The organism is Methylobacterium sp. Leaf106 (assembly GCF_001422895.1).
Lineage (GTDB): Bacteria > Pseudomonadota > Alphaproteobacteria > Rhizobiales > Beijerinckiaceae > Methylobacterium > Methylobacterium bullatum.
Map to the genome: position 1 here is coordinate 1 of NZ_LMNB01000036.1, position 56,608 is coordinate 56,608.

Here is a 56,608-nt window from a genome sequence, read left to right on the forward strand (position 1 = left end):
CGTACGTCTGCCCAAGCTTCTGGCCCAGTCGGCGGGATGAGGGGTAGGCCCAGGGCCGGGACCCACTTCCGGAAACGGAGGTGCCGCCGAAGGTGACCAACCGAACCGCCTCGAAAGCGCCGGTCCCCGCCACAACAGCCAACATCATCCATTCAGAGAGCCAGACCAGACTTCTTCAGCGGCCTGTTAGATTGAGAAAGATGTAGGGGTAGGCGTCGAAGCCGCCGCCGAGCCGGGACAGGATCACGGTGTTGACCACGACCCAGGCCACGAGCATCCCGCTGAAGACGATGATGAATGTCCATGAGCCGCCGAACTGCGCGACGCGGTCGGCGATCCGTTCACCGAAGGTCTCCTTCGCGGCGAATGCGCTGTTCACGTCCACGGTCGCATGCCGGCGTCTGGCGATGAGGCGGATCACGCGGCGCTCGCGGTCGGACAGGCATTCTAGACCCTCATCGAGCAGGTGACGCGCGAGATCGGTGACTGCCTCGTCCATGAGGGTATCCAGTCTGGAACGGCGGACACGCGCGCAACCAGACGGACGACCCCGGCCGGATAGTCCGCCAGCCCCGCACAGGGTATCTGGCCAAGCGCACTCTATCGCCTGTCCGACGGGAACGCGAGCAATCGGGTGTCACGCCGCATGTGCGCCGTGACACCCCTGTCCGCCCTTGCTATGCCCGCCCGGTCAGGACGAGAGCGGCCCAGCCCTGGGCGCGGCCGCGCAACCGGAACGTTTCGGCTTACCCATGAACATCTTCGCCACCTTCGAGACGCGCGTGCGCGAGGCGCTCGAGCGCTTGATCCGGTCCGGGACGCTGCCCGAGGGGCTCGATCTCTCCCGCGTGGTGGTCGAGCCGCCGCGCGATGCCACTCATGGCGACCTCGCCACCAATGCCGCCCTGGTCCTCGCCAAGGAGGCCCGGACCAATCCGAAGGCGCTGGGCGAAGCGCTTGCGGCGGAGCTCCGGCAAGATCCCCGCGTGATCGAGGCGAGCGTGGCCGGACCGGGCTTCATCAACCTGCGCCTGACGCCCCAGACCTATCACGAGGTCGTGCGTGCCGCGCTCGGCGAGGGCACCGAGTACGGCCGAGCCCACCTGCCCGGCGGCAAGGTCAACATCGAATACGTTTCGGCCAACCCCACCGGGCCGATGCATGTGGGCCATGGCCGCGGGGCGATGTTCGGCGATGCGCTGGCCAACCTGCTCGTGGCGGCCGGCCGCGACGTGACGCGCGAGTACTACATCAACGATGCCGGTGCGCAGGTGGACGTGCTCGCCCGCTCCGCGTTCCTGCGTTACCGCGAGGCGCTGGGCGAAGAGGTCGGCCCCGTGCCCGAAGGCCTCTATCCCGGTGACTACCTCGTGCCGGTGGGCAAGGCGCTCGCCGAGACGCACGGACGCGCGCTCCTCGACACGCCGGAATCCGACTGGCTGCCGCAGGTGCGGGCGGATGCCATCGCCGCGATGATGGACCTGATCCGGGGCGATCTCGCTAGGCTCGGCATCCATCACGATGTGTTCTTCTCGGAAGCCACCCTTAAGGAGGCAGTGCCCGCTCTTCTGGCGGAGCTTCGCGAAAAGGGCCTCGTCTACGAAGGCCAGCTGCCGCCGCCGAAGGGCCAGCTGCCCGAGGATTGGGAGGACCGCGAGCAGACCCTGTTCCGCACCGTGGAGTTCGGCGACGACGTCGACCGGCCGCTGCTGAAGTCGGACGGCTCGTTCACCTACTTCGCCTCCGACATCGCCTATCATCGCGACAAGATCAGGCGCGGCGCCACAGACCTGATCGACGTCCTCGGCGCGGATCACGGCGGCTACGTCAAGCGCATGCAGGCGGCGGTTAAGGCGGTAAGCGACGGGAACGCCACTCTCGACGTGAAGCTGTGCCAGTTGGTGCGCCTCCTGCGGGCCGGCGAGCCGGTGAAGATGTCCAAGCGCGCGGGCGAGTTCATCACCCTCGCCGAGGTGGTCGACGAAGTCGGCCGCGACGCGATCCGCTTCATGATGCTCTACCGCAAGAACGACGCGACCCTGGACTTCGACCTCGCCAAGGTGGTGGAGCAATCCAAGGACAACCCGGTCTTCTACGTCCAGTACGCCCATGCCCGCTGCGCCTCGGTGTTCCGGCAGGCGCGCGAAGCGATGCCCGGCGAGGACTTTTCCGTCGCCGGCCTCGCGGATGCGGATCTAACGCTGCTGGCCGATTCCGCGGAAATCGAGATCATGCGGCTCATCGCCCAGTACCCGCGGGTGATCGAAGCGGCGGCGGCGGCACACGAGCCACACCGTGTGGCATTCTACCTCTACGAGCTGGCAAGTTCCCTGCATGGTTTCTGGAACAAAGGCAAAGACCTGCCGCAATTACGGTTTATTAATCCAAACGACCGAAACTCGACACGGGCAAGACTGGCCCTCGTGGAGGCTTTGAGGGGCGTCGTCGCCTCCGGCCTCGCGGTCTTGGGTGTCACCGCGCCGGATGAAATGCGGTGAGGTGATCTCGGCGTGAAGAGGAATGCTGCCATGACGACGAACGCTTCGCGAGCGCCTGTCGATTTCGACGCCTTCGCGCGTGACTTGCAGCCCACGACGCCGACCCAGCCACAGGCCCAGCCTGCGGCCAAGCCCGATCCGCTGGCGGAACTCGCCCGCATCGTCGGCCAGGACGACCCCTTCCGCGCCCTGCTCGAGGCCCGCGATTCCCGTACCGCTCCTCAGCCGCAGGGCCAGGGCGGGCGGAGGGAGCCGAGCTTCCACGACGAGGCGCCGGCAGCCGCCCCGTCGGCCCATGCCGGGGCGCCTGCGGCCTATGCACCTGCGCCCGCGGCCTACGCCCAGCATCCCCAGTACCAGCCCGAATCGGAGCCCTCGCTCTCGGCTCATCCGGCCGATGCCTTCGACCAGTATCTCGCCTCCGTCGATCACGGCGCCTATGCCGACGGTGTCCACGATCCCCGCGGATCGGAGGCCTATGCGCCGGAGCAGGACGACCGCCTCAACCGCGCGGCCGAACGGCCCCGCCAGCGCAGCCGCCTCGTCTCCGTGGGTGCCGGCCTCGGCGTGCTGGTGGTCTGCGTCACCGGCGCGCTCACCTGGCGCGGCCTGCATTCGAGCCAGGGCGACGGCACCGTGCCGACGATCCTGGCCGACAAGGCTCCGCTGAAGATCGCCCCGCAGAAGGCGGACGGCGTCGAGATTCCCGACCAGAACAAGCAGATCTACGATCGCAACGCCAAAGACGGCCAGATCCGCATCGTCAACCGCGAAGAGCAGCCGGTCGACGTCGCGCAGGCCGCCCGTTCCGCCCAGCGCGCCGGGGAGGGCGGAGCCACGCCCTCGACCGGGCAGGGCGGCAATACGGCCCCCCTCACCGAAACCCTCGGCGAGCCACGCCGGGTGCGGACCGTCTCCGTCAAGCCGGATACGCCTCCGCCGCCGCCCCAGCGCGAGGCTTCCGCCGCCCAATCCGTGATCCCCACGATGACGCTTCCGGGCGATAACGGCGGCTCCACCAGCGGGTCGATGCATCCGCGTGTCGGAAAGCTGCCGACGGCGACGCCCGGAGCAACCGACGAAGCTGCGGTACCCGAGCAGGCCGCCCCCGCTCCCCGCGTGAAGGCCCCGCAGCGCGTTAGCGCCGTCGCTCCCGATGCGACGTCCGCCCTGCCGACGCCCGCCCCCGTTCCGGCGGCTTCGACCGCGCCGGTCAGCGGGTATTCGGTCCAGCTCGGGGTGCGCACCAGCGAGGCCGAGGCTCAGGCCGCCTTCAAGCAGATGCAGGGCAAGTTCAGCCAGCTCTCCGGCAAGCCCGCCCTGATCCGTCAGGCCGAGGTCAGCGGCAAGACGATCTACCGCGTCCGCGTCGGACCCCTGGCCAAGGCCGAAGCCACCACCCTCTGCACCGAACTGCAGGGTGCAGGCGGCCAGTGCTTCGTGGCCAAGAACTGAGTCAAGGGAATTGAGTTTCGGGATCCGGGCCTGAGGATTCCAGGCCGAGGGAGCCGAAGCGAAGACCTCGAAGGCGATCGTCGACGCCTCGCATCCCGGTGGCGCTTCGTGCGAGCCCCGCCCGGGCGAGGACCGCCGCGACCGGAAAGAGAGCAGGGGCGGACGTCCCTCGGATCGTCTGTCCATTCAAGCCGAGCAGCATCCCCCATGACCACTCGCGCCCTGATCCTCGGCTGTGCCGGCCGGACCCTCTCGGACGAGGAGGCCGCGTTCTTCCGCGATGCGCAGCCCTGGGGCTTCATCCTGTTCAAGCGCAACATCGGCTCGCCGGACGAGGTGAGGGCGCTGACCGATGCCCTGCGGGCCACGACGGGCCGGGCCGACACGCCGATCCTGATCGACCAGGAGGGCGGACGGGTGCAGCGGATGGGGCCGCCGCACTGGCCGTCCTACCCGGCGGGCGCCCGTTTCGGCCGGCTGGACGGGTCGGGCATCGCCATGGCGCGCCTCGGCGCGCGGCTGATGGCACACGATCTCGCCTCGGTGGGGATCAACGTTGATTGCGCGCCCGTTCTCGACGTGCCCGTGGCCGGCGCCCACGACATCATCGGCGACCGCGCCTACGGCACCGATCCGCACGCCGTCATCGCCCTTGGGCGTGCGGTGGCCGAGGGGCTGATGGAGGGGGGCGTCCTCCCCGTCATCAAGCACATCCCCGGTCACGGCCGCGCCGCCTGCGACAGCCACATGGACCTGCCCGTGGTGGAGGCTGAGGGCGTGAGCCTGGCCGCGCACGATTTCGTTCCCTTCCGCGCCCTGGCGGACCTGCCAATGGCGATGAGCGCCCACGTGGTCTACGCCGCCCTCGACCCGCACCATCCCGCCACGCAGTCAAGCGTGGTGATCGAACAGGTGATCCGCGGCCTGATCGGTTTCGACGGCCTGCTCATGACCGACGACCTCTCGATGAAGGCACTGGACGGCACCTTTCGCCAGAAGGCCGAAAAGGCCTTCGCCGCCGGAATCGACGTCGCTCTCCATTGCAACGGCGATCGGCAAGAGATGCAGGCCGTTCTCGAAGGCACGCCGATCCTGTCCGGCGAAGCCCTGCGCCGCGCCGAGGCCGCCCTGGCCCGGCTCGCACCGCAGGAGAAGTTCGACGTGGCCGAGGCGCGCTCGCGCTTCGAGGCGGGCCTTTCCGCCCAGGCATGAGCGCAATGCTCCCGGCGCGTTTATGACGCGCCGCACAATTGCCTCAGATACCGCGAATGCCGTGGCCAGAGACCCCGTGGTTCTTGTGTTCGCTTCCTCCCATCCCTAGGTTCCCGACAATCCGTCGTGAGAGGGCGTCGCTGGGCAGGCGACCGCATGGGCGCAGGAGTTTGCCATGGGCAGCATGAGTATCTGGCACTGGATCATCGTCGCGGGCATCGTGATGCTGCTGTTCGGGCGCGGCAAGATCTCCGACCTGATGGGCGACGTCGCCAAGGGCATCAAGGCCTTCAAGAAGGGCATGGCCGAGGATGAGACGCCTGCCGGGCAGGCGCCGGCCGTGCCGCCGCCGAGCAACGGCGAGCCCGTTCGCACCCTGCCTCACCAGGGCGAGCCGGCCACCGCCAGCCACGTTTCGGCCGACCGCAAGGTCGTCTGAGACCGTCAAGGCGACATCGGCGGTCCTGGACGGGATCGCCCGAAGTTCGTGTGAGCGAAATCGCCCGACGGAGATCGGTCTTGCGTGAACCATGCTAGGCCGTCGGTCGTGACGAGGCATAGGCCATCGGCCGCGGGACGAGCGACACCATGTTCGACATGAGTTGGGGCGAGGTGATGCTGATCGGCGGCGTCGCCCTCATTGTCATCGGGCCCAAGGATCTTCCCAAAGCCCTGCGCACCGTGGGCCAGGTGACGGGCAAGATGCGTCGCATGGCCGGCGAGTTCCACGCCCAGTTCAACGAGGCCATCCGCGAGGCCGAGTTCGACGAGGTCCGCCGCGAGGTCGACGGCATCAAGCGTTCCGCGAGCACGATGGGGCCGACTTTCAATCCGGTCCAGACCATCCGCGACGAGATCCGCGGCGCCGTGGACGGACGCTCGCAATCGAGCACGCAGCCCCTGGCCAACGTGGCCGCCAAGCTCGCCGAGAACGACCCGCCCGCGCCCTCCGAGCCGTCGATCCAGGCTCCCGCATCGGCTGAGCCGGCGCACGTCGAGCCACCGCCCCCGCCGGACTACGCGCTGCCCGATCTCCCGCCCCGGACTGCCGTGGCCCCGACCGACCCCTCCACCAAGCCTACCGAGCCCGGCGCTGCCTCATGATCGATCCGGTCGACGAATCCGAGGTCGAAGCGTCGCGCGCGCCGCTCCTCGACCACCTGATCGAATTGCGCTCGCGGCTGATCAAGTCCCTGGCGGCCTTCGTCGTGATGTTCTTCGCGTGCTTCTTCGTCTCGCGGCACATCTACAACATCCTGCTCCACCCCTACGTCTCCATCGTCGGCCCGGAGAAGGCGCAGCTCATCGCGACGCATTTCCTCGAACAGGTGTTCACCAACATCAAGCTCAGCGTGTTCGGCGCGGGTTTCCTCGCCTTCCCGGTCATCGCGACGCAGATCTACGCCTTCGTCGCGCCCGGCCTCTACCGCAACGAGCGTCAGGCCTTCCTGCCCTATCTCGTGGCGACGCCGATCTTCTTCGTTCTCGGCGCACTGGTGGTGTTCTTCCTGGCGATGCCGCTGCTCATCCAGTTCTCGGTGAGCCTGCAGCAAGTCGGCCAGCCGGGCGAAGCGACGATCTCGCTTCTGCCGAAGGTGGACGAGTATCTCTCGCTCATCATGACCCTGATCTTCGCCTTCGGGCTGGCGTTCCAGCTGCCGGTGATCCTCACCCTGCTCGGCCAGATCGGCGTGATCGACACCGTCTTCCTGCGCGAGAAGCGCCGCTACGCCATCGTCCTCGTCTTCGTGGCGGCCGCGATCCTGACGCCGCCCGACGTGATCTCGCAGTTGTCGCTGGCCCTGCCGATGCTCCTCCTCTACGAAGCCTCGATCTTTTCGGTGGCCCGCGTGGAGCGCCGCCGCAAAGCCAAGCGGGTCGCGGAAGGGCTGGAGCCGTAGGCGCCACATAAACGCCATCCACCCCCTCATCCTGAGGTGCCGCGTAAGCGGCCTCGAAGGAGGCCTCCAGTCCGCAACTTGGTGTCTGGAGGCCTCCTTCGAGGGTTGCGCTGCGCTGTGCCGCCTCAGGATGAGGGGGTATCGGGGATGCTCCGTCGACTCATGCCCGGCCTTGTCGGGGTCGCCCCGATGCTGCAAAGCGTCGGCGACTCACAGCGAACCGAGCCGCCCATGCACGACATCCGCGCCATCCGCGAGAATCCGCAAGCGTTCGACGAAGCCCTGCGCCGTCGCGGCCTCGACGCGCTCTCGGCCGAGCTGATCGCCCTCGACGACGCGCGCAAAACCGCCACTTCGGCGGCGCAGGCCAACCAGGAGCGGCGCAACGCGCTGGCCAAGGAGATCGGCGGCGCGAAGAAGGCGAAGGACGAGGCGCGTGCCGCCGAGTTGATGGAAGAGGTGGCGCGGCTGAAGGAGGAGGGGCCCGCCCTGGAGGCGGCCCAGACGGAGGCCGGCAAAGTCCTGGACGACCGCCTCGCGGCGATCCCCAACCGCCCGAACCCGGAGGTGCCGGAAGGCGCCGACGAGCACGGCAATGTCGAGCACCGCGCCTTTTCCGGCAGCCGCACCAAGCTCGCCACCGGCCGCCAGCATTTCGAGCTCGGCGAGGCCTTCGGCCTGATGGATTTCGAGGCGGCCTCGCGCATGTCCGGCGCACGGTTCGTGGTGCTCAAGGGCCAGCTCGCGCGGCTGGAGCGGGCGCTGGGCCAGTTCATGCTCGATCTTCACACCGGCGAGCACGGCTACACCGAAGTGGCGCCGCCGATCCTGGTGCGCGACGAGGCGATGTTCGGCACCGCGCAGCTGCCGAAGTTCCGGGACGACCAGTTCCGGGCCGGAGAGGAGCACTGGCTCATCCCCACGGCCGAAGTCCCCCTCACTAACCTCGTGCGTGAGTCGATCCTCTCCGAGGACGAGCTACCCTTACGCTTCACCGCGCTGACCCCGTGCTTCCGCGCCGAGGCCGGGTCGGCCGGGCGCGACACGCGCGGCATGCTGCGCCAGCACCAGTTCAACAAGGTCGAGCTCGTCTCGATCACCACGCCCGATCAATCGGCCAACGAGCACGAGCGGATGCTCGGCTCGGCCGAGGCGATCCTGAAGAAGCTCGACCTGACCTACCGGGTGATGGCGCTCTGCACCGGCGACATGGGCTTTGCCAGCCAGAAGACCTACGACATCGAGGTCTGGATGCCGGGGCAGGAGACGTTTCGCGAGATCTCGTCCTGCTCGGTCTGTGGCGACTTCCAGGCGCGGCGGATGAATACGCGCTACCGCCCGAAGGAGGGCAAGGGCGCACAATTCGTGCATACCCTCAACGGATCGGGCGTCGCGGTCGGCCGCGCCCTCATCGCCGTGATGGAAAATTACCAGAACCCGGACGGCAGCGTCACCATCCCGTCGGTTCTCAAGCCCTACATGGGCGGAATCGAGAAGATCGAAGGGCTCAAGAGCTGATGCGCATCCTGGTCACCAACGACGACGGCATCCACGCGCCGGGCCTCGAAACCCTGGAGGGCATCGCCCGGACCCTGTCCGACGACGTCTGGGTCGTGGCGCCCGAGAGCGATCAGTCCGGCGTCTCGCACTCCCTGTCGCTCAACGATCCCCTGCGCCTGCGCCAGGTCTCCGAGAAGCGCTTCGCCGTGAAGGGCACGCCCTCCGATTGCGTGATCATGGGCGTCCGCCACATCCTCAAGGACCACGGGCCGGACCTGGTCCTGTCCGGGGTCAATCGCGGCCAGAACGTCGCCGAGGACGTGACCTATTCCGGCACCATCGCGGCGGCCATGGAGGGCACCATCCTCAACGTGCGCTCCATCGCCCTGAGCCAGGCCTACGGCGCCGGCGGGCGCGGGGCGATCAAATGGGCCTGCGCCGCCCATCACGGGCCGGGCGTGGTCAAGAAGATCCTGGAGATCGGGATCGAGCCCGGCATCGTCGTCAACGTCAACTTCCCCGATTGCGAGCCCGAGGAAGTCGCGGGCACCTCCGTGGCCGCGCAGGGGATGCGCAATCAGGCGCTGCTCGCCATCGATGCGCGCCATGACGGACGCGGCAACCCGTATTTCTGGCTCGCCTTCGCCAAGGCGCGGTTCGAGCCCGGCCACGGCACCGACCTGAAGGCCATCGCCGAGAATCGCATCTCGGTGACGCCTCTGCGCCTCGATCTCACCGACGAGCCGACGCTGACGCGCTTCGCGCAAGCCTTCGCCGAGTGAGCCTTCGCCGAGTGAGACGCTCCGGGAATCGGAACGTCCGCGCACAGCCGTGAGACGACGTCCATGACGATGGAAGGCTCGGTCGAGGATGCCGCCTTCGTCATGGCCCTGCGCGGCCTCGGCGTGCGCGACACCGATACCCTGCGGGCGATGGAGCGGGTGCCCCGCGCTCGTTTCGCACCCCGCGAGCACCGCGATCTCGCCCGGCGGGACGTGGCCCTGCCGCTCGCCTGCGGACAGACCATGTCGGCCCCCACCGTGGTCGCCGCGATGCTCACCGCCCTGAAGGTGAAGCCCGGCGCCCGCATCCTCGAGATCGGCACCGGCTCGGGCTATGTCACCGCCCTGCTCATCCGCCTCGGCGCCGCCTCCATCCTGAGCGTCGAGCGCTACGCAACCCTGGCGGAGGATGCCGTCTCGGCCCTCGACCCGGAGGACCGGGTGATCGCCCACGTGGAGGTCGGCGACGGCCTCGATCCCGACGTCGCAGGGGAGGGGGCGTTCGACCGCATCCTGGTCAACGGCACCCTGCCGGCCATGCCCGCCCATCTCGACTCCCTCCTGGCGCCCGGCGGCAGGCTGGTGGGCGCTCTCGCGCAGTCGGGCGGGGCGCGCCTCGTCCTCGCCGATCGGGGCGGGGAGGGCGCCGTCGTTAAAAATCTCGGCGTCCAATTAAGGCTGGCGCCCCTCACACCCGGCAGAGCCTTCGTTCTCTAGGTAACAGGAGAAGGCCCGGATCCAGGGACCCAAACCCTTGATCCATCACGATCTTATCGCCGGGCACAGCCGCGGTCGATTTGGATCGAGCCGGGACGTGCCTGCCAGGAAAGTTCCTTGCGCGCCGAAAACGTGGTGAACGGGAACGGTTGTTTAACCTGAATCCCGTTTGAATGACGTCATCAAGTTGCGTCAGGCAAACAGGTGCGTCGATGCGGGTTCGCGGGACTGGTCTAGGGTTGAGGACGCTGTCGCGTTTCGCGCTCATCGGTGTGATCGGCGGCAGTGCCGCCGGATGCTCAACCGATGCGTCGCGGTTGGGCGACCCCTTCGGGAACCCCTTCGCCTCGAATGTTTCGAGTGAGCCGAGCGCCACGGGCAGCCTGCCCGATGACGGCGAGATGGCTCCGGCTCCGGCGGTACGGACCCCCAGGATCCAGTCGCAGGCCCTCGGTGCGCCGATGTCGCCGCGTCCGCTGGCCGCGACGCCTCCCATGGCCACGGGCCGCGTCGCCTCCACCGCGCCGTCCTCCGGGATGGTCTCCGGCATGAACCCTTCGGGAATGAATCCGGCGGGCATGAATCCGGCGGGCATGAATCCGGATGCCGGCCGCGGCATGGTCGCGACCCCGCGCACCGTTCCTGCGGCGCCCCCGCCGCGCATCCCGTTCAATGCCGGGGCCAAGGCCGCGGAGGCCCGGGCCGCCGAGGCGAAGGCTCGAGCCGAAGCTGCCCGCGCCGAGGCCGCGCGCCAGGACAGCGTCCGCCAGGAAGCAGCCCGCAAGGAATCCGAAGCCCGGACGCTGGCTGCGGCCAAGACTGCCGCCGAGGCCAAAAAGATCGCCGAGGCGAACAAGGCGTCGGAGTCCAAGCGCGCCGTGGAAACCAAGAAGCTGGCGGAGGCCAAGCTCGCGGCCGATGCCAAGCATGCGGCCGAAGCCAGGAAACTCGCGGAGGCCAAGAAGGTCGCTGAGGTGAAGAAGGCCGCCGAGGCGAAGAAGCCCGTCGAGGTCGCCAAGGCTGAGGCTCCGAAGGTCGATCCCGCCAAGGCGAAGGCCGAGGCCGCCCGCAAGGCCGCGGACGCCGAGGCCAAGCTCGCCAAGGCCGAAGCCGCCAAGGATGCGGCCAAGAAGGTCGCCGAGGCCAAGGCCGCCGACTTGGCAGCCGCCAAGGCCAAGACCGCGCCGGTCAAGGTCGCCTCACTGACGCCCGTGCCCGAGAAGGCCGAGCCCGCCAGCACCGGCTCCGTCGCGGCTCCCGCCGCCGAGCCCGACCAGTCGTTCCGTTGGCCCGCCAAGGGCCGGGTGATCTCCGGCTACGGCACCAGCGGCAACGAGGGCATCAACATCTCGGTGCCCGAGGGTACGGCGGTGAAGGCCGCCGAGGACGGCACGGTCGCCTATGCCGGCTCGGACGTGAAGGGCTACGGCAAGCTGGTGCTGGTTCGCCACACCAACGGCTACGTCTCGGCCTACGCCCATAACGGCGAACTCGACGTCCGCCCCGGCGAGAAGGTCAAGCGCGGCCAGACCATCGCCAAGTCCGGCGCCTCGGGTAACGTGACTTCGCCCCAGCTGCACTTCGAGATCCGCAAGGGTGCGACCCCGGTCGATCCGATGCCGCACCTCGCCAGCAACTGAGCGCATTCAAGACCCAACGAAAACGGCGGCTCGCAGGAGCCGCCGTTTTCGTTTGTAGATCCGCCTGATCCCTACCCATCCACCTCAGGACGAGGTCGTGAATGGGAAGAAGGGGCGATCCGCCGTTTCGGCCGGGAGCGCGCGAGGCCTCAATCGAGCCGCTGTCCCAGCCGCCCCGCGAGGTCCTGGATGAACTGAAAGGCGGTGCGGCCGGAGCGCGAACCGCGGGTGGTGGCCCATTCCAGGGCCTCGGCCCGTACCGTATCCGGGTCGGCCTTCAGCCCGTGGCGCTCCACATAGGCGCGGATCATGGCGAGGTACTCGTCCTGGCTGCATTTGTGGAAGCCGAGCCAGAGGCCGAAGCGGTCGGAGAGCGAAACTTTCTCCTCCACAGCCTCGCCGGGATTGATCGCGGTGGAGCGCTCGTTCTCCACCATGTCGCGGGCGAGGAGATGCCGCCGGTTGGAGGTGGCGTAGAACAGCACGTTGTCGGGTCGGCCCTCGATGCCGCCGTCGAGAGCCGTCTTGAGCGACTTGTACGATGTGTCGTCGCCGTCGAAGGACAGGTCGTCGCAGAACACGATCCAGCGGTGCGCATCGCCGCGCAGGGTCGCCATGAGGTCGGGCAGGGCCTCGATGTCCTCGCGGTGGATCTCCACCAGCTTCATCGGCCGCTCGCCCTCCGCCCGCTCCGCGTTGATCCGGGCATGGGCCGCCTTCACCAGGGATGACTTGCCCATGCCGCGCGCGCCCCAGAGCAGGGCGTTGTTGGCGGGCAGGCCTTTGGCGAAGCGCGTGGTGTTGTCCACGAGGATGTCGCGGGCCCGGTCGATGCCGGTCAGCAGATCGATCTCCACCCGGTTGACCTTCGGCACCGGGATCAGACGACGGTCCGATCCCCAGAGGAAGGCATCCGCCGCATTCAGGTCCAGGGCCGGCTTCGCGGCCGGGGCGGAACGCTCCAGGGCGGCGGCGATCCGCTCGAGGACGGGCAGGATCGCGTCGAGCATCGCCCGGTCGGCAGGTGGGGTCGAGGTCATGGCGTCTCGAAACTCCTTGGATGTGCTGTCGAGCGCGTCCATACGGACAATGCGGCGGAAAATCACGGGTGCGGCATCGGGGGCGGGCCATCCGATCCGCGCATCCTGCGGACGCGCCGTTGCTTTCACCAAGTGCATGGCTATAGTCCGCGCGCTTTTCGACCTGTCCTGACGCGCCCATACCCGCCTGCGCGCAGCTCCCCAGGACCGGCTCAGCCCAAGGAGTCACCCGCTTGATTACCCCCGCCTTCGCGCAAGGGGCCACCGCGGCCGCTGGCGGAGCGGACATCGCCTTGCAGGTGGTGCCGTTCGTCCTCATCTTCGTCATCATGTACTTCCTGATCCTCCGCCCGCAGCAGCGCCGCGTGAAGGAGCATCAGGCCCTCGTGAAGAACGTGCGCCGGGACGACACCATCGTCACCACCGGCGGGCTGGTCGGCCGCGTCACCAAGGTTGCCGACGAGGCCTCCGAGATCGAGGTCGAGATCGCCCCGAACGTGCGGGTGAAGATCGTCCGCACCATGATTTCGGAAGTCCGCGTCAAGGGCGGTCCGGTCAAGGCGGCCTGAGATCCCGGGGCCGTCACGCACGACGGCGGCCTTGTGCACCGCTTGAAGATGCCGGTGCAAACACCGGCATCGTAAGAAGAAACGGAACGGGCGGATGCTGCGCTTTTCGAGAACCAAGATCGTCGCGACGCTGGCCGTCATCCTCATCGGCCTGAGCCTCGCCGTGCCGAGCTTCTTCTCGGCCGAGCAGCGCAAGGGCTTCATGGCCTCCCTGCCGGGCTGGTTCCCGAGCTGGATCGTGCCCCAGCGTGCCATCGTGCTGGGGCTCGATCTCCAGGGCGGCTCGCAGATCCTCCTCGAGATCGACCGGAACGACCTGATCCGCTCGCAAACCACGGGTCTGCGCGACGATGTCCGCCGCACCCTGCGCGAGGCCGGCATCACCCCAGAAGGCGGAATCCAAGTGATCCCGCGTGGCGTCCAGATCCGCATCTCCGATCCGGCCAACCGCGCCAAGGCCCTGCCAAAGCTGCGCGAACTGTCCCAGCCGATCTCCAACGCCATGGTGGCCCAGGCCGGCGGCCAGACCCTCGACGTCACAGACCGGCCCGACGGCACGATCCAGCTCCTGCTCACCGATGCCGGCCTCACCGACCGCACCCGCCGGGCCGTGACCCAGGCCATCGAAGTCATCCGCCGCCGCATCGATTTCGGCGGCACCAAAGAGCCCTCGATCCAGCAGCAGGGCGCCGACCGCGTCCTCGTCCAGGTCCCGGGCTTGCAGGACCCGCAGCAGCTCGAGGATCAGCTCGGCAAGACCGCCAAGCTCGAATTCCGCATGCTCGCCGATTCGCCCTCCGGCGACGTGGACATGCTCACCAACAAGGACGAGGGCGGCGGCAAGGTACCGGTGGAGCGCCGGGTCATGGCCGATGGCGGCGATCTCACCGACGCGCAGCCGGCCTTCGACCAGCAGAGCCACGAGCCCATGGTGAGCTTCAAGTTCAACCTGAAGGGCGCCCAGCGCTTCGGTCAGGCGACCTCGGAGAATGTCGGCCGCCGCATGGCCATCGTGCTCGACAACGAGGTGGTCTCGGCGCCGCGCATCAACACCCCGATCACCGGCGGTTCGGGCCAGATCACCGGCAACTTCACCGTCAAGCAGGCCAACGACCTCTCGATCCTGCTGCGTGCCGGTGCGCTTCCCGCCAAGCTCACCGTGGTCGAGCGCCGCGTGGTCGGCCCCGGCCTCGGCAACGATTCCATCGAGGCCGGCAAGAAGGCGACCATGGTCGCCGGCGCCCTCGTCATCGTCTTCATGTTCGCCACCTACGGGGTGTTCGGCTTCTTCGCCAACATCGCCCTCCTCGTCCATGTGGGCCTCATCCTCGGCCTGATGTCGGTGCTGGAGGCGACCATGACCCTGCCGGGCATCGCCGGCATCGTGCTCACCATCGGCACGGCGGTGGATTCCAACGTGCTGATCTACGAGCGCGTGCGCGAAGAGGTGCGGGCGGGACGCTCCATCGTCTCGGCGCTGCAGGCCGGCTTCGACAAGGCCTTCGCCACCATCATCGATTCGAACTCGACCATGGCCATCGCCGCCCTGATCCTGTTCTTCCTCGGCTCCGGCCCGGTGAAGGGCTTCGCCGTGGTGTTCATCCTCGGCATCCTCACCACCGTCATCACAGCGGTGACGCTCACCCGCATGATGATCGCCCTGTGGTACAACTACGCCCGACCCAAGGCCTTGCCGTTCTGAAACAAAGCTCTGCCGTTCTGAAATCAGTCCGAGCATTCACAGTTTGCGAGAGGAGCCCGATCCGGTTTTCGAGTGATCCGTCCATCTGCAAAACAATCCCGTCACCCCGGGGCCGCTAAGCGGAGCCCGGGATCCAGACACCCGGGATTGCCAGGAGAACCTCCACCTGAGTGCCTGGATTCCGGGCTCGCCCTGCGGGCGCCCCGGAATGACGGACGTGCGGTGGAACCGGACGCGCTCTTTTCGACGACCCGATCGACCTCATTGCCGAAAGACCGAGACCGAACATGCGTCTGCTCCGCCTCTGGCCCGATGAGTCGCACGTCGACTTCATGCGCTTCCGGCGCTTCACCTTCCCGCTCTCGGCCTTGCTGTCGGTGGGGACGGTGATCCTGTTCCTGACGGTCGGCCTGAATTTCGGCATCGACTTCAAGGGCGGCACCCTCGTGGAGCTGCAGGCGAAATCGAAGACGGCCGACGTGGCCGCCGTGCGCCACACCGCCAACAGCTTCGGCTTCGGCGAGACCGAGGTGCAGGAACTCGGCGGCGACGGGCAGATCCTCGTCCGCTTCCCGCTCCAGCCCGGCGAGCAGGGCCAGACGGCGGTGATGCAGAAGGCGCACGGCGCTTTCGACGCGGAATACGAGTTCCGCCGCACCGAGACGGTGGGACCGCGCGTCTCGGGCGAGCTCGTTCAGTCGGGTACGCTCGGCGTGGTGCTGTCGGTGCTCGCGGTGCTCATCTACCTCTGGTTCCGCTTCGAGCGGGAACTGGCGCTCGGCGCCATCGTCGGGACCCTGCACGACATCGTGCTCACCATCGGCATCTTCGTCATCAGCCGGATCGAGTTCAACATGACCTCGATCGCGGCGATCCTCACCATCGTCGGCTACTCGCTGAACGAGACAGTGGTGGTGTTCGACCGGACCCGCGAGCTGATGCGGCGCTACAAGACCATCCCCACGGTGGAGTTGCTCAACCTGTCGATCAATTCCACCATGTCGCGCACGGTGATGACGGCGACCTCCGCCTTCCTGTCGCTGCTCGCCCTGGTGCTGTTCGGCGGAGAGGCGATCCAGGGCTTCGCCGTGGTGATGCTCGCAGGCGTGGTGATCTGCACCTATTCGGCGATCTTCGTGTCGACCCCGGTCCTGATCTATCTCGGCCTGATGCTGTCGGGCGTGAAGTCGCAGAGCCGTCCCACCGGCGGCCGCGTGCCCCAGGCGGCGGAGTAGAAATGGCGGAGGGCAGCCTGCATGACGGGTTCGTTCCCGGGCGCCACCTCATCGACGCCTATGGCAATGGCGGCTTTCGCTTCGCCGACATGTCGCATCGCGGCTCGATCCTGGTGACGCCGGGGGGCATCAGGGCCTGGGATGTCGTGGAGGCCAAGGCCATCGACCGCAACGCCCTGCGCCCGGTCGTGGCCGAGGCGGGGGCGGTCGAGCTCCTCCTCATCGGCACCGGCCTCGACATCGCGCCGTTTCCGGACAATCTGCGCCGCTGGCTCAAGGACAACGGAATCGGCCTGGATGTGATGCAGACGGGGGCCGCCGCGCGGACCTACAACATCCTGATGGCGGAGAACCGCAAGGTCGCCGCCGCGATGATCGCGGTCGCGTGACGAAGACCGAGACCAGCCCCGGAACGGCCGAACCCCTCGCCTTCGCCTTCTCGCATTGCGAGGCCCTTGTCCGCGAGGGCGACCCGGACCGCTACTTCGCCACCCTCTTCGCGCCGGCAGCCTTCCGGCCGCATCTCTTCGCGCTTGCCGCCTTCAGCCTCACCATCGCCCGCGTGCGCGACGCCGTCACCAACCCGATGGCGGGCGAGATCCGCCTGCAATGGTGGCGCGACGCGCTGCAGGGGGAGGCGAGGGGGGACGTGAAGGCCAACCCGGTGACCGCCGCGCTGGACGACGCCATCGTCAGGCGCAAGCTCGGGCGCCAGTCCTTCGTCGATCTGATCGATGCCCGCGTCTTCGACCTCTACGACGATCCGATGCCGCGGGTGAACGATCTCGAAGGCTATTGCGGGGAGACCGCCTCCTCGCTCATCCGCCTCGGCGGCCTCGTCCTCTGCGACGGCGCGGAGCCGGGGGGCGCCGCAGCCGCTGGCCATGCCGGTGTCGCCTTCGGTGTCGTCGGATTGCTACGGGCGCTGCCGTGGCACGCCCGCAACGGGCAGGTCTACCTGCCGGCCGATATCCTCAAGGATCATGGCGTCACCCGCGAAGACATCGTCACGGGACGCGGCGGCCCCGGTCTCCTCGGGGCCACGGCCGATCTGCGGACCCTGGCCCGGCGCCACCTTAAGGCCTTCGAGGACGCGCGAGCCACTATCGCGCCTGCCGCTCTGCCCGCCTTCCTGCCGACGGCCCTGGTGGAACCGAGCCTCGCGATGATGGAGCGGCCGGGCTACGACCCGCTCAACACGATCATCGCCCTGCCGCGCTGGCGGCGGCTGTGGCGCCTCTGGAGGGGGTCAAGAAGGGGATGAGATTTCCCCCAACCTGCCACTTCATCCTGAGACGCCGCGCAGCGGCCTCGAAGGAAACCTCCAGTACCCGCGGCGCGAACTGGAGGCCTCCTTCGAGGCCTGCGCTTCACTCCGGCGCCTCAGGATGAGGTGGTGGGTGGGAGGGCGTGCACCCCGGACTGCATTCCTGCCCGTCGCACGAAACGAAAGAAAAGCCCCCCGACAGTACTCCGTCGGGAGGCCAAGGCTTCAGCGTGCCTTCTTCGTCAGCTTCTCCGCGATCTCGAACATCTCCTGCGGAGCGTAGTCCGGGGTGAAGGCCGAAGGGACGCCGGTGAGTTGGTGGATCTTGCCGCCGTCGGGCATGCCCTCGACCACCGACAATTCGCCCGGCGGATCACCCGGCAGAGCCATCTCGCCATTGCCCCAGATGCCGGCCATCTCCGTGTAGTCACCGGGGCTGAAGGTGTAGAGCCGGCGGTGCGAGCCCTCCTGCAGGTACTTCTGGCATTCGGGGATCTTGTCGAGGTTGATGTTCGGCGTCGGCAGGAACTTCTCGATCTCGACGCCCGTGATCTTCTTCAATGCCAGGGCGTAGGCATGGGCGTGGACCGAGCCGCGCACGAGAAGGTAGCCGCAGACCTCACGGCCCGTGGGATCTGTCAGGGTCTCGTAGACGCGCAGCTTGTGCAGGCGGGCGCCGCATTCGAGATGGAAATTGTGGAGCAGATCGACGACCACGTTGCCGGTGGTGGTGATGAAATCGTTGTTCCAGGACGCGCCGTTGCTGTTCACCGGGGTGACGCCACCGCCATTCGACAGGAACGCGGCCGCAAGGCGAATGTCCTTCATGTCCTCGAAGGGCGCACCCGAAATGTCGCCGCCATCTTTCTCGTCGCCGTCATTGTCGGGGCCGTTGTTGAGCATGGCGACGCCATTGCTCACCAACTCCACATGGCCCAGCTCCTCGGCGGTGATCGCGGCAACGAGGCTATAGAACGGGCGTAGCTTAGACTTGCTGCGGAAATTGAAGCTCTGGAACATGTAATTCCCAAGAGTCGACATCTCCCCATACTTACCGCCTAGCAATTCCTGCAGGGCCGCAGCGGCGTTCGGATCTTTCCTTTTGGGTGCGGGAAGCTCGGCTTGTAGCTTGTCGACTCGCATAAACATAGGTTTATCTCCGTATCGCCGGTATGCAGGATACCAACGGGAACGGTCTCCCCACTCTCATGTTCCGAGGCTGCGACAGGTCGCACAGCGGCTTCGCTTCCGTTTTGGAACGGCTCCGCTTGCGTTTCGAAGGACATGCCTTGCTGTTTTTGGAGCGTCTCCGGTCTCGGCGGACAGAAAGCGAAGCACGCGCGCAACATGATCTGAATACAAGATTCTTCGCGTTGAGCCTGCTCCACTGCTCTGCTAGCTACGATGTCAAGGGCCCGGCGAGAGATCGGGCTCACCGAGGAGCGCGACGCCCGTGAATACCTGGAATCAAGTCTACGACCCGTTCGGGAGCCCTTGGCTCTCGACACTGGCCGCCTCCCTGCCGGTGATCGCCCTGCTCGGCATGATCGCCAGCGGCAAGGTCAAGGCTCACATCGCCGCTGTCCTCTCCCTTGTCCTGGCGTTCTGCGTTGCCGTCTTCCTGTTCGGCATGCCGGCGGATCTGGCCACCCGCGCCTCCGGCTACGGCATCGCCCTCGGGCTTTTCCCCATCGGCTGGATCATCCTCAACGTCATCTTCCTCTACCGGCTCACGGTGGAGAAGGGTTGGTTCGCCACTCTGCAGCAGTCGGTGGCCGGCATCACCACCGACAGGCGGCTCCAGCTGCTGCTGGTCGCCTTCGCCTTCGGCGCGTTCTTCGAAGGCGCGGGCGGTTTCGGCACCCCCGTGGCGGTCACCGGCGCCATCCTGATCGGCCTCGGCTTCTCGCCGCTGGCCGCCTCGGGCCTGTCGCTCATCGCCAACACCGCCCCGGTGGCCTATGGCGCGCTCGGAGCGCCCATTGCCGGCCTCGCCTCGGTGACCGGCTACGACCCCTACGTTCTCGGCGCCATGATCGGCCGGCAGCTGCCGTTCTTCTCGGTGCTGGTACCGTTCTGGCTGATCTGCGTGTTCGCGGGTTTCCGCGGGATGCTGCAGATCTGGCCCGCCATCCTCGTCTGCGGCGGCTCGTTCGCGCTCGCTCAGTTCGGCATCTCGAACTACGTCAACCCGTGGATCGTCGACATCGGCGCCGCGCTCGTCTCCATGGGCGCCCTGGTGCTGTTCCTGCGCTTCTGGCGCCCGGCCGTGATCTGGACCTCGCCGGCGCTTCGCGGCAACGATCCGTCCATCGGCTACGTCACCACCGTCGACGGCCCCAAGGCCGCCGCCGCCACCCGCACCGCCACCTCTTCCGAGATCCTGCTGGCCTGGGTGCCGTGGATCATCCTTTCGGTGATCGTGGCGATCTGGGGCACCAAGTTCTTCAAGGACATCGTCGACCCGATCTTCATCTGGAACTATCCGGTGCCGGGCCTGCACAACGTCATCATGAAGGTGCCCCCCGTGGTGGCCACCGCCCATCCGGAGCCTGCCGTCTTCAAGTTCGCCTACATGTCCTACACCGGTACCGGCGTGCTGTTCGCGGCCATCCTCTCCGGCCTCCTGATGCGGTTCTCGCCCTGGCGCCTCGTGACCGCCTACATCGAGACCATCTGGGTGCTGCGCTACTCGCTCATCACCATCTCGGCGATGCTGGCGCTCGGCGTGCTCACCCGTTACGCGGGCGTCGATGCCACGTTGGGTCTCGCCTTTGCGGGCACGGGCATCCTCTACCCGTTCTTCGGCACCCTCCTGGGCTGGCTCGGCGTCGCGCTCACGGGCTCCGACACCGCGTCGAACGTCCTGTTCGGCGGGTTGCAGAAAATCACCTCGGAACAGCTCGGCCTGTCGGGCATCCTCATGGCCTCGGCGAACTCGTCGGGCGGCGTCATGGGCAAGATGATCGACGCCCAGTCGATCGTCGTCGCCTCCACCGCCACCGGCTATTTCGGCCAGGAGAGCAAGATCCTGCGCTTCGTGTTCTGGCACTCCATCGTGCTGGCCTGCCTCGTCGGCGTGCTCGTGATGCTGCAGGCCTACGTCTATCCGTTCAACGCGATGGTCATCCATCCGTAAGGGCGAACCGATAGGCCGGATCGATGACCCGTCCCGGCGATGCCGGGGCGGGTTTCATTTTTGTCGCGCCGCGCGAGGAACCAGCCCTTCGGCGAAGAGGGATCTTGCCCTCGTGGTCGCGCGGCTCCACCACGGAAGCCATGTTCTTCCGCACGCTCGCCTCGCGCTACTCCCTGTCGAACCTGCCCGCGCAGGCGACCGCACGCCTGCGTCTCGCGCCGCTGGTCCAGGCGGATGCGGAGGCGGTCCAGGCCCTCACCGACGATCAGGCGATCACGGGAGCGGTGGATTTCCTGCCCAATCCCTTCACCCTCGATCATGCCCGCCGCCTGATCGGCAGGGGGAAGCCGACCAAGGACTGCTTCCTCGGGGCCAAGGCCGACGGCGTTCTCGTGGCGGTGGTCGGTCTCCACCTGCGTGGCGAGCACGCGGTGGAACTCGGCTACTGGGTCGGCGGCGGCGCCCGGGGCCAGGGCTACGGCAGCGAGGCGGTGACGGGGGCCATCGCGATCCTGCGCAAGCGCTTCCCCCACCGCTTCATCGTCGCCGAGTGCCGGCCCGAGAACGAAGCCTCGCGCGGCCTCCTTCTCAAGACCGGGTTTCGCGATACCGGTGACGAGGGCCACCGGCCGGGCCGGCGCATCTTTTCGCTGGATCCGGTGTGATTGGGCGATACCATCCTGCCGGTCACGCTGCTCTTCGATTCATGCGCAGTGAGGATTGAAGCTCGATGACGCTCTCCCTGCAGATCGCTGGCCTCGCCGCCATTCTCATTGTTGGTGGATTGTCCACGCTCAAGCTCGCGGCGATGGATTTCGACCGGCGCCACCCACGCCGCACCGAGCCCGCATCACGCGATTGATCGTGGACGGACCTGAGGTCGGTGGCCGCGTCTGGTGGCACTGCCCCGAAAGCGTTCCGCTGGAAAAACCGAGGTCTTGGTTCGCATTCCCCCCGCGCCCTACGCGGGGAGAGGGCATGCGCACGCGCCGTCTATTCCGCCGCGATCGGTACCGCCTCGCCTCCCATCCACGAAGCCAGATCCGCCCGCGCCCGGTCGGTATAGGCGCGCTTCTTCGCCACCGCCTTTTCCGGCCCCTTCAGGCGCTTGCCGCCTTCGCCCTTCGGGGACTGGGCGAGGGGCGGAAACAGGCCGAAATTCACGTTCATCGGCTGGAACGAGCGGGGGCTCCCGGCCTCCTCGGCCGCGATGTGGCCGCCGGTGATGTGGCCGATGAGGGCGCCGAGCGCCGTGGTGGCGGGGAGCGGCGCCAGGGTCTCACCACGTGCCTCGGCAACGGCGAAGCGACCGGCCATGAGGCCGATGGCGGCGCTCTCGACATAGCCCTCGCAGCCCGTGATCTGTCCGGCGAAGCGCAGGCTCGGCCGGGCCTTGAGGCGCAGGGTCCCGTCGAGGAGACGGGGTGAATCGAGATAGGTGTTGCGGTGGAGGCCGCCGAGACGCGCGAATTCGGCGTTTTCCAGGCCGGGAATCGTGCGGAACACCCGAACCTGTTCGGAATAGGTCAGCTTCGTCTGGAAGCCGACCATGTTGTAGAGGGTGCCCAGCGCATTGTCCTGGCGCAGCTGGACGATGGCGCAAGCCTTCACCGTGGGATCGTGCGGGTTGGTGAGGCCGACGGGCTTCATCGGGCCGTGACGCAGGGTCTCGGGCCCGCGCTCGGCCATGACCTCGATCGGCAGGCAGCCGTCGAAATAGGGGGTGGTCGCCTCCCATTCCTTGAACCCGATCTTGTCGCCCGCGATCAGCGCCTGGATGAAGGCGTCGTACTGTTCGCGGTTCATCGGGCAGTTGATGTAATCGGCCCCCGTCCCGCCCGGCCCGACCTTGTCGTAGCGCGACTGGAACCAGGCCTTGTCCATGTCGATGGAGTCGCGGTGGACGATGGGCGCGATGGCGTCGAAGAAGGCCAGCGCCTCGGCCCCGGTCAGGCCGCGGATCGCTTCCGCCAGGGCGGGCGAAGTGAGGGGGCCGGTGGCGATGATGGTCCTGCCCCATTCCTCCGGCGGCAGCCCCTCGACCTCTTCGCGGGCGATGGTGACGAGGGGATGCGCCTCCAGAGCGGCGGTGACGGCGGCGGCGAACCCGTTCCGGTCCACGGCGAGCGCGCCGCCGGCCGGCACCTGGTTGGCGTCGGCAGCGCGCAGGATCAGCGAACCGAGCGTCCTCATCTCTTGGTGCAGCAGGCCGACGGCGTTGCCGTTGGCATCGTCCGAGCGGAACGAGTTCGAGCAGACGAGCTCGGCCAGGTCCTGACCGTGATGCGCCTCGGTGGCACGCACCGGGCGCATCTCGTGGAGCACCACAGCATGGCCGCTCTCGGCGATCTGCCAGGCGGCCTCGGACCCGGCGAGGCCGCCGCCGACGATGTGGATGGGGGAGGTGTCTGCTCGGTCCGTCATGGGCACGGGATAGACCCGCGTCCCGTCCCGATCAATGCAGCTGCGGCGAGACCAGGAAACGCTCGCGGTCGCTCGACGTCACGACGAGCTTGATCGGACGCCCGTCACGCTCGATCGTGAGCGGCACCCGCACCCCCGCCTCGCCCAGTGCCCAGACCTGACGGAAGAACCCGGCGAGATCCTCCACCGGCTCGCCAGCCACCGCCGCGAGCACGTCGCCCACGCGCAGATCCGCGCTCTCGGCGGGGCCGTCATCGGCGAGCCCCATCACCACCACCGCCCCGTCGCTGTCGCTGGCATAGAGGCCGAGCCAGGGCCGGGTCGGACGATCCGCGCGCCCGCGAGTGGTCAGATCCTCGAGGATCGGCGGCAGGAGGTCGATGGGAACAACCAGATTGATCGCCTTCGGGCCTTCCGCGCCGCCCTGCTGCAGCTGCAGCGAGCCGATGCCGAGGAGGTCGCCGGCCGGACCGATCAGGGCCGTGCCGCCCCAATGCGGGTGCGAGGGCGCGGTGAACAGGGCCTCGTCGAGGACGTATTCCCAATAGCCCGCGAATTCCTGTCGCGCGATCAGCTCGGCGGCGACGCAGCGGGTGCGTCCGCCGGCTCCGGCCACCACCGCCTTGTCGCCGATCTTCAGGCTGGCCGAGCGTCCGATGGGAAGCGGCGGCAGCGCCAGGTCGCCCAGGGCCTGGACGAGGCCGAACCCGGTGACGGCGTCGAAGCCGACCACATGGCCGGGGACCGAGCGTCCGTCATGCGTCGTCATCCAGACGCTGTCCGCCTCGGTGACGAGGTAACCGATGGTGAGGACGAGGCCGTCTTCGCGGATCACCACGCCGTTGCCGGCCCGCTCCGTGCCCAGGGTCTCGGCGGTGAACGCCTCCGGCGGGATGCGTGTCGAGAGCGACACGATCGCCGACAGGGCCCTGTCGAGGTCGTACGCGTAATCGCCCGCCTTGGGCTGCACGGCGGCGGGAATTTTCCAGTCTCCGTGCGACGTCATGAATCTCGTATCCTTGTCCTGCGCCTGGGAGTTCCGCGGCCCCACATCCTCGAAGGATCGGCGGCCGTCTGCGGGAGATAGGTCGCCGGCTCGCCGTCGAACACCCACGCCCAGCCGCACGCAGATCAGCATTGAGAGAAGGGATGCCGATCCCCATCGATCGCGCGCCATGCAGTAGCCGGCGCGCGTCCGCTCCATTAAGACTCGCTTGCAACGTTCCCGCCAGATCGAACGGTCGTATCATGTCGTGCCGAGAGGATGCCCCGACCCTTGCGTGACGACGCGGCACTGGCGCGACTGATCGCGGCCGTGGCATCCGGCAACGAGCAGGCCCTTCGGGCTCTCTACGATCTCACCGCTCCGAAACTTTTCGGCATCGTGCTCCGTATCCAACGGGATCGCGGTATGGCGGAAGACGTGCTCCAGGACGTCTACCTGCGCATCTGGCAGAATGCCGGTTCGTTCTCTCCGGAAGCGGGCCGCCCGTTGCCGTGGCTCTGCACCATCGCCCGCAACCGGGCGATCGACGGGGTTCGGCGCAAGGGCGAGGTGCAGGGGCCGGTGAGCGAGGACGGAGAGGATTGGGTGGAACGGTTGGCCGATCCGCATGACAGCGAAGGTGCGATTCTCGGGCGCGACGCCCTTCGCACCTGCCTGTCCCGCCTGGAGGCGACGCAGCGCGATTGCATCGTGCTCGCCTATTGCGAGGGCCATTCGCGGGAAGAGCTGGCCGAGCGGTTCGCGCGCCCCGTCAACACCATCAAGACCTGGCTGCATCGCGGGCTCGCGGCCCTGCGCGGCTGCCTGGAGGGGCCGGCATGACCGAGGACCCCGCCGAGCGCGACCTGCGCGCCGCCGAATACGTCATCGGCACGCTCGACGCCACCGAGCGCGCCGCCATGGATCTCGAACTCGCGGTCGATCCCGCCGCACGCGCCGCCGTGCGGGAGTGGGAGCGCCGGCTGGCGCCCCTCGCCGCCGCCATCCCGGAGATCGAGCCGGGCGAGGGCGTGTGGCCGGCGATCCTGCGCGCGCTGCCCCACCGCTCCTCCGCGTCTCCGGCGGCGAACGACAACCGCGTGACCGCCCTGTCGCGCAAGCTCGGCCTGTGGCGGGCGGCAGCGGCGGGCGCCGGAGCCCTGGCCGCCGGGCTCGCCCTGTTCATCGCCGTCGGCCCCCGTCCCGGCGTGGAAGGCGAGACACGCTACGTCGCCGTGGTCAGCAGCGGCGGCGAGGCGCCGGCCCTCATCGTCAGCATCGACACGGCGGCGGGAACCGCGCGGGTACGCCCGGTGGGCGCCGAGGCGCCGGCGGGACGCAGCCTCGAATTGTGGTATGTGGGAGCCGACAAGACGCCGAAATCCCTCGGGCTGATCGGCAAGGACGCCGCACGCTTGGCTCTGCCCGCCGGATCCGAGGCCGCGCGGCGCGGCGAGGGCGTCTTCGCCGTCTCGGTGGAGCCGCCGAACGGCTCGGCCACCGGCCTGCCCACCGGCCCCGTCGTCTATACGGGCAAGCTGATCCGCGATTGAGGACGGCCCGGATGGGACCCCGCCACCATGGAGCCCTCCCATGCCGCGCTTTGCTGCCAACCTGACGCTGCTCTTCACGGAGCACGCCTTCCTCGATCGGTTCGAGGCCGCGTCCCGTGCCGGGTTCACGTCGGTGGAGTTCCTGTTCCCCTACGAGCATTCGCCGGAGGCGATCGCCGCGCGCCTCGCCGCGCACGGGCTCGACCTCGTCCTGTTCAACATGCCGCCCGGCGATTGGATGGCCGGTGAGCGCGGTCTCGCCGCTCTGCCAGACCGCTTCGATGAGACCACCGCCGGGGTCGAGACGGCGCTCGCCTATGCGCTGGCGACCGGCTGCCCGCGCCTGCACATGATGGCGGGCCTGGCCGACGGGCGCGACAGCCGAGCCGGGCAAGCTTATCGCCGGTCCCTGCGCCACGCCGCCGGGCGCCTTGCCGAGCATGGCATCGACCTCCTGATCGAGCCCATCAACCGCCGCTCCATGCCGGGCTATTTCCTCGACGATGTCGATGCCGCCGCCGATCTCGTGGCGGAGCTGCGCGCGGAGGGTCTCGCCAACCTCACGCTCCAGTTCGACATCTTCCACTGCCAGATCCTGCACGGAGACGTCACCACGCGGCTGACCCGACTCCTGCCGCTGATCGGCCATGTCCAGGTCGCGAGCGTACCGGCGCGCCACGAGCCCGGCACGGGGGAGGTGAACGACGCCTTCGTCTTCGCCGAACTCGACCGGCTCGGATATTCGGGCTCGGTCGGGTGCGAGTACAATCCGCGTGGCCGAACCGAGGATGGGCTCGGCTGGCTGAGCGCCTGTGCGAGCGGACGAGCACGGATTTAGCGCGGTGGGGCCGCTTCCCTCCCGAACCCGGTGAAGCATACCGCTTTCACCTGGCACGGTTCGCCGCGGAGGTGTGGGACCGTCAATTGTTTATGACGCGGCATCGTGGTTAGGGACTGCCCCGGCCGGCTCGAACGGCCAAGCTTCCAGAAGCTTTTCCCCAAGGGACAGATCAATCGATGGCCGACCTCTTCAAACCCGTCGGCGTGACGGGGAACGCCGTCGTGGACAGCCTCATCCTCGGCGGCGCCTGGAACGCCGCGACCCTGACCTACGGGTTCAAGGCGCAGGACATCGATGCGAACGGGATCGACGATTTCTCCGAGGGCGACTGGAAGGCGTTCTACAGGGAGATCTACGACACCGTCACAAGCGTCGCGAATGTCGATTTCGTCGAAGGCAGCGTGGCTCGGGCCCAGTTGATCCAGCGGCTCGATGTCGGCGGAGGCGGCGAATCCGGCACGCCCGCCCCGGGCACCACCTCGCTGGAAACGGCGGTGGGCATCGACCCGACGAGCGTGAAAGGGGCTGCGGACGTGGTCCGCCTCGGCACCTATTCCGAAACCTGGATCCACGAAATCGGCCACAGCCTGGGGCTCGGCCACCCCCATGACGGGGAGAACGGCAAGCTGCCGGGCGTCGTCGAGCCGGGCGATTTCGGCACCGGCAACCTCAATTCCCAGATCTACACGGTGATGGGATACACCTTCCCGTTCTGGGGCGAGGACAACCCGTTCACACCCGAGCACGACGAGAATACGCCGCTCAACGCCCAGCCGGGCTCCTTCGGTGCCATCGACATCGCGGCCCTGCAGCATCTCTACGGAGCCCGCGCCCACAACACCGGCAACGACGTCTACCGCTTCAGCGACGATGTCGATGCCAACCGCGGCTACACCACGATCTGGGACACGGGCGGCTCCGATACGATCGTCTATGAGGGGTCGAGCGCGGCCAAGATCGACCTGCGCGCCGCGACCCTGAAAGCCGAGATCGGCGGGGGCGGCTGGCTCTCCACGTCGGAAACCCTGACCGGCGGCGTGACCATCGCCAACGGTGTCTCCATCGAGAAGGCGAAGGGCGGGGCGGGCGACGACATCCTCATCGGCAACGACGGCGCCAACCGGCTGGACGGCGGACGGGGGGCCGACCGTATGAGCGGTGGGCTCGGGAACGACACCTATGTCACGGACGGCCGCGACACGATCGAGGAGGCGGCCAGGAGCGGTACGGACCACGTGCTGAGTTCGGCCAGCCACCGCCTCGGCACGAATCTCGAAGCTCTGAGGCTCTTCGGCTCGAACGCAGTCGATGGCATCGGCAACTCCGTCGCCAATACGATCACCGGCAACGGCGCCGCCAACATGCTGACGGGCGGGGCCGGAAACGACGTCCTCACCGGCGGGGAGGGGGCGGATACCTTCCTGTTCCGCACGCGGCCCGGAACCGGCAACACGGATCACATCCGCGACTTCTCCGTCGCCGAGGATGTCGTCGCGCTCTCGAGCAAGGTCTTCACGGCCCTTCGCGCCGGCCCCCTCGCGGAGAACGCGTTCAAGGACCTCTCGTCGGGGCCGACCGATGCGGATGACCGGGTTCTCTACGACGCCACGACCGGCACGCTCTCCTACGATGCCGACGGGAGCGGCGCGGGCACCGCCCGCACCGTCGCCGTCATCGATACGAAAGTGCTCCTGACCTTCGAGGATATCCTCGTCGTCTAGGTTTCCCACCGTCGACGAGGCGACCGGTCCGGCGTTGGGACGACAAGCGGAGGCTCCCCTGAGCGACAGTGTTTAGGAGCGAGCCGGGAGCCTCACTTCTTGGCGGGATCGGTCCGCTTCAGGATCGCCTCCATCTGGGCGATCTCGGCTTCCTGCGCCTTGACGATGGCCTCGGCCAGGGTTCGGACCTCCGGATCCTTCGAATACTGAAGCGCGACCTTGGCCATGGCGAGGGCGCCCTTGTGGTGCGGGATCATGCCGGCGGCGAAGTCGCGGTCGACGTTGCCGGAATAGCGGATCTCCATGTCGCCATGCATGCGCATCGCCGCCTCCTTGAAGGCGCGCGTCGCCGGGGTGTCGGCGGCCTTGCCCTTCGCGGCGGGCTTCGGACCGTGATCATGGCTGTCGGAATGGGTGGTGCCGTCGTCGTGGCGGTGCTCGCCGGCCGCGAGAACCGGGGAGGCGAGGGGCAGAGCCAGGATCGCGGCCAGGATCGCGGGGAGGGCTGTCTTCGTCATGGGAGTTCCCTGTCGTCAGAAGGTTGCGGGCGGGGAGGGCATGGTCCCCGCCACCGGGGAGGGGGCTTCATCGCCGGGCGCTTCGCGCAATCGAGCGAAGGCGGGGCCGCCGAAGCGCAGCATCAGGACGGGCGTCAGAACGGCATCGAGCAGGGTCGCGCTGATGAGCCCCCCGAAGATCGTCACCGCGACCGGGTGCAGGATCTCCTTGCCCGGCGCGGTCCCGTCGAGGAGGAGCGGCACCAGGGCGATGCCGGCGGCGAGCGCCGTCATCAACACCGGCACGAGGCGCTCGTTGCTCGCCCGCAGCACCAGGGCCGGGCCGAAGGGCAGCCCTTCGCTGAGGCCGAGATTCAGCACGTGGCTGATCTTCAGGATGCCGTTGCGGGCGACGATGCCGGTGAGCGTCACGAAGCCGATCATCGAGGCCACGGAGAGGGGCAGCCCGGCAATGGTGAGGGCGACGACGCTGCCGATGAGGGCGAGCGGCACGTTGCCCATGACGATGAGGGCCAGCACGCCGGAGCGGTAGCGGCTCGCCAACAGCGCGAAGACAAGGGCGAAGGAGACGAGTCCGAGGAGGCCGATCCTGCGGGTCGCCTCCCCTTGTGCCTCGAACGCGCCTTCGAGGCGCGCGCTGATCCCCTCCGGCAGCGTCGTCCGGGCCAGCGCCTGCGCGATGTCGGCGGCGACCTTCGAGCCGTCCGAGCCCGGCACGGTGTTGGCCTGGACCACGATGCGGCGGCGGCCGTTCTCGCGCTGGATCTGGTTGGGACCGTCGCGCTCGGCGATATCGGCCAGGGCGTGGGCGGGCACCCAGCCCGAGGGCGTCTCGATGAGGAGTTCGCGCAAGGCCGTCATGGAGCGGCCGCTCTCGGGCAGGCGCAGGATCACGTCGAAGCGGCGAAGGCCGTCCACCAGGGTCGAGACCACGCGGCCGTTGGCGAGGTTCCCCACCGTCTCCACCACCGTCGCGGGGGAGACACCGTAGAGCGCCGCCTTGGCCGGATCGACCCGTATCTCGATCTGGGGAACGCGCACCTGCCGCTCCACCTGGAGGTCGGCGACGCCCGGAATGCCGGACAAGGTCTCGCGCAGGGATTCGGCGGTGCGGCGCAGCGCGTCGAGATCCTCGCCGAACAGCTTCAGGGCGATCTCGGCCCGGACACCGGAGAGCATGTGGTCGAGCCGGTGCGAGATCGGCTGGCCGACATTCACCGTGACCGGAAGGACGGACAGCCGCCCCCTGATGTCGGCGACGATGGCCGGGCGTTCGCGCCCGCCGGGCTTCAGGCGGATCTCCAGATCGGTGGAATGGACGCCCTCGGCATGCTCGTCGAGTTCGGCGCGGCCCGTGCGGCGCCCGACCTTGTCCACCTCGGGGATGTCTAGGAGCAGGCGCTCGGCGATGGCGCCGACGCGGGCGGATTCGGCGAGCGAGATGCCAGGGGTGAAGGTGGTGGTGACCGTGAACGAGCCCTCGTTGAAGGTCGGCAGGAAGGCGCGGGGCAAGCGTCCCGCGCCATAGCCGGCGGCGACCACCGCGGCGATCGCGCAGACGATGGCGAGGCGCTGATGGGCGAAGGCCGTCTCCACGAGGCGCCCGTTGGCGCGCTTGAGGCCGCGGATCAGCCGGCTCTCGGGATGGTCGAGGCTCTTGAGGCCGGGAAGCAGCCAGGAGGAGAGGGCGGGCGTCAGGGTCAGCGAGACCACGAGGCTCGACAGGATGGCGATGATGTAGGCTTGGCCGAGCGGCGCGAAGAGCCGGCCCTCGATGCCCGACAGGGCGAAGAGCGGCACGAAGACGAGGCAGATGATGATCGTGGCATAGACGATGCCGGAGCGCACCTCGTTCGAGGCGTCCACGATCACCGAGAAGGTGCTGCGAGGCGAACCCTCCGCCCGGTTGTCGCGCAGGCGCCGCAGGATGTTCTCCACATCGACGACGGCGTCGTCCACCAGCTCTCCGATGGCGATGGCGAGGCCGCCGAGCGTCATCGTGTTGATGGAGAGTCCGAGCAGCGAAAACACCGTGGCGGTGGCGAGGATCGAGACGGGAATGGCGGCGAGCGAGATCAGCGTGGTCCGTACGTTCATCAGGAAGGCAAACAGCACCACGGCCACCACGGCCACGGCCTCGATCAGCACCGTGATCACGTTGCGAAGCGACGTCTCGATGAAGTCCGCCTGTCGGAACAGGACGTTGCCGGCCTCGATTCCGTGCGGCAGGGAGGGGCCGATCTCCTTGAGCGCCGCCTCGACCTCGCGGGTCAGGCGCACGGTGTCGATGCCGGGCTGCTTCTCGATGGAGACCACCACGGCGGGATTACCCATGAAGCCGCCGTCGCCGCGCTTGGGCCGCGCCCCGAAGGCGATCTCGGCGACCTGCCGCAGGTAGACCGGACCGCCCGGCGTCGTGACGACGAGATTGCGAAGGTCGTCGAGATCGGTGGTGCGGCCGAGCGCGCGGATCAGGACCTCGCGGCCGCCGGCCTCGGAATAGCCGCCGCCGGCATTGCCGCCGTAATTCTGGAGGGCGCGGGCGAGGGCCTCGTCGGTGACGCCGAGCGCCCGCATGGCGGCGGGATTGGGGGCGACCCGGAACTGGCGCACCTCGCCGCCGATGGGGATCACCTGCGCCACGCCCGGGATCGAGAGCAGGCGCGGGCGCAAGGTGAAGTCGGCGGTCTCGCGCACCTGCATCGGGGTCGCGGTCTTCGAGGTGACGGCGACGAGCAGGATGCCGCCCATGATCGAGGAGACCGGCCCCATCTGCGGGACCACGTTGGGCGGCAGTTCCGAGCGCGCGAGCGCCAGCCTCTCGTTGACGAACTGCCGGTCCCGGAACAGGTCGGTGTCCCACTCGAACTCCACCGTGACGATGGACAGGCCGATGCCGGAGACCGAGCGCACCCGGCTGACGCCGGGCAGGCCGTTCATGCGGGTCTCGATCGGGTAGGTCACCCGCTGCTCCACCTCCGTGGGGGCGAAGCCCTCGGCTTCGGTCAGGATCGTGACCGTGGGCCGGTTGAGGTCGGGGAGCACGTCGACGGGCAGGCGCGCGAGGGAGAACGCGCCGGTGAGGACCAGGGCGAAAGCGAGCGCCACGACGAGGAGGCGGTTGCGCAGGGATTGCGCGACGATGAGGCCGAACATCTTCGCGGTTCCTCAGCGGATCTGGTCGAGGAGTTCGGCGCCCTGGACGACGACGCGCCGTCCCGGCTCGAGACCGTCGGCGATGAGCGTGCGGTCGGCATCGAGGGGATCGGTGCGGACGCTGCGCGCCACGAAGCGCTCGGCGCCGACATGCTCGTAGACCACGCTGCCGCCCTCCGCCCGCAGAATGCCGGAGCGCGGCACGGCGAGGCCGCTCCGCTCCCCCGTCAGGGGGGCGTGGACGGTGACGAACTGTCCGAGCCGAAGGCCGGTGGACTCGCCCGCCACCGCGAATTGCACCGGCACCGCCTGGTTGCGGTCGGCGAGGCCGGCCCCGCGATAGGTCAGGGCAAGGCTGCGCCCGTCCCCGAGGCGGGCCGTCGCCGAGCCTTCCGGCGACAGGGCCTCGAAGCTCAGCGCCTCGACCCAGAGTTTGCCCGGATCGACGATGCGGAAGACGACGGTGCCGGGGGCGGCCATGGCGCCCGCCGTGGCGCTCGCCTCGGCGATGACCCCGTCCACCGGTGCGACCAGGGCCTCGGGCGAGCCGCGGACCGTGTCGAGGGCGGCGCGGCGGTCCTTGAGCCCGTCGCGCTCGGAACGGGCATCGTCGAGCTGAGTCTGCGCCACGGCGCCGGTCCCCGCCAGACGCTCGAACCGGACCACGCGCCGGTCGAGGATCGCGATCTGCTGGTCGAGCTCGCCCTGGCGCTGGCGCATGTCGGAGACGTCAACCGCCTGGACCGGCGGGGTGACGGTGGCGAGGACCTCGCCGCGCGTCACGCGGGTTCCGAGGCGCGGGAAGCCGTTCGCCGGAGGGGCCAGGCGGCCGCCCACGGAGGATTGCACCACGCCGCTGGCATTGGGGTCGGCGACGACCCGGCCGGGCAGGGCCACGGTGCGGGCCACGCTCTGGGTCGCCGTCACGGCGGTGCGCAGGACGAGGAGCCGCTGCAGGGATTTGGGCACGAAGATCGATCCGTCGCCCAGGCGTTTGGCCCGGTCGGCGCCGCCGGAGGGCGGGTTCGCCATCATCCCCCCCTCGGCCGGCGCGGCATCGTGGCCTTCATGGGCGAGGGCGGCGCTGCCCAGCACGATCGTCGCCGTGACCGCCAGGACGACGACGATGGGAATCGTGCGCCGACGGCGGATCAGGACGACGGCGCCGAGGCCGAGGAGGAAGCCTCCGGCGGCAGTGACGGAGGGCGGCTGGTGCGTCAGGCGCTCGACCAGGGAAGCGGTGGCCGCCGAATCGGACGTCGGCGCCGCGGCTTTGGCGGCCGGCAGGTCGAGATCGAGGGAAAGGATGTCGGTGCTGCCCTCCGCCGTCACCGCGACGAGGAGGTCGTGGTGCTCGGATTCCTCCAGCCAGGGCGCCGGGAGCCGGTAGGTGCCATCGGTCTGGAGTTCCGCCTTCCTGCGTCCGTCCGGCGTCGAGAGGGCGAGGGTGGCGTCGGTGACCGGCGTGTTGGTCTCGAATGCGTCGAGATAGAAGACAAGATCGTGGCCCTGCACGGTGGCGACGAGTTCGTAGCGCTCCGACTTCGCCTCGGCCCGGGGTGCGGCCGCCGCGACGGGCAGGGCAGGTGCCTCGTCTCCGTGGGAATGGCCCTCATGGGACAGGACCGCGCCGGACAGGGCCGCCCAGGCGATGGCGCACGCCGCGACGAGGCGCAGGGCTGCCGGGAAAACGATGGACATGATGGAAGAACCTCGACGCCGATGAAGCAGGGACGGCTTTCCACGCGGCGCCGTCAGGCAGCCGGGCGCGGAACGCCGTCGTTACGTCAGGCGAAGGGTCTCGGCGGTTCGGACGGAGAATCCGGAGCGACGTCCGTACGGGCGGAGATGGCGCCCACGGGAACGGGACCGGTCAAGCCGGCTGCGGACGTCATATCCCCGTCGGCCGGTGCCAGGCCGATGGCGCAGCAGCAGGCGGCTCCGCAAGGACCGGTGCAGCAGGGTCCGGCACAGCCGAGATGGGGTTCCGCCCGCAGGACAGAGACGATCTCCTGCATGCCGGGGGTGGCGGCATCCGCCCGGACGGCCAGGGAGTCGAAGGAAGCCGGGGCCTGGACCCATGCGACAGGAGCGCCGCCATCGTGCCCATGGCCCGTATGGGCACTCGCGGGCGACGACATGCCGAAGCCGGCGATCGCGAGGATCACCGTCATCAGCCAGAGCGCGAGGCTCCGGTCCAGATTGCGCCGGATGGGTTTCATGTCGGCGAAGAGCGTAGCATAGGGCATGCGCCCGCGACAGGGCCGATCGCAACTCGGAAGGCTAGACGCGTGAGACAGATCCTCGTGATCGGCATCGGCACCGGCAATCCGGAGCACGTCACGATCCAGGCGATCCGGGCCTTGAACACGGTGGACGTGGTCTTCGTCCTCGACAAGGGAGGAGAGAAGGCCGACCTCGTCGCCCTGCGCCGGGAGATCTGCGAGCGCTACATCGAGGACCGCCCCTACCGCATCGTCGAGGCGCAGGACCCGGAGCGGGACCGGAATCCGGCCGATTACGGCGTCGCCGTGGAGGATTGGCACGGCGCCCGCGCGGCTCTCTACGAGGCGATGATCGCGCGCGAGGTTCCCGAGGACGGCACCGGCGCCTTCCTGGTCTGGGGCGATCCCTCGCTCTACGACAGCACCCTGCGGATCATCGACCGGATCGCGGCGCGGGGGCGCCTCGCCTTCGACCATCGGGTGATTCCCGGCATCACCAGCGTTCAGGCCCTGGCGGCGAGCCACCGCATCGCCCTCAACCGCATCGGTGCGCCGGTGCAGATCACAACCGGGCGCCAGATCGCCGGAGGATTGTCCGCCGAGGCCGACACCACCGTGGTGATGCTCGACGGCGACCCGACCTTCGCCCATCTCGACCCGGACCTGACGATCTATTGGGGCGCCTATCTCGGGAGCGACGACGAGATCACCCTGTCGGGCCGCCTCGGCGACGTCGCCGGCGAGATCCGGCGACTCCGGACCGAGGCGAGGGCGCGCCACGGCTGGATCATGGACATCTACCTCCTGCGCAGGCCCGCGGATTGAGCCGGATCCTCGCCCTCAATGTTCGCGCGGACGCCGTGCTCCCCCGAGGTGGCCGGCCAGGGTGAAGGCGATCTCCCGCATCAGGCAGTCGAGAACCGCGGCCAGTCTCGGCTGGTGGAGGTCGGCCGCGAGGTCGTGCAGGGCGATGGCGTGTTCCGCCATGCGGTTGGCCGCAGCCTCTGCGTGCAGGGCGGGTTGGTGAAGACTTGCCCCGTCTTCGCTGCGATCGATGGCGATGCCGAGGCCTCTCGCCCGCCCGGTGGCCTCGCCCCGGTCGATCCGTCCGCGCAAGCCGAGCCGGCGTTCGCCTCGAACCGTCCGGAACGCGATCTCGAACGGGCCGCCCGCCTCGACGGCGGCATGCAGGGCGTTCTCCACGCGAAGCCGGTCCTCGGCGAGAATCGTCGCCAGGAATGCGTCGAGACTCACGCCCGCCGCTTCCCGAACGAGACCGAGTACGTCCGCGAGGGAGTCCGAGACGACGATCCGGCCGGCCCAGACGTCGTGGGACCAGACGCCCACGACGCCCGACGCGTCGAGTGCCGCCAGGATTCCGTCCGTGTCACCGGAGAGAAGGCTCGTGCGCGCAGGCATGGATCTCCTGGGCCGCCGCGGCGGATCGCTGGGGACGAAACGTGTGACCGCGGATCGACACGAGGCAGGGATCGCCCTCGCATCGAATTTACCTGAAGTTGATAATTCCCGTCGACCCGCGATGTCAGCGGCAACCTAAACGTCGAAGCCTCCTATTGGAAGGGCAAGACACGCCCTGCGGGAATTTTTGGCAACCTGAGATTGATCTGAGGCCCTGGGGTCGAACGCAGGCGGCATCGTTCGTCGCGATCTCGATCCCCGGTTCACGGCACGCGCCGATCCCCGGCCCCGCCCTTAACCACTGGTTAACCATGACGGGCCAAAACCGGGATCAGGGCATCCTGGTGTCACGGGACGGCGGCTGCGAGCCCGACCGGTGACCATCCGAGGCAGGGGATTCGATCGGCTTTTGGGCCGAGGGATCGTCCCGGCACGGCAGGAGGCGACATCTCAGGACGCGAGAAGGGCTCCCGTATGAAAGCCATCACCTTCGTCACCCAGAAGGGGGGGAGTGGGAAAAGCACGCTGTGCATCTCACTGGCCGTCGCGGCGCAGGAGCGCGGCCTGTCGGTCTGCATCCTCGAAATGGATCGTCAGGCGACGATCAGCGACTGGCTCGACCACCGCACGGTGGATGGGCCGGAAGTCGCGCAGATCGATGCGTCACAGATCGAGGCCGTCATGGCCCAGCTGCGCGACTCCTCCTACGATTACGTCTTCATCGATACGCCGGGCGTCGATTCCACAGGCACGCTCTCGGCGATCCGCGCGGCCGATCTCTGCATCATCCCCTGCCGCCCCACCCCGGCGGACCTGCGCGCGTTCAAGCCGACCCTGGCCGCGGTCTACCGCCTGGAGAAGAAGTTCGCCTTCGTGCTGAACCAGACCCCGCCGCGCTCCTACCGGATCCGCGACGCGGCCGATGGCCTGGCCGTGCTGGGCATCCTGCCGGACGTCAACATCGTCGCGCGCACCGATCACCAGGACGCGATCGGCGTCGGTCAGGGTGTCACCGAATTCAACCCCAAGGGCCAGGCCGCCGGCGAAGTGCGCAGGCTCTGGACGTGGATCGAGAAGCGGATGCAGGTCGCCAAGCATGCCAAAGCCGCCTAGGCCGAGCCTCGCCTCCATCGTCGCGGGAAGCGTTCCCCCGGCCAGGAGCGCCGACATCGTCCAGCTCGATACGGGCCACGTTCCCGTCCGCAAGGCCCCGAGCACCTTGAAGGAGCGTGCCCGACAGATGTCGGTCTATCTGGAGCCACCGGTCTACGACCAGCTCCGCGACCTCGCCCATACCGAGCGCACCAAGATGCACGCGCTCATGCTCGAAGCCCTCGACCTCCTGTTCAAACAGCGGGGAACCATGCCGATCGAGCGGCTGAACGAGACCAACCACCGCTGACGGCCCTCTCCTGTCGATATCGACGATTGACAGGAGAAAATCGTTTTTTGTCAGAGCCTTGCACCTGAAATCTCACGTCCTGCATCAGCTCGCGACATCTCTTCCCAATGGGTCGGGAGGACGGATCCGGAGCATGATATCCACATCCTCGGAACAGCAATTTCTTTCGATCCCGCAATCCGATAGGGCCGGGCCCTCGTTCGACGGATGAGCCATGGGTGGCGAATCGGAGCCCCATCCGCAGCGTTCAGGTTTCCTTTACGTCAACCCGACAATTGTCTGTGCAATCGAAGCCCGCTCTTTCCGGGCGGCCTTCGACGGCCGGACCGGATCGCTCTTCCGTTCCTCAGCCCTGTATGGCGTTTCGAGAGCGTAAGAGTGCTGGGCGGTTCGGTATGGCGCGTTCGACGAAGGCCGGATTGGCTCCAACGGCGGGCGTACCGCTGCTGCGCCTCCTCGCCGTGTCCGTGGTGGCACTGACCACCGCGAATTGCGCGCAGAACACCCAGAAACTCGCTGGCCCGGCCGGCTCTTCCGGATCGTCCTACGATCCGAAATACGGCGTGAAGGCCAGCCCGCGCCTCTATAACGAGGGCGACACCATCCCCAAGGGAGGCGGCCGCCGCTTCTCGGGAAAGCCCTACGTGGTGGCCGGCCGCACCTACGTGCCCCGCGACGATGCCAGAGGGTATGTCCGCGAGGGCCTGGCCTCCTGGTACGGCAGCGCCTTCCACGGCCGGATGACCGCCAATGGCGAGGTGTTCGACCGCCATTCCATCGCGGCCGCCCACCCGACCCTGCCGCTGCCGAGCTACGTCCGGGTGACCAACCTCGCCAATCGCCACTCGATGATCGTGCGCGTCAACGATCGCGGCCCCTATCACGCCAACCGCCTCATGGACGTGTCGGAGGAGGTGGCCCAGGCCCTGGAATTCCATCGCAGCGGCACCGCCAAGGTGAGGGTGGAGTATGTCGGTAAGGCCTCCACCGCCGGCAGCGACGACCGCAAGCTGATGGCGACCCTGCGCACCGATGGCGCGCCCGCCCGCGTCGGTGGCGGCTCGCCGGTGATGATGGCCGATCTCGGACCCGATGCCGAACCGGAGCGTCTGACGCGCGCGCAGCGTCCCGCCCTGGCCTTCAAGCCTGCGGCCGACGAGGACGACGCCGCTCCCGCGCCGCGTCCCGTCCGGCCCGCGCCGGTCCTGGTGGCGGGCGGCTCCAGCGTCGCCGTGCCGGCGGCCCTGCAGCCCACCGCGTCCCGGTCACACGGGTTCCGGCCGACCATGCCGGATCGCACGGCTCCCGCTCTCCAGGTTCCCGCCATGCAGATGGCCCATGCGGGGCCGAAGGCGAAGGGGGCCGTACCGCCGCCCCCGGCACCGGTGCGCCTCGCCTCGAGCGCCGGCCCCACCCATGCCCCGGCATCGAAGCACGGCGCCGGGACGCCCAAGGACGCGAAGTCGCTTCAGGCCAAAGTGGAGACCTCCGCTCCGAAGACGAAACTCGCCCTGTCGCCGGTCACGGCGGCACCGCAGCGGATGGCCGCCGCTTCGGCCCCCGCACGCGGCACGGTCGTGAAGACGGCGGGCGCCGCGACCCCGGCACGCTCCGCGACGGGCCATGCCGCGGTGGCGAACCTGCGTCCGGTTTCGCCTCCCTCGGGCCCTCTGGGAACGGCCAAGGCCAGCGTCGCCAAGCTGTCCGTGCCCCCCGCCGGCTCCCAGCCCGCCAGCGCCCAGGCCGGGCGCGGCAAGTCGCCCGCCCCGGCGGTCGCCACCGCCACGGCAAAGCCGGCCCAGGCACGCCGCTCACGCATCGCCGAGGTCAACTGACCGGAAAACGGTCGGGATTGGTGCGGGCGGCGGCATCGTCTGGTCCACCGTGTCGCGACCTCATCGGCAAAGTTGCGTTCGATTTCGCGGGCGATCCGCTATACCATCTCGCAGGGGCGAGAACGGACCGGGCTTATCAGCCAAGCCTCGGAGCCGACGGGCATGAGGCGAACGATGCGTGCGACGACGAACCGGACGAATCTGGCCGCCGGCTTTCGGGCCGGACTGGCCGGCTTGAGCCTGTCGGCGATCGGCTGGTTCGCCGCCCTTCCCGCCCTGGCCCAGAGCTTCCAGACATCCGCCCCCCACGCCATCCTGATCGACGCGGATTCGGGCTCCGTGCTGTTCGAAAAGGCGGCCGACGAACCGTTCTCGCCGGCCAGCATGGCCAAGCTGATGACCACGGAGATCGTGTTCAACGAGATCCGGCAGGGCCGGCTCAGCATGGACAGCGAATTCCAGATCACCGAGGACGCTTGGCGCCGGGGCGGTGCCGGGGGAGGCGGCTCCTCGATGTTCGCCCAGCTCAACAGCCGCATCAAGCTGTCCGACCTGCTGCGCGGCCTGATCGTGCAATCGGGCAACGACGCGGCCATCGCCATCGGCGAGGGCATCGCCGGCTCGGAGGAGAATTTCGGTCGGATGATGACCGCGCGGGCTAAGGAAATCGGCCTGACGCGCTCCACCTTCCGCAACGCCACCGGCTATTCCGCGCCGGACCAGAAAGTCACCGCACGCGACCTCGCCAAGCTGGCGATCCACCTGATCGACACCTACCCCGATCTCTACAAGATCTTCGCCGAGCGCGAGTTCACTTGGAACAAGATCAAGCAGCAGAACCGCAACCCGCTCCTGACCCTCGATATCGGCGCCGACGGGCTCAAGACCGGATATCTCGAGGAATCGGGCTACGGCCTCACCGGCTCGGCGGTGCAGAACGGCCAGCGCCTGATCATGGTGGTGAGCGGCCTCAAGACGGCGCGCGACCGCGCCGGCGAATCGCGCAAGCTGGTGGAATGGGGTTTTCGCGCCTTCGAGCCGAGGCAGATCTTCGCCAGCGGCGAGACCGTGGCCGACGCCTCCGTCTTCGGCGGGGCGCAGGGCAGCGTCCCGCTGGTGGCCAAGAAGCCGGTGCGGGTGCTCCTGCCCCGGGGCAATGGCGACCGCATCAGCGCCCGCGTCGTCTATCAGGGGCCGCTGATCGCGCCGGTGGAGCAAGGCAGGGAGGTGGGCCGCCTGCGCATCACCCGTGGCGACACCCAGGCCCTCGACCTACCGGTCTATGCCGGGGAGGACGTGCCGGCCGGCACGATTCCGCAGCGCGCCCTCGACGGGGCCTGGGAGGTCGGGACCGGGCTGTTCCGGCGCGCCTTCGACAAGGTCGGCGCGGGTGACAAGGCCGGCGCGACCGATAAGGCCGGCGCCAAGTCGTGATCGACCGAAGCCGCAAGCGGCTCGGGCAGGGCGGGGCGTTCATCACCTTCGAAGGCGGGGAGGGGGCCGGGAAATCGACCCAGATCGCCCGTCTCGCGGCGCGCCTGCGTGGTGCGTCTTCCGCCCCGGTGGTGACGACACGCGAGCCCGGCGGCTCGGTCAAGGCCGAGGCGATCCGTGAGGCACTGCTGGCCGGAACGGTGAAGCGGCACGGACCCTTCGCCGAGGCGCTGCTGTTCTCCGCCGCCCGCATCGACCATCTCGACACGCTGATCCGCCCGGCCCTCGCCCGCGGCGAGACCGTGCTGTGCGACCGCTTCTCGGATTCGACCCGTGCCTATCAGGGAGCGGCGGGCGGCCTCGACCCCGCCCTGCTCTCGGCCCTGGAGCGGGTCGTCGTCGGAGATATGACGCCCGACCTCACCCTGATCCTCGACCTCGACCCCGCCATCGGCCTCGCCAGGGCGAAGGCCCGTGCCGGGGCAGGGGAGGCGGCCGACCGGTTCGAGGCGGAGGCGCTGGGCTTCCACACCCGCCTGCGGCAGGCGTTCCTCGCCATCGCGGCAATGGAGCCGGAGCGCTGCGTCGTCATCGATGCCGGCCTCCCCCCCGATGCGGTGGAAGAGGCGATCGCGGCCGCCCTCGCCGCCCGCCTGCCCGGCCTTCTCTCCCGCCCGGAGGCTGCCGACGATGCGGCCTGAACGCGCGCCCGAGGACGTCGAGCCCGGCGATCTCGCCGACATCCCCCGCCCGCGCGAGCAGGCCGGTCTCGTCGGCCATGCGGAGGCGGAGGCCGCCTTCATCGAGGGGATCGGTTCCGGCCGCCTGCACCATGCCTGGCTCATCGGCGGCCCGCGCGGCATCGGGAAGGCGACCCTGGCCTATCGGGTGGCGCGCTGGCTGATCGCCAACCCGCGCCCCGGCCACGTCCCGGACACCCTCGCGGTCGATCCCTCGCATCCGGCGGCGCGGCAGGTGGCGGCGTTGTCGCACCCCAACCTCGTGGCCCTGCGCCGGACCCGGCCGCACAATGCCAAGACGCTCGCGACCAAGATCTCGGTCGATGCCGCGCGCCATGCCCTCGACCTGTTCGGCTCGACGGCAGGCAATGACGGCTACCGCATCTGCATCGTCGACAGCGCCGAGGATCTCAACGCCAACAGCGCCAATGCCCTGCTCAAGATGGTGGAGGAGCCGCCGCCCCGCTGCCTGTTCCTGATCGTCAGCCACGCGCCGGGCCGGCTGTTGCCGACGATCCGCTCGCGCTGCCGGGCGCTCAACCTGCGCCCCCTGGGGGAGGGGGAGGTGGCTCGGGTGCTGGAGAGCTTCCCTCCCCCCTTCGTGCGGCCGGACCCGGAAGCCCTGGCCCGCGCCGCCGCACTGTCCGAGGGCTCGGTGGCGCAGGGCTTCGCCATGCTCGATCCGGCGACATCCAACCTCGTCGGCGAAATGGAGACCCTGCTGTCGCGCCTCGACCATCCCGATTGGCGCCGCATACTGGCACTGGCCGAGAAACTCTCCGGCCGGGACGCGGACGAGCATTTCGCCGCGAGCCTCGACACGGTGTTCCGCTTCGTCTCGTCGGAACTCGACCGCCGCCGCCACGAGCCCCCCGCTCGCCTTGCGGCCCTGGTGGAGGTGTGTGACAAGATCGCCCGCGCCGCCCGGGAGGCCGCGACCTACAATCTCGACCGCCGGCCGCTGATCCTCTCGCTGTTCGGCGACCTTGCGGGAGCCGTGCGCGCCGGGACATGAGCAGGCTCGTCCTGTGATCCGATGAACCGCGTATCCGAGGGTATTTCGACGCGATGGCCAACGAGTCAGGGCCCAGCCCATCCATTGCCGAGACGTCCGGTTTCGACGCTAAGACCTTCGGCATCAGCACGGCGATCTCCTATCCCAACGGCGCGCCGCATATCGGCCACGCCTACGAGGTGATCGCCACCGACGCGATCGCGCGGTTCAAGCGCCTCGACGGCTACGACGTGCTGTTCGCCACCGGCACCGACGAGCACGGGCTCAAGATCCAGCAGACCGCCTCCAAGGCCGGGATCAGCCCGAAGGCCCTGGTCGACGACATGGCCGCGCGCTTCAAGGCCATGGCCGAGGCGCTGAACTGCAGCCACGACCGCTTCATCCGCACTACGGAGCCGGACCATTATGCCGCCGCCCAGGAACTCTGGCGGCGCATGGAGGCCAATGGCGACATCTACCTGTCGAAATATGCCGGCTGGTACTCGGTGCGCGACGAGGCCTATTACAACGAGGACGAGACCGAGACCGCCCCCGACGGGACGCGCCGCGCGCGGGAGACCGGCACGGCCGTGACCTGGATGGAGGAGGAGAACTTCCTGTTCCGCCTCTCCGCCTACCAGGATCGCCTGCTCGCCCTCTACGAGGCCCAGCCCGATTTCATCGGCCCCGAGACACGGCGCAACGAGGTGGCGAGCTTCGTCCGTTCCGGCCTCAAGGACCTCTCCGTCAGCCGCACGAATTTCGACTGGGGCGTGCCGGTGCCGGGGCACCCGGACCACGTGATGTACGTCTGGGTCGATGCACTCACCAACTATCTCACGGTGACGGGCTTCCCCGACGAGGCCGACTCCCGCAAAAAATTCTGGCCGATGGACCTGCACGTCATCGGCAAGGACATCGTGCGCTTCCACGCGGTCTACTGGCCGGCTTTCCTGATGTCGGCGGGCCTGCCGCTGCCGAAGCGCGTCTTCGGCCACGGCTTCCTGCTCTCCAAGGGCGAGAAGATGTCTAAGTCCCTCGGCAACGTGGTGGATCCGATGGACCTCATCGCGACCTACGGGGTCGATGCGCTGCGCCAGTTCGTGCTGCGCGAGGTGCCGTTCGGCGGCGACGGCAATTACAGCCACGAGGCCATCATCACCCGCTACACGGCGGACCTGTCGAACGGGCTCGGCAACCTCGCCCAGCGCTCTCTCTCCATGATCGCCAAGAATTGCGGTGGCCTCGTCCCCGAGCACGGCGACTTCACGGAGGACGACCGGGCGCTCCTGGCACTGGCGGACGCCCTGCCGGGCTCCGTGCGCGTGGCGATGGACAAGCTCGCCCTACACACGGCGCTCGCCGACATCTGGGCCGTGGTGACGGCGTCCGACCGCTATTTCGACGCGCAGAAGCCCTGGGTCCTGCGCAAGACCGACCCGGCCCGCATGGCCGCCTCCCTCTACGTGGTGGCCGAGACCCTGCGCGCCATCGGCATCCTGGTGCAGCCCTTCATGCCGGATTCGGGCGCCAAGCTCCTCGACCTCCTGGCCGTGCCCGCCGACAGGCGGCAGCTCGCCGATATCGGGGAGGGGGGCCGGCTGGTGCCGGGCACGGCGCTCCCCGCGCCGAGCGGGCTGTTCCCGCGCTTCGTCGAGCCGGAGGCTCCCGCCGTCTGAGGCGGGGTCCGCAGCGTCACCGAGAATCCCGAGTTTTGTCCATGCTGGTCGACAGCCACTGCCATCTCGACTTCCCGAACTTCGCCGAGGATCTTCCCGGCGTGATCGCCCGCGCCGAGGCGGCGGGCGTGACGGGGATGCTCACGATTTCGACGCGAGTCGCCAAGGCGCGGGTCTACGAGGCCCTGTCCGAGGCTCATCCGCAGATCTGGCACACCGTAGGCACCCATCCGAACGGGGCGGGGGACGAGCCCGACGTGCCAACGGAAGAGATCGTCGCCCTCACCCACCATCCGCGCTGTGTCGGCATCGGCGAGGCGGGGCTCGACTACCATTACGAGGACGCCGCGCCGGAGGCGGTGCAGGAGCGGGTGTTCCGCCGGCATATCGCGGCCTCCCGCGAGACCGGCCTCCCCCTCGTCATCCATGCCCGCGATGCCGACGAGCACATGGAATCGGTGCTCGTCGACGAGATGAAGCGCGGGGCCTTCAAGGCGGTGCTGCACTGCTTCTCCTCGGGCCGACGCCTGGCGGAAGTCGGGGTCGAACTCGGCCTGTTCGTCTCCTTCTCGGGCATCGTCACGTTCCGGCGCTCGCACGACCTGCGCGACATCGCCCTCGCGGTGCCCCGCGACCGCATCCTGGTGGAGACCGACGCGCCGTTCCTGGCGCCCGAGCCGCATCGCGGGCGCAGCAACGAGCCGGCCTATACCGCCGACACCGCCCGCTCCCTGGCCAAGACCCTGGACATGGAGTTCGAGGCCTTCGCGAGCCTGACGACGGCCAATTTCCACCGTCTGTTCGACAAGGCGACCCCATCCGGCGGCCGGGCGGCATGACAGCGGCCCGCGCGCTCCGATACCAACACCGGGAGGTGCGGATGGGTTCTCTGACGCTGACGATCCTCGGCTGCGGCTCGTCCGGCGGCGTTCCCCGCGTGGGCTACGGCTGGGGCGCCTGCGACCCGGCCGATGCCAGGAACCGGCGGCGGCGCTGCTCGATCCTCGTGGAGCGGCGAGGGGAGGCGGGCGCCACCAGCCTCCTCGTGGACACCTCACCCGATCTGCGCGAGCAATTGCTGTCGGCGGGGGTCAGCCGCCTCGACGCGGTGCTGTACACACATGCCCATGCCGACCACACCCACGGCATCGACGACGTGCGACCGCTGGTGATCCACATGCACCGGCGCATCCCGGTCTATGCCGATGCCGAGACGCGCGCCCTGCTGACGATGCGCTTCGGCTATTGCTTCGAGACGCCGCCCGGCAGCGCCTATCCGCCGATCCTCGACATGAACGATCTCGTGGCGGGCGAGCCGGTCTCGATCGGAGGTGAGGGCGGTACGATCGAGGCGGTGGCCTTCGGCATGGAGCACGGCGCCGAATCCGCCCACGGTTTCCGCTTTGGGCCGGCAGCCTATGCGCCCGACGTGAGCCTGATGCCGGAGGCGGCCAAGGCGCGGCTCCACGGCCTCGATCTCCTCATCATCGATGCCCTGCGCGACACCCCTCACCCGACCCATTACTCGGTCTCGGACGCGCTCGCGCTCATCGAAGAGGTGCGCCCGCGCCGCGCGATCCTCACCAACCTCCACACCGATCTCGACTACGCCACCCTCGCGGCCAAGCTGCCGCCGGGCGTGGTGCCGGCCTATGACGGGTTGTCGGTGAGCGTGGACCTCTAGGCTCGCCAGAGCGGAGCGCCGGGGAGGGCGCGCGTCAGTTGCGCAGGGGGTCGGCCGGGATCAGGCCGGCATTGACCAGGATCTGCGCCGTGGCGGCCTTGGCGAGGCGGTCGTAGCCCGCATCAGTCATGTGCAGCCCGTCGGGGCCGATCATTTGCGCCGGGCTCAGGAGGCCGCTGGCAGCCCAGGTCCGCATCAGGGCGTGACGGCGGATCACCGGCACGTCGAGCTCGGCCGCGAGGCTGTGCAGCGCCTCGCCGTAACGCTCGGCACCGTTGGTCGTCGTCAGGCGGCGGCACCATTGCTGGTCCATGAGAATGACGTCGGAGCCGGCGGCGCGCATCGCCGTGATGCCCTGACGGGTCAGTTCGGTGAAACGCTCCACCGTGACGCCGGTCATCGGGTCGTTGCTGCCGGTCTGCCAGATCACGAGGTCGGGCCGCTCGGCCAGCACGTCCCGGTCGAGGCGTCGCGCCATGGCCTCGGCGTCGTCACCCCCCTTGCCGCGGTTGAGGACCGTGACGATGGGGTGCTTGGCGCCGGCGATATCGAGGCGGCCCTGCAGGTCTTCCTGCAATTGGGCGGGGTAGGCGGCGGCCGGGGAGGAGGCGCCCGACCCTTCCGTGGACGAGGAGCCGAAGGCGACGATGCGGATGTCGGATCCCGCCTTCACCAGGGCGGCCACGTGGGAGAGCTTGGCCAGCGCCCTGGCGGGGATCGCCGGCTTGGCCGCGACCGGCTCCGCCCATGCCGGGGCACCGAGGCCCAGAGCCGCGAGGGCCAGGACGAGGAACGGGGCGGCGCAGGGTTTGAGCAGGGTCAGCATCGGATCCGCTTCGAGAACGATCGGGGCGGGCGGTCGCGAAGACCGGTCCCACTCCGCCACGGGTTAGACACGCGGTTTGAGATAGGATTGTGACGATTGCCCCTGAAACTGGCGGATCGCTTAAGGAAGCTGGTGAGCAAGGGGTAAAGCGGCCATCTCTCGGCAACAGTTCATGGAATGGTGAATCCCAGCTTCGTGTCAAGCTGACCTGCAAGCCCCCCTCACCCCGTCCTCCGGGACTTCAAGTTCCATAATATATCTTATGCGAATGACAGATGCGGGTTCGGAACGGGCTTGATCGCCATCCCGGGCAGCCCTCCCCGACGACCGGCTACGAGCCTTCCTAGGATGCCCGCGCCGTATCCGGCGCCCTGCCCTCGCCGGTGGTGAAACGGCCGTAGCGCAGGGCCAGGGTCGGCAGGATCATGAGGTTCAGGACCGTCGAGGTCACGAGGCCGCCGAGGATGACGATGGCCATCGGCCCCTCGATCTCGCGGCCGGGCTCGCCGGCTCCCAGCGCCAGGGGCAGCAGGCCGAGGCCGGTGACGAGGGAGGTCATCAGGATCGGCACGAGGCGGTCGGCGGCCCCTTCCACCGCCGTGTCGCGGTCCCACGGCCGGCCGTCGATGGCGACGAGATGCTCGTAATGCGAGATCATCATGATGGTGTTGCGCAGCGAGATGCCGAACAGCGTCACGAAGCCGACGATGGAGCCGAGCGACAGCACGGCCCCGGTGGCGAAGACCGCCAGTACCCCGCCGACGAAGGCGAAGGGCAGGTTGACCAGGACCAGCATGAGGTTGCGCGCGCTGCCCGTGACCATGGCCAGCAGCAGCACGATGCCGAGGCCCGCCAGTCCGGAGAACAGCAGCAGGTCGCGCTTGGCCCGCGCCTGGGCCTCGGCCGATCCGGCAAAGCTCACATAGACGCCCGTCGGCAACGCCACCTCCTTGGCGATCTTGCGCCGGGCGGCTTCGACGAAGGAGGCGACGTCGCGCCCCGTGACGTTGGCGGTGATGGCTTGGACGCGCTGGGCGCCCTGATGCTGGACCTGGTAGCGCCCCGAGGTCTCGTAGATGTCCGCCACCTGGGCGAGGCGGATGAAGCGGCCGTTCGAGGAGCGCAAGGGGAGGTCGCCTACAGCCGTGAGGCGCCCCCTCGCCCCGGAATCGAGGATGACGAGGACGTTGAAGACCGCGTTGCCCTCGTAGGTCTGGCCGACCACGTCGCCCTGATAGGCGGTGCGCACCACCTCCATCACCTCGACGGCCGAGAGCCCCCAATGGCGCAGGTCGTTGGGCCGGAGACCGACGTTGATCTGCGGCAGCCCCGCCGGGGAGGCCTGCTGGATGTCCGTGGCGCCGCGCACCTCGGCGAGTTCACGGGCGATGTCGCGGGCGGCGGCCTCGATCCGGGCGAGGTCGTTGCCGAAGACGTTGACGACGACGGGTGCGGTGTAGCCCGAGACGGTCTCCTCGATGCGCTCGGTGAGGAAGGTCTTGAGCGAGAAGGCGGCACCGGGAAACCCCGCCATCAGGGTGCGGATATCGGCCTCGGCCCTGCCCTGCCCCGCGCCGTCCAGCCCCTGGTCGAGGTCGATATGGATCTCGCTGTAATGGGTGCCGGCGGTGTCCTGGCCGGCCTCGGCGCGGCCGATCTGCGAGGCCACGGCGCGGATGCCGGGGATCTTGCGCAGTTCGGTGGTGATGCGGACGCCGAGGCGCATGGATTCCCCGAGCGACGTGCCGGGCGCCGCCGCCATGTGCAGGATCAGGTGGCCCTCCTTCAGGTCGGGCAGGAAGGTGCTGCCGAAGAACGGCGTCGCGGCGGCGCCCGCCAGGGTCACGAGGATGCCGGAGGCGATGACGATGCGCGGTGCGCGGTTGATCCGCTGGAGGAGGCGGGTGTAGCCGCCGCGCGACCAACGCATCACCGGCGGGTCGCGCATGTCCGTCTCGCGTCGCCCGGTGAGGAGCATCATCGACAGGGAGGGGGTGACGGTGAGCGCCACGGCGAGCGAGGCCACCACGGCGAGGATGTAGGCGAGGGCGAGGGGGGCGAACAGCTTGCCGGCGATGCCGGACAGGACCAGCACCGGCAGGAACACCAGCAGCACGGCGAAGGTGGCGTAGGCGACCGCGGTACGGACTTCGAGAATGGCGTCGATGACCACCCTCCCCTCCGGGACGGGCGAAGCGAGGCGCCGGTTCTCGCGCAGGCGCCGCACCACGTTCTCGACGCCGATCACCGCATCGTCCACCACCTCGCCGATGGCGATGGCGAGGCCGCCCAGCGTCATGGTGTTGAGGCTCTCGCCCATGGCCTGGAGCGCCACCACGGCGGCGATGAGCGAGAGCGGGATCGCCACCGACGAGATCACGCAGGTGCGCCAATCGTACAGGAAGGCGAACAGCACGACGACGACGAGGATGCCGCCGAGCCCGAGCGCCTGGAGCACGTTGGCATTGGCGATGGTGATGAAGTTCGCCGGCCGGAACAGATCCGGCCGCAAAGCCACGCCTTCCCGGTCGAGGGCCGGGCGCAGGTCTTCGAGAGCCGCCTCCACGCGGGCGGTGACCTCGCGGGTATTGGCGCCGTATTGCGCGCCGACCATGAGAAGCACGCCGCGCCTGCCGTCCACCAGGGCGGCGCTGATCGGTGGCTCGCCGGCGGCGACCACGGTGGCGACGTCGCCGAGGGTCACGCTGGCGCCGCCCTCGTTGATGAGGACCGTGCGGGCCAGTTCCTCCGGGGTGAGCGACTGCCCCTCGGTCTGGAGGGTGACGCGCTGGTTGATCGTGTCGACGAAGCCCGCCCCGCGCACGCCGGTGGCCTTGCGGGCGGCGGCGAGCACGTCGTTCATGCCGATATTGTAGCGGATGAGGTCAGCCGGGCGGATCTGGACCTGGAGCGAGCGCACGGCGCCGCCATAGACCGAGACCTGGGCGACGCCCGGCACCGCCAGGAGCCGGAGGCGCACGGTCCAGTCGGCGACGGTGCGCAGGTCGAGGTCGGAGCGCCGATCCGAGGTCAGGCCGACGAGGAGCACGGTGCTGGTGGCCGAGGTCAGCGCCGTCATCGCAGGCGGCAGCACGCCCTGGGGCAGGCGACCGGTCAGCGCCGTCAGGCGCTCGGTGACGAGCTGACGGACGCGGTAGACGTCGCTGCCGGTGCCGAAGGTGACGGTGATGACCGACAGGCCCTGGATCGAGCTCGAGCGCAGGGATTCGATCCCCGGCAAGCCGTTCACCGCCACCTCGATCGGCTGGGTGACCAGCACCTCCACCTGTTCGGGGTTGAGGCCCGGCGCTTCGGTCTGGACCACCACGGAAGGCGGCGCGAATTCTGGGAACACGTCGTATTTCGCGTCCCCGAGCACGTAGACGCCGTAGCCGGCGAGCGCGAGGCTGAGCGCCAGGACGATGCCGCGAAAGCGCACCGCGAAGGCGACGAGCGCCGCCTGGGGGCCGCTCGGGAAAGCGTTCGGAACGTCGCTCACGTCAATCGTCGTCCACGCCGCCGGAGACGGAGAGCAGGCTCTTCATCTCCTCGGACAAGAGCGCCTGCGCGCCCGTCAGCACGATCTCGGTGTCACCGGGCAGGTCCTCCACCACATAGGCATCGGCCGACATGGGCGGGTCGGCCTTGAGAGCGTGGCGCGCGAAGGCGTCGGGCGCCACCGCGCGATAGATCCAGGTTCCGCCCTGCCAATGCACCACCGCGTCCTCGGGCACGCTGAGGCCGGTGACGGTCCGATCCGAGGCGAGGAAGGCGAGCATGCTCATGCCGGGCAGGAAGCCGCTGTCACCCGGCACGGTGTAGAAGTAGCTGAGGCCCTGGATGCGCTGGTCGGTCCGGGTGGCCGGCGAGACGTAGCGCAGCGCGATCCGCGCGCTCTGCGGCGGCACCTCGGCGAAGGCGGCGGCGGGTTGGCCCTTGATGCTCTCGCCCGGCGGCAGGGTCACCTGGACCAGGAAGTCGACGCGCTCGATCAGCCGGGTGATGGCCGGCGAGCGCTCGACGATGGCCCGGCCGATCACCGGCCCCCATTCCTGCTGCGCGGTGGCGGCGAGGGTACGGACCTGCGATTCCGCCGCCGCCAGAGCGGCCTGGTCGGTCTGGAACGTGCCCTCGGTGGTCTCGACCTGGACGGTGGTGGCGTAGGGGCCGAGATTCTTGGCGCGCTGGAAGGCGTTGCGCGAGACCTCGACCCGGGCCTGGGCGGTCTGGAGCTGCGCCCTGGCGCTGGCGTAGGAATTGGTCAGGTCGGTGACCCTGGCGACGTCGAGGACGCTGCCATAGGCCTGGAGTTCCTCGCGGTGGGGGGCGGAAGGCCGCACCTGCGTGGCGATGCCGAGGCGCTCGCGCTCCGCCGGCTTGAGCCGCACCACGGTGCGCCCGTCCTCGATGGCGGTGCGCTGGGCCGGAAGATGGCGCGGGGCAGGGGGACCGGGGGCGACCCGCTCGCGCAGTTCGGCGATGAGGGCCGTGCCGGCTTCGCTCACCGCGAAGGCGGCGATTCCACCCACGATTCCCGCGAAGAGGAGACCACGCACCCACGACACCAGAACCGCCCTCCCCGGCCTCGCGATCGATACGCCGCGTCGTTCCTCGTGAACGGATACAGCGTCGCCCCGCAACCCGATACGGGCGATGCCGGATTTTCCCGTCTTGCCTCCCGTCTTGCCTCTCGCCCTGCCCCGCACCGTTGCGCCGGCCTGCGCGCGGTTTCGCGATTCCCGCGGTCGTGAGATGGTGGAGGCGGCCGGAGAGCGTCGTGACCCACATCATCCCGCTGCCCTACAGGCCGCCCTACGACTGGCCCGCGATCCTGGCCTATCTCGGCGGCCGGGCCATTCCGGGTGTCGAGGTGGTGACGGCGGACGCCTATGCCCGGACCGTCTACCTCGGCGGTCGCCCCGGCACGATCTCCGTCATGCGGGGCGGGGACGATACCCTCGTCGCGACGGTGGATCATCCCGATCCGGCGATTCTGCCGGACGTCCTGGCGCGGCTGAGGCCGATGTTCGATTGCGATGCCGACCCGGCCCTCATCGCGGCTGCGCTCTCGCGCCACCCCGACCTCGCACCCCTCGTGGCCGAACGGCCGGGCCTGCGGGTTCCGGGCGCCTGGGACGGGTTCGAGATCGCGGTACGTGCCATTCTCGGACAGCAGGTCTCGGTCAATGCGGCGACCCGTCTCGCCGGCCGTCTGGTTTCCGCCTTCGGTGACGCGATGGCGCCGGACTACGCCGGGACGGGGCTGACCCACCTGTTCCCGACGCCGGATCGCCTGCTCGATGCGGACGTGGCCGCGACGCTGGGCATGCCCGGCGCACGCGGCAGGGCGATCGGTGCCCTCGCGGCGGAGGCCCATGCGAAGCCCGACCTGTTCGCACGGGGACGCGGCCTCGATCCGGCGGTGGCCGCCCTGAGGGGGTTGAGCGGGATCGGCGAGTGGACGGCGCAGTACATTGCCCTGCGGGCTTTGCGCGAACCGGATGCGCTGCCGGCGAGCGACCTCGCCCTGCTCCGGTCCCTCGATACCGGGGCGGGGCGTCCGACACCGGCGCAATTGCTCGTCCGGGCCGAAGCCTGGCGGCCCTGGCGGGCCTATGCCGCCGTGCATCTCTGGACGAGCGACGCCGCGCGGATCGCCGCCGCACTGCCTGTCCCCGAACCCGCCGCCAAGCGCCGCCCTGCCCGGCCCGTCTCCGGGTAGGATCCGCGATGTCAGCCCTGCTTCCGGCGCGCTTGCTTCGCCCGTCATGGGCGGGACAGAAGGGGACGGCGGTACCGCCAGCGAAGAACCATCTCCGAGCAAAGCCGCCGAAGGGATCATGACCTCTCCGTCCGCCTCCCCCGGCCCGGCCGTCGAGACCCGCGCGGTCGCCGCCGCCTACCCGCTCCTCCTGTTCACGACCCTGCTGTGGGGCGGCAACGTGGTCGCGGGCAAGTGGGCCGTGGGCGAGGTCTCGCCCCAGGTGCTCACCTGCCTGCGCTGGGCCTTCGCCTGCCTCGCGCTGGCCTGGCCGGCCTGGCGCGGGATCGTGTCCGAGCGCCACCTGATCGCGCGCCACTGGCGCTACGTCCTGCTGATGGGGGCCTGCGGCTACACCGCCTATGCGAGCCTGTTCTACGCCGCCGGCATCTACACCACCGGCGTGAACGTCGCCCTGTTCCAGGGGGCGATCCCGGTCCTCGTCATCCTGCTGAACTACGTCGTGCATCGCGTCGCCGTCACCGGGGCGCAGATCCTCGGCGTCGTCATCACCCTCGGCGGCGCGGGCGTGGCGGCGACCCACGGCGACTGGCACATCTTGTCGACGCTGTCCTTCAACATCGGCGACATGCTGATGCTCGGCGCCTGCCTGCTCTATGCCGGCTACACCGTCGCCCTCGCCGACCGGCCCAAGATGTCCGGCCTGACCTTCTTCTCGGCGATGGCGCTGGCCGCTCTCGTGACCTCCCTGCCCGCCCTCGTCCTCGAACAGGCCGCCGGAACCCTGATCTGGCCGACACCGAAGGGGTGGGCCATCGTCGCCTTCGTGGCCCTCGGCCCGTCCCTCATCGCCCAGCTCTCGTTCATGCGGGGCGTCGAACTGATCGGCCCGAACCGGGCGGGAGTGTTCGTGAACCTCGTGCCGATCTTCGGCTCGGGCCTCGCTATCCTCGTCGTTGGCGAAGCGTTCCAATGGTACCAGGCCGCGGCCTTGGCCCTCGTGCTCGGCGGCATCGTCATCGCCGAGCGCTTCGGCCGCCGCGAACGCCCGGGCGGCGGGTGAGGCGAGACGTCCGGTTCAGCCGGCGGCCGCGCGCTCGAGCGCGGCGATGTCGAGCTTGATCATGCCCTGCATGGCGGAGAAGACGCGGCGCGCCACGGCCGGATCGGGATCGGCCAGCAGCCGGGGGAGGATCGTCGGCACGATCTGCCAGGGCACACCCCACCTGTCCCGAAGCCAGCCGCACATGATCTCGGCCCCGCCATCCGCCGTGAGCGCCGTCCATAACCGGTCGACCTCGTCCTGGTCGGCGCAGGCCACGGAGATCGAAGCCGCCGTGCCGTAATCGGCCGTGGTGCCTCCGTTCAGGGCCTGAAAGCTCTGTCCGCCGAGGGTGAAGGCCACCAGCAGCGCATCGCCCGCCTCCCCGCCCGGCCAGGGTCCGGGCGAGCGCTGGACATGGTCGATCCGCGAATCGGGGACGAGGGAGACGTAGAGGCCGACCGCCGCCTCGATGTCCTTACCGAACCACAGGCAGGTGCTGACCTTGGGCATCGTCGACTCCTCTCGCGAGGTTGAGCTCGCGCGAGACTATCGAATGTCCGGCCTCGAGCCCATCAGATGATGAGCCCCCGCCGCAGGGCGATGGCGACGGCCTGGGTCCGGTTGGCGGTGCCGAGCTTGGCGCGGGCGGAGCGCAGATGGAAATCGACGCCATGGGCGGAGATCCCCATGACCTCGCCGATCTCCCAGTCGGTCTTGCCTTCGGCCGCCCATTGCAGGGCCTCGCGCTCGCGCGGGGCGAGGCGCGCGGAGGCCGCCGGGTTCTGGCCGTTCAACAGCAGCAGGTGGCCGAACGCGTAGGTGGCGGCCAGCTGGAGCATGCCGCGATCCGCCGGATCGATGGCGAGACGCTCGCCCGAAACACTGAATCCGGCGGTCTCGCCGTCGAGGGTCATCAACGGAATGGTCAGGCCGTCGCGCAGGCCGAAATCCGTCGCCTCGTCCATCACCCTGCGCGCCAAGGGATCGTCGGCATGCTCATCGGTGGCGTCGCTCCAGGCGAAGGGCGCGGTGGAGTGGCCGAGGCGCTGCACCGTGGGGTCGTGGAAGGCATAGCCGCGCGTCAGGTAGCGCCGGCCCCATTCCATCGGGAAAGTGTTGAGAAGGACGTGGCCGCGCTGCTGTCGGACGGGCGCGCCACGGGCCGGCACGGTGGCCGCCATGATGTGGGCGACGCCGAGATCCGCCAGTTCCGCCATCAGAAGCCGGGCGACGTCCTCGCCGCTGGCCGTCCGGTCGAGGGAGCGGAGGAATCCGAGGGTCTGGTCGAGGGATTTGCGCGTCACACGCGTACTGCCAGGAGAGTCCGATCACGTCTTTCATGATCGAAGGACATGTGAGCGAGCTAACTCTAGATTGTCAACGCATTCCCTCGGGTAGGATCGATTTTGCACGAACGAGTATCCGAGGGAGCATCAGCCGAACAGGTCGACGGTCCTGAAGCCGGCCGCCTCCAGTCGCTCGGCCAGGACGCGGCGATGGCACCGTTCCGGATCGCGCTCGAAGCAGAGGAGACAGGTGGGCGCCCGCGCGGCGAGCTCGCACAGGGCATCGAGGGCGAGGCCGCCATCGGCGGTATCGAGGACCTCCTCGCAGTAGATCCGGCGCATCAGCGCGGCATCATGGGCCCGGGCGGCTTCCCGCCCGGCCTTGGGCGTGCCGAGGTCCCGCGCATGCGCGTAGGTGAGACCCGCCTCCTCCAGGCTCGTCTTCAGGGCGTTCTTCGAAAAACCTCGCTTGCGCGAATTCGCCACCGCGCGAACGTCGGCCAGGGTCGCGACGCCGGCATCCTTCAGGGTCGCCACGAAACGCTCGGAATCGAGCCCTTCGTAACCGATGGTGAACAAAACCTTCTGCAGTCTCTCCTCCCCTCGAAACGCCAGACCGACTCGTGACTTAGCCTCGGGCGCCGGCCTGCGGCCTAAGCGCCGGAATGCACCCTATGTGGCTCGCAGGCAACGACTTCCGGAATTCCGCCGCATTGCCGTCAAAGCTCTGTTAACCGCGCAGGGGCCATCCCTTAGCGATGAGTGTAGCGCGTGAGAACGGTGGGCCGGGCATCGATGTCGCTTAAGAACGGGATCGCCCCGACAATCATGGCCGGGATGCCACGCGGCGTCGCCATGCGCTGGGCCAAACGCTCTCTGACCGCCGCCCTGCTCGCGACTCTCGCGGCCTGCGCCGGAAACCACAGCGACTTCTACCCCACCAAGGGCGACGTGAAGCCCCATCCGGGGGTGGCGCGCGCCAAGCAGCACCCGATCCAGGGCATCGACATCTCGAAATGGCAGGGGCCGATCGATTGGGCCTCGGTGCGCGGTGCCGGCACGCAGTTCGCCTTCATCAAGGCGACGGAGGGCGGCGACCACGTGGACGAGCGGTTCCGCGCCAATTGGGACGGCGCCGCCAAGGCGGGCGTGCCCCGTGGGGCCTACCATTTCGTGTTCTGGTGCCGCTCGGCCCAGGACCAGATGGAGTGGTTCAAGAAGAACGTCCCCAACGATCCGACCGCCCTGCCCCCCGTCCTCGACGTGGAGTGGAACGGCCATTCGCAGCTCTGCCCCAAGAAGCTGCCGAAAGCCCAGGCGCTGGCGATGATGCGCTACATGCTCGACGAGATGGAGCGCTACACCGGCAAGCGTCCGATCATCTATACCGACATCACCTTCCATAAGGACGTGCTCGAGGACGAGCTGCCCGACTACCCGCACTGGGTCCGCTCCACGGCGGCCGAGCCCGAGCAGCGCTACGCCAAGCGCAAGTGGATGCTGTGGCAGTTCACCTCCACGGGCCGGGTTCCGGGCGTGCGCGGCGACGTCGACCGCAACGCGTTCTACGGCTCCACCGCGGAATGGGCCTCCTTCCTGGCTACGGATTGCGATCCGCGCGAACACAACCGACTCGCCGGGCAGGGTCTCTGCAACGGGAAGTAGGCGAAGAACCGAAACGTCGGGGGACGTGTCACCGAGCGCCGCTAGAGCTGCGCCCGACCACGTTGGGTCGGGGCACATCCCTAGGCCTTTGTTGTGCCGCGCTCTTTTTCGCCGAACCGGCATCCACTTCGGCGGAGAGCGCTCTAGGGAGCGGCGCTCATCACGCTGGTGAGGACGGTGCCGTAATGGCAGGCCGTGGCGGCGAGGACGAAGGCGTGCCAGATCGCGTTCTGGTACGGCAGGCTGCGCCAGACATGGAAGATGACCCCGGCCGAGTAGAGCACGCCGCCGATCGCCAGAAGCCAGAGGGCCTCGGGGTTCAGTGCGCCGATCACCGATTCGTAGGTGGCGACGCCGCTCCATCCGAGGAGCAGGTAGAGCCCGATGGCGGCCCGGTCGAAACGGCCGGGCAGGAGCAGCTTCAGGGCGATGCCGATCGCCGCCAGCACCCAGATGAAGGCCAGAAGCATCCAGGCCGTCGAGCCGCGCCCGACCAGGGCGACCAGAGGCGTGTAGGTGCCGGCGATCATGAGGTAGATGAGGGCGTGGTCGGCCCGGCGCAGGATCCACTTGCGGCGCCCCACGGGCCACATGTTGTAGGTGGCCGAGACACCGAGCATCGACACCAGGGCGGCGGCATAGACCGCGACGGCCGCCCGCTCGGTCCAATCCAGCGGGGCCATCGCCGCCAGGATGACGATGGCAATGGAGCCTGCCACACCGAACGCGATGCCGGCGATATGCACGGCGGCATCCGCCATCAGCTCCCGGCGGGTATAGTTCCAGGTCAGTCCGAT

General features: G+C 68.9%; 52 protein-coding genes (1 of these 52 cut by a window edge). 35 read left to right on the forward strand and 17 right to left on the reverse strand.

Translation table 11 applies throughout. From position 1 onward, the window contains the following. Positions 1-175: 175 nt before the first annotated feature. The gene (locus ASF34_RS20835) at positions 176-499 is read right to left on the reverse strand and encodes a DUF1003 domain-containing protein (RefSeq protein ID WP_156465798.1); all 324 of its coding nucleotides are present in this window, start codon (positions 497-499) and stop codon (positions 176-178) included. A gap of 253 nt (positions 500-752) precedes the next feature. Between ASF34_RS20835 and argS the strand changes: the two genes are divergently transcribed. From argS to ASF34_RS20885, 10 genes are all read left to right on the forward strand, one after another. Then, entirely contained in the window at positions 753-2,498 is a 1,746-nt protein-coding gene (gene argS / locus ASF34_RS20840; protein ID WP_056164234.1) for an arginine--tRNA ligase, read from the forward strand. A 30-nt stretch (positions 2,499-2,528) separates the two neighbouring features. After that, a complete protein-coding gene (locus ASF34_RS20845; RefSeq protein ID WP_056164237.1) occupies positions 2,529-3,953 on the forward strand; it encodes an SPOR domain-containing protein in 1,425 nt (474 codons plus the stop codon). 207 nt (positions 3,954-4,160) lie between these two features. Continuing rightward, the gene (gene nagZ / locus ASF34_RS20850; protein WP_056164240.1) at positions 4,161-5,165 is read left to right on the forward strand and encodes a beta-N-acetylhexosaminidase; all 1,005 of its coding nucleotides are present in this window, start codon (positions 4,161-4,163) and stop codon (positions 5,163-5,165) included. A gap of 175 nt (positions 5,166-5,340) precedes the next feature. Continuing rightward, entirely contained in the window at positions 5,341-5,604 is a 264-nt protein-coding gene (locus ASF34_RS20855) for a twin-arginine translocase TatA/TatE family subunit (RefSeq protein ID WP_018043520.1), read from the forward strand. Between the two features lie 149 nt (positions 5,605-5,753). Next, positions 5,754-6,269: a Sec-independent protein translocase protein TatB gene (tatB, locus tag ASF34_RS20860; RefSeq protein WP_056164243.1), complete on the forward strand. Its 516-nt coding sequence runs from the start codon at positions 5,754-5,756 to the stop codon at positions 6,267-6,269. Further along, positions 6,266-7,066 carry a twin-arginine translocase subunit TatC gene (gene tatC, locus ASF34_RS20865; protein WP_018043522.1) on the forward strand — a complete coding sequence of 267 codons (801 nt, stop codon included), beginning with the start codon at positions 6,266-6,268 and terminating at the stop codon, positions 7,064-7,066. The genes tatB and tatC overlap by 4 nt, the downstream gene beginning before the upstream one ends. 231 nt (positions 7,067-7,297) lie before the next feature. Continuing rightward, positions 7,298-8,584 carry a serine--tRNA ligase gene (gene serS, locus ASF34_RS20870; RefSeq protein ID WP_056164607.1) on the forward strand — a complete coding sequence of 429 codons (1,287 nt, stop codon included), beginning with the start codon at positions 7,298-7,300 and terminating at the stop codon, positions 8,582-8,584. Further along, positions 8,584-9,348 (forward strand): 5'/3'-nucleotidase SurE, encoded by a 765-nt coding sequence (gene surE / locus ASF34_RS20875; RefSeq protein ID WP_018043524.1) that lies wholly within the window; start codon positions 8,584-8,586, stop codon positions 9,346-9,348. Before serS ends, surE begins: the two co-directional genes overlap by 1 nt. A gap of 63 nt (positions 9,349-9,411) precedes the next feature. Further along, positions 9,412-10,065, forward strand: coding sequence for a protein-L-isoaspartate O-methyltransferase family protein (locus ASF34_RS20880; protein ID WP_156465799.1), 654 nt, complete (start codon positions 9,412-9,414; stop codon positions 10,063-10,065). A 212-nt stretch (positions 10,066-10,277) separates the two neighbouring features. Further along, positions 10,278-11,705 carry a murein hydrolase activator EnvC family protein gene (locus tag ASF34_RS20885; protein ID WP_056164246.1) on the forward strand — a complete coding sequence of 476 codons (1,428 nt, stop codon included), beginning with the start codon at positions 10,278-10,280 and terminating at the stop codon, positions 11,703-11,705. Positions 11,706-11,854: 149 nt separating this feature from the next. On the opposite strand, the gene ASF34_RS20890 is transcribed toward ASF34_RS20885, so the two are convergent. Beyond that, positions 11,855-12,745 carry an ATP-binding protein gene (locus ASF34_RS20890; protein WP_200913342.1) on the reverse strand — a complete coding sequence of 297 codons (891 nt, stop codon included), beginning with the start codon at positions 12,743-12,745 and terminating at the stop codon, positions 11,855-11,857. Between the two features lie 233 nt (positions 12,746-12,978). On the opposite strand from ASF34_RS20890, the gene yajC reads away from it, so the two are divergent. The 5 genes from yajC (at position 12,979) to ASF34_RS20915 (ending at position 17,515) form a co-directional block, all read left to right on the forward strand. Then, entirely contained in the window at positions 12,979-13,314 is a 336-nt protein-coding gene (yajC, locus tag ASF34_RS20895) for a preprotein translocase subunit YajC (protein ID WP_056164250.1), read from the forward strand. Positions 13,315-13,408: 94 nt separating this feature from the next. Then, on the forward strand, positions 13,409-15,016 hold the full coding sequence (gene secD / locus ASF34_RS20900) for a protein translocase subunit SecD (RefSeq protein ID WP_056164253.1): 1,608 nt from the start codon (positions 13,409-13,411) through the stop codon (positions 15,014-15,016). Positions 15,017-15,303: 287 nt separating this feature from the next. Then, positions 15,304-16,251, forward strand: coding sequence for a protein translocase subunit SecF (secF, locus tag ASF34_RS20905; protein WP_056164256.1), 948 nt, complete (start codon positions 15,304-15,306; stop codon positions 16,249-16,251). 2 nt (positions 16,252-16,253) lie between these two features. Continuing rightward, on the forward strand, positions 16,254-16,640 hold the full coding sequence (locus ASF34_RS20910) for an Mth938-like domain-containing protein (RefSeq protein ID WP_018043531.1): 387 nt from the start codon (positions 16,254-16,256) through the stop codon (positions 16,638-16,640). Continuing rightward, positions 16,637-17,515 (forward strand): phytoene/squalene synthase family protein, encoded by an 879-nt coding sequence (locus tag ASF34_RS20915; protein ID WP_056164259.1) that lies wholly within the window; start codon positions 16,637-16,639, stop codon positions 17,513-17,515. Before ASF34_RS20910 ends, ASF34_RS20915 begins: the two co-directional genes overlap by 4 nt. A 228-nt stretch (positions 17,516-17,743) precedes the next feature. On the opposite strand, the gene ASF34_RS20920 is transcribed toward ASF34_RS20915, so the two are convergent. Further along, positions 17,744-18,667: a manganese catalase family protein gene (locus ASF34_RS20920; RefSeq protein WP_026175884.1), complete on the reverse strand. Its 924-nt coding sequence runs from the start codon at positions 18,665-18,667 to the stop codon at positions 17,744-17,746. A gap of 304 nt (positions 18,668-18,971) precedes the next feature. Between ASF34_RS20920 and ASF34_RS20925 the strand changes: the two genes are divergently transcribed. The 3 genes from ASF34_RS20925 (at position 18,972) to ASF34_RS23680 (ending at position 21,519) form a co-directional block, all read left to right on the forward strand. After that, complete coding sequence (locus ASF34_RS20925; RefSeq protein ID WP_056164262.1) at positions 18,972-20,657, forward strand: L-lactate permease; 1,686 nt, start codon at positions 18,972-18,974, stop codon at positions 20,655-20,657. A gap of 140 nt (positions 20,658-20,797) precedes the next feature. Beyond that, on the forward strand, positions 20,798-21,322 hold the full coding sequence (locus tag ASF34_RS20930; RefSeq protein WP_056164265.1) for a GNAT family N-acetyltransferase: 525 nt from the start codon (positions 20,798-20,800) through the stop codon (positions 21,320-21,322). Between the two features lie 65 nt (positions 21,323-21,387). After that, complete coding sequence (locus ASF34_RS23680) at positions 21,388-21,519, forward strand: hypothetical protein (protein ID WP_274533771.1); 132 nt, start codon at positions 21,388-21,390, stop codon at positions 21,517-21,519. A gap of 131 nt (positions 21,520-21,650) precedes the next feature. On the opposite strand, the gene trmFO is transcribed toward ASF34_RS23680, so the two are convergent. Beyond that, a complete protein-coding gene (trmFO, locus tag ASF34_RS20935) occupies positions 21,651-23,081 on the reverse strand; it encodes a methylenetetrahydrofolate--tRNA-(uracil(54)-C(5))-methyltransferase (FADH(2)-oxidizing) TrmFO (protein WP_056164268.1) in 1,431 nt (476 codons plus the stop codon). Between the two features lie 31 nt (positions 23,082-23,112). Beyond that, positions 23,113-24,087 (reverse strand): S1C family serine protease, encoded by a 975-nt coding sequence (locus tag ASF34_RS20940; RefSeq protein WP_018043539.1) that lies wholly within the window; start codon positions 24,085-24,087, stop codon positions 23,113-23,115. 270 nt (positions 24,088-24,357) lie between these two features. Here ASF34_RS20940 and ASF34_RS20945 point away from each other — a divergent pair, with 270 nt between their 5' ends. The 4 genes from ASF34_RS20945 (at position 24,358) to ASF34_RS20960 (ending at position 28,181) form a co-directional block, all read left to right on the forward strand. After that, the gene (locus ASF34_RS20945) at positions 24,358-24,909 is read left to right on the forward strand and encodes a sigma-70 family RNA polymerase sigma factor (protein WP_018043540.1); all 552 of its coding nucleotides are present in this window, start codon (positions 24,358-24,360) and stop codon (positions 24,907-24,909) included. Next, complete coding sequence (locus ASF34_RS20950; protein ID WP_200913344.1) at positions 24,906-25,619, forward strand: anti-sigma factor; 714 nt, start codon at positions 24,906-24,908, stop codon at positions 25,617-25,619. Before ASF34_RS20945 ends, ASF34_RS20950 begins: the two co-directional genes overlap by 4 nt. Positions 25,620-25,659: 40 nt before the next feature. Beyond that, complete coding sequence (gene otnI / locus ASF34_RS20955; RefSeq protein ID WP_056164270.1) at positions 25,660-26,457, forward strand: 2-oxo-tetronate isomerase; 798 nt, start codon at positions 25,660-25,662, stop codon at positions 26,455-26,457. A gap of 179 nt (positions 26,458-26,636) precedes the next feature. Next, positions 26,637-28,181, forward strand: a complete 1,545-nt coding sequence (locus ASF34_RS20960) for a M10 family metallopeptidase C-terminal domain-containing protein (protein WP_056164274.1) — start codon at positions 26,637-26,639, stop codon at positions 28,179-28,181. A gap of 92 nt (positions 28,182-28,273) precedes the next feature. On the opposite strand, the gene copM is transcribed toward ASF34_RS20960, so the two are convergent. The 4 genes from copM to ASF34_RS20980 all read right to left on the reverse strand — a co-directional run bounded on the left by copM (position 28,274) and on the right by ASF34_RS20980 (position 34,104). Further along, positions 28,274-28,699 carry a CopM family metallochaperone gene (copM, locus tag ASF34_RS20965; protein WP_056164276.1) on the reverse strand — a complete coding sequence of 142 codons (426 nt, stop codon included), beginning with the start codon at positions 28,697-28,699 and terminating at the stop codon, positions 28,274-28,276. A 15-nt stretch (positions 28,700-28,714) separates the two neighbouring features. Continuing rightward, entirely contained in the window at positions 28,715-31,855 is a 3,141-nt protein-coding gene (locus ASF34_RS20970; RefSeq protein WP_056164279.1) for an efflux RND transporter permease subunit, read from the reverse strand. Between the two features lie 12 nt (positions 31,856-31,867). Beyond that, on the reverse strand, positions 31,868-33,556 hold the full coding sequence (locus ASF34_RS20975) for an efflux RND transporter periplasmic adaptor subunit (RefSeq protein ID WP_056164283.1): 1,689 nt from the start codon (positions 33,554-33,556) through the stop codon (positions 31,868-31,870). Positions 33,557-33,642: 86 nt separating this feature from the next. Beyond that, on the reverse strand, positions 33,643-34,104 hold the full coding sequence (locus ASF34_RS20980; RefSeq protein WP_056164286.1) for a hypothetical protein: 462 nt from the start codon (positions 34,102-34,104) through the stop codon (positions 33,643-33,645). Between the two features lie 42 nt (positions 34,105-34,146). Here ASF34_RS20980 and cobF point away from each other — a divergent pair, with 42 nt between their 5' ends. Next, positions 34,147-34,905 (forward strand): precorrin-6A synthase (deacetylating), encoded by a 759-nt coding sequence (gene cobF, locus ASF34_RS20985; protein WP_056164289.1) that lies wholly within the window; start codon positions 34,147-34,149, stop codon positions 34,903-34,905. Positions 34,906-34,920: 15 nt separating this feature from the next. On the opposite strand, the gene ASF34_RS20990 is transcribed toward cobF, so the two are convergent. Beyond that, positions 34,921-35,499 (reverse strand): hypothetical protein, encoded by a 579-nt coding sequence (locus ASF34_RS20990; RefSeq protein WP_056164293.1) that lies wholly within the window; start codon positions 35,497-35,499, stop codon positions 34,921-34,923. 474 nt (positions 35,500-35,973) lie between these two features. On the opposite strand from ASF34_RS20990, the gene ASF34_RS20995 reads away from it, so the two are divergent. The 9 genes from ASF34_RS20995 (at position 35,974) to ASF34_RS21035 (ending at position 45,267) form a co-directional block, all read left to right on the forward strand. Next, positions 35,974-36,612: a ParA family protein gene (locus tag ASF34_RS20995; RefSeq protein ID WP_056149447.1), complete on the forward strand. Its 639-nt coding sequence runs from the start codon at positions 35,974-35,976 to the stop codon at positions 36,610-36,612. Continuing rightward, positions 36,596-36,901: a ribbon-helix-helix domain-containing protein gene (locus ASF34_RS21000; RefSeq protein ID WP_056149449.1), complete on the forward strand. Its 306-nt coding sequence runs from the start codon at positions 36,596-36,598 to the stop codon at positions 36,899-36,901. Before ASF34_RS20995 ends, ASF34_RS21000 begins: the two co-directional genes overlap by 17 nt. A 395-nt stretch (positions 36,902-37,296) precedes the next feature. After that, the gene (locus ASF34_RS21005; RefSeq protein WP_056164296.1) at positions 37,297-38,736 is read left to right on the forward strand and encodes a septal ring lytic transglycosylase RlpA family protein; all 1,440 of its coding nucleotides are present in this window, start codon (positions 37,297-37,299) and stop codon (positions 38,734-38,736) included. A gap of 174 nt (positions 38,737-38,910) precedes the next feature. Continuing rightward, the gene (locus tag ASF34_RS21010) at positions 38,911-40,170 is read left to right on the forward strand and encodes a D-alanyl-D-alanine carboxypeptidase family protein (protein WP_018043553.1); all 1,260 of its coding nucleotides are present in this window, start codon (positions 38,911-38,913) and stop codon (positions 40,168-40,170) included. Then, the gene (tmk, locus tag ASF34_RS21015; RefSeq protein WP_056164299.1) at positions 40,167-40,871 is read left to right on the forward strand and encodes a dTMP kinase; all 705 of its coding nucleotides are present in this window, start codon (positions 40,167-40,169) and stop codon (positions 40,869-40,871) included. Before ASF34_RS21010 ends, tmk begins: the two co-directional genes overlap by 4 nt. Further along, on the forward strand, positions 40,861-41,925 hold the full coding sequence (locus tag ASF34_RS21020; protein WP_056164302.1) for a DNA polymerase III subunit delta': 1,065 nt from the start codon (positions 40,861-40,863) through the stop codon (positions 41,923-41,925). The genes tmk and ASF34_RS21020 overlap by 11 nt, the downstream gene beginning before the upstream one ends. Before the next feature lie 53 nt (positions 41,926-41,978). Further along, positions 41,979-43,583 (forward strand): methionine--tRNA ligase, encoded by a 1,605-nt coding sequence (gene metG, locus ASF34_RS21025; RefSeq protein WP_056164305.1) that lies wholly within the window; start codon positions 41,979-41,981, stop codon positions 43,581-43,583. Positions 43,584-43,624: 41 nt separating this feature from the next. Next, positions 43,625-44,422: a TatD family hydrolase gene (locus tag ASF34_RS21030; protein ID WP_056164308.1), complete on the forward strand. Its 798-nt coding sequence runs from the start codon at positions 43,625-43,627 to the stop codon at positions 44,420-44,422. Between the two features lie 41 nt (positions 44,423-44,463). Continuing rightward, positions 44,464-45,267 carry an MBL fold metallo-hydrolase gene (locus tag ASF34_RS21035; RefSeq protein WP_018043558.1) on the forward strand — a complete coding sequence of 268 codons (804 nt, stop codon included), beginning with the start codon at positions 44,464-44,466 and terminating at the stop codon, positions 45,265-45,267. 34 nt (positions 45,268-45,301) lie between these two features. On the opposite strand, the gene ASF34_RS21040 is transcribed toward ASF34_RS21035, so the two are convergent. From ASF34_RS21040 to ASF34_RS21050, 3 genes are all read right to left on the reverse strand, one after another. Beyond that, positions 45,302-46,093, reverse strand: coding sequence for an SGNH/GDSL hydrolase family protein (locus tag ASF34_RS21040; RefSeq protein WP_018043559.1), 792 nt, complete (start codon positions 46,091-46,093; stop codon positions 45,302-45,304). Positions 46,094-46,436: 343 nt separating this feature from the next. Then, positions 46,437-49,592, reverse strand: coding sequence for an efflux RND transporter permease subunit (locus ASF34_RS21045; protein ID WP_056164311.1), 3,156 nt, complete (start codon positions 49,590-49,592; stop codon positions 46,437-46,439). Position 49,593: 1 nt separating this feature from the next. Next, positions 49,594-50,649 (reverse strand): efflux RND transporter periplasmic adaptor subunit, encoded by a 1,056-nt coding sequence (locus ASF34_RS21050; RefSeq protein WP_018043561.1) that lies wholly within the window; start codon positions 50,647-50,649, stop codon positions 49,594-49,596. Between the two features lie 221 nt (positions 50,650-50,870). Between ASF34_RS21050 and ASF34_RS21055 the strand changes: the two genes are divergently transcribed. Together ASF34_RS21055 and ASF34_RS21060 are read left to right on the forward strand one after the other, a co-directional pair. After that, positions 50,871-51,815, forward strand: coding sequence for a DNA-3-methyladenine glycosylase family protein (locus tag ASF34_RS21055; RefSeq protein WP_018043562.1), 945 nt, complete (start codon positions 50,871-50,873; stop codon positions 51,813-51,815). Positions 51,816-51,933: 118 nt separating this feature from the next. Next, the gene (locus ASF34_RS21060) at positions 51,934-52,878 is read left to right on the forward strand and encodes a DMT family transporter (RefSeq protein ID WP_056164314.1); all 945 of its coding nucleotides are present in this window, start codon (positions 51,934-51,936) and stop codon (positions 52,876-52,878) included. A 15-nt stretch (positions 52,879-52,893) separates the two neighbouring features. Here ASF34_RS21060 and ASF34_RS21065 read toward each other — a convergent pair whose 3' ends face one another. From ASF34_RS21065 to ASF34_RS21075, 3 genes are all read right to left on the reverse strand, one after another. Beyond that, positions 52,894-53,370, reverse strand: coding sequence for a VOC family protein (locus ASF34_RS21065; protein ID WP_018043564.1), 477 nt, complete (start codon positions 53,368-53,370; stop codon positions 52,894-52,896). 62 nt (positions 53,371-53,432) lie between these two features. Further along, positions 53,433-54,164 (reverse strand): LuxR family transcriptional regulator, encoded by a 732-nt coding sequence (locus ASF34_RS21070; RefSeq protein ID WP_056164316.1) that lies wholly within the window; start codon positions 54,162-54,164, stop codon positions 53,433-53,435. A gap of 129 nt (positions 54,165-54,293) precedes the next feature. Next, positions 54,294-54,737, reverse strand: coding sequence for a DUF488 domain-containing protein (locus ASF34_RS21075; protein ID WP_056164319.1), 444 nt, complete (start codon positions 54,735-54,737; stop codon positions 54,294-54,296). 246 nt (positions 54,738-54,983) lie between these two features. Here ASF34_RS21075 and ASF34_RS21080 point away from each other — a divergent pair, with 246 nt between their 5' ends. Then, positions 54,984-55,811 carry a glycoside hydrolase family 25 protein gene (locus ASF34_RS21080; protein ID WP_443136556.1) on the forward strand — a complete coding sequence of 276 codons (828 nt, stop codon included), beginning with the start codon at positions 54,984-54,986 and terminating at the stop codon, positions 55,809-55,811. 143 nt (positions 55,812-55,954) lie between these two features. On the opposite strand, the gene trhA is transcribed toward ASF34_RS21080, so the two are convergent. Next, positions 55,955-56,608, reverse strand: partial view of a PAQR family membrane homeostasis protein TrhA gene (gene trhA / locus ASF34_RS21085; protein WP_018043568.1) — the 3' portion only. Its footprint extends 27 nt past the window's final position; 654 of the gene's 681 nt are visible here — the last part of the coding sequence; the start codon falls outside the window, past its right edge; the stop codon is at positions 55,955-55,957.

Bases quoted from the DNA above. Each gene is read 5' to 3' on its own strand.
- ASF34_RS20835 (WP_156465798.1), bottom strand. From the start codon at position 499: ATGGACGAGGCAGTCACCGATCTCGCGCGTCACCTGCTCGATGAGGGT.
- argS (WP_056164234.1), top strand. From the start codon at position 753: ATGAACATCTTCGCCACCTTCGAGACGCGCGTGCGCGAGGCGCTCGAG.
- ASF34_RS20845 (WP_056164237.1), top strand. From the start codon at position 2,529: ATGACGACGAACGCTTCGCGAGCGCCTGTCGATTTCGACGCCTTCGCG.
- nagZ (WP_056164240.1), top strand. From the start codon at position 4,161: ATGACCACTCGCGCCCTGATCCTCGGCTGTGCCGGCCGGACCCTCTCG.
- ASF34_RS20855 (WP_018043520.1), top strand. From the start codon at position 5,341: ATGGGCAGCATGAGTATCTGGCACTGGATCATCGTCGCGGGCATCGTG.
- tatB (WP_056164243.1), top strand. From the start codon at position 5,754: ATGTTCGACATGAGTTGGGGCGAGGTGATGCTGATCGGCGGCGTCGCC.
- tatC (WP_018043522.1), top strand. From the start codon at position 6,266: ATGATCGATCCGGTCGACGAATCCGAGGTCGAAGCGTCGCGCGCGCCG.
- serS (WP_056164607.1), top strand. From the start codon at position 7,298: ATGCACGACATCCGCGCCATCCGCGAGAATCCGCAAGCGTTCGACGAA.
- surE (WP_018043524.1), top strand. From the start codon at position 8,584: ATGCGCATCCTGGTCACCAACGACGACGGCATCCACGCGCCGGGCCTC.
- ASF34_RS20880 (WP_156465799.1), top strand. From the start codon at position 9,412: ATGACGATGGAAGGCTCGGTCGAGGATGCCGCCTTCGTCATGGCCCTG.
- ASF34_RS20885 (WP_056164246.1), top strand. From the start codon at position 10,278: ATGCGGGTTCGCGGGACTGGTCTAGGGTTGAGGACGCTGTCGCGTTTC.
- ASF34_RS20890 (WP_200913342.1), bottom strand. From the start codon at position 12,745: ATGACCTCGACCCCACCTGCCGACCGGGCGATGCTCGACGCGATCCTG.
- secD (WP_056164253.1), top strand. From the start codon at position 13,409: ATGCTGCGCTTTTCGAGAACCAAGATCGTCGCGACGCTGGCCGTCATC.
- secF (WP_056164256.1), top strand. From the start codon at position 15,304: ATGCGTCTGCTCCGCCTCTGGCCCGATGAGTCGCACGTCGACTTCATG.
- ASF34_RS20910 (WP_018043531.1), top strand. From the start codon at position 16,254: ATGGCGGAGGGCAGCCTGCATGACGGGTTCGTTCCCGGGCGCCACCTC.
- ASF34_RS20920 (WP_026175884.1), bottom strand. From the start codon at position 18,667: ATGTTTATGCGAGTCGACAAGCTACAAGCCGAGCTTCCCGCACCCAAA.
- ASF34_RS20930 (WP_056164265.1), top strand. From the start codon at position 20,798: ATGTTCTTCCGCACGCTCGCCTCGCGCTACTCCCTGTCGAACCTGCCC.
- ASF34_RS23680 (WP_274533771.1), top strand. From the start codon at position 21,388: ATGACGCTCTCCCTGCAGATCGCTGGCCTCGCCGCCATTCTCATTGTT.
- trmFO (WP_056164268.1), bottom strand. From the start codon at position 23,081: ATGACGGACCGAGCAGACACCTCCCCCATCCACATCGTCGGCGGCGGC.
- ASF34_RS20940 (WP_018043539.1), bottom strand. From the start codon at position 24,087: ATGACGTCGCACGGAGACTGGAAAATTCCCGCCGCCGTGCAGCCCAAG.
- ASF34_RS20950 (WP_200913344.1), top strand. From the start codon at position 24,906: ATGACCGAGGACCCCGCCGAGCGCGACCTGCGCGCCGCCGAATACGTC.
- otnI (WP_056164270.1), top strand. From the start codon at position 25,660: ATGCCGCGCTTTGCTGCCAACCTGACGCTGCTCTTCACGGAGCACGCC.
- ASF34_RS20960 (WP_056164274.1), top strand. From the start codon at position 26,637: ATGGCCGACCTCTTCAAACCCGTCGGCGTGACGGGGAACGCCGTCGTG.
- copM (WP_056164276.1), bottom strand. From the start codon at position 28,699: ATGACGAAGACAGCCCTCCCCGCGATCCTGGCCGCGATCCTGGCTCTG.
- ASF34_RS20970 (WP_056164279.1), bottom strand. From the start codon at position 31,855: ATGTTCGGCCTCATCGTCGCGCAATCCCTGCGCAACCGCCTCCTCGTC.
- ASF34_RS20975 (WP_056164283.1), bottom strand. From the start codon at position 33,556: ATGTCCATCGTTTTCCCGGCAGCCCTGCGCCTCGTCGCGGCGTGCGCC.
- ASF34_RS20980 (WP_056164286.1), bottom strand. From the start codon at position 34,104: ATGCCCTATGCTACGCTCTTCGCCGACATGAAACCCATCCGGCGCAAT.
- ASF34_RS20990 (WP_056164293.1), bottom strand. From the start codon at position 35,499: ATGCCTGCGCGCACGAGCCTTCTCTCCGGTGACACGGACGGAATCCTG.
- ASF34_RS20995 (WP_056149447.1), top strand. From the start codon at position 35,974: ATGAAAGCCATCACCTTCGTCACCCAGAAGGGGGGGAGTGGGAAAAGC.
- ASF34_RS21000 (WP_056149449.1), top strand. From the start codon at position 36,596: ATGCCAAAGCCGCCTAGGCCGAGCCTCGCCTCCATCGTCGCGGGAAGC.
- ASF34_RS21005 (WP_056164296.1), top strand. From the start codon at position 37,297: ATGGCGCGTTCGACGAAGGCCGGATTGGCTCCAACGGCGGGCGTACCG.
- ASF34_RS21010 (WP_018043553.1), top strand. From the start codon at position 38,911: ATGCGTGCGACGACGAACCGGACGAATCTGGCCGCCGGCTTTCGGGCC.
- ASF34_RS21020 (WP_056164302.1), top strand. From the start codon at position 40,861: ATGCGGCCTGAACGCGCGCCCGAGGACGTCGAGCCCGGCGATCTCGCC.
- metG (WP_056164305.1), top strand. From the start codon at position 41,979: ATGGCCAACGAGTCAGGGCCCAGCCCATCCATTGCCGAGACGTCCGGT.
- ASF34_RS21030 (WP_056164308.1), top strand. From the start codon at position 43,625: ATGCTGGTCGACAGCCACTGCCATCTCGACTTCCCGAACTTCGCCGAG.
- ASF34_RS21035 (WP_018043558.1), top strand. From the start codon at position 44,464: ATGGGTTCTCTGACGCTGACGATCCTCGGCTGCGGCTCGTCCGGCGGC.
- ASF34_RS21040 (WP_018043559.1), bottom strand. From the start codon at position 46,093: ATGCTGACCCTGCTCAAACCCTGCGCCGCCCCGTTCCTCGTCCTGGCC.
- ASF34_RS21060 (WP_056164314.1), top strand. From the start codon at position 51,934: ATGACCTCTCCGTCCGCCTCCCCCGGCCCGGCCGTCGAGACCCGCGCG.
- ASF34_RS21065 (WP_018043564.1), bottom strand. From the start codon at position 53,370: ATGCCCAAGGTCAGCACCTGCCTGTGGTTCGGTAAGGACATCGAGGCG.
- ASF34_RS21080 (WP_443136556.1), top strand. From the start codon at position 54,984: ATGCCACGCGGCGTCGCCATGCGCTGGGCCAAACGCTCTCTGACCGCC.